Origin of the sequence: Agrobacterium tumefaciens, assembly GCF_005221325.1 — a bacterium.
Taxonomy (GTDB): Bacteria; Pseudomonadota; Alphaproteobacteria; order Rhizobiales; family Rhizobiaceae; genus Agrobacterium.
On the sequence record NZ_CP039888.1, the window covers coordinates 2,077,641 to 2,134,470 of the forward strand.

Consider the following 56,830-nt stretch of genomic DNA (forward strand, 5'->3'; position numbering starts at 1 on the left):
GGCTTCATCCACGACCTGCGCAAGATTTCCCGGATGGTCCCGGCCAAGCGCCAGACACTTCTGTTCTCGGCCACCATGCCGAAGGCAATCGCCGATCTGTCGCACAGCTACCTGACCGATCCGGTCAAGGTCGAAGTCACCCCTCCGGGCAAGGCTGCCGACAAGGTCGAGCAGTACGTGCATTTCGTTGCCGGCAAGAATGACAAGACCGACCTCCTGAAGAAGTCGCTGAACGAGAACCCGGATGGCCGCGCCATCGTTTTCCTGCGCACCAAGCACGGCGCGGAAAAGCTTTACAAGCATCTCGAACATATCGGCTTCAAGGTCGCTTCCATTCATGGCAACAAGAGCCAGGGCCAGCGCGAGCGGGCACTGAAGGGCTTCAAGGACGGTGACATCAAGGTTCTGGTCGCAACCGACGTTGCCGCCCGCGGCATCGATATCCCGGCCGTAACGCACGTCTTCAACTATGACCTGCCGGAAGTGCCGGATGCCTATGTTCACCGCATCGGCCGTACCGCCCGCGCCGGCCGCGACGGCATCGCCATCGCTTTCTGCGCACCGGACGAAACCCGCCTGCTGCATGACATTGAAAAGCTGATGAAGATCGATATTCCGGTTGCCTCTGGCGAACGTCCGGCCGGTCTTGCCAGCCCGACACGCCCCAACAACAACCGTGGCGGCCGCAACAACAATGGCGGCCAGCAGCGTGGCCCGCGTGAAGGTGGACGGCACAACGGCGAATCCCGCCCGTCCCGCAACCATGCTCCGCGCGACGCCGACAACGATCTGGAAGTCACGTCCGACTTCAAGCGCGTGAAGCAGGCTGAAGGCGATGCAGGCCGTCCGGCCGGCCCCCGCAAGCACCGCCGCCCGGCCCGTAAGCCCGGCGGCAGCGGCGCCAACCGCCACGCACCTGCTGGCGGCAACGGCCAGGAAAAGCGCGCTTCCGGCAACGGCAATCGCGGCCGTAACCGCTAAGGCGCTCGGCTTTGCCGTGCATTTCTTCTCCCCGCTGGGGAGAAGAAAACAAGCAGCACACGCTCGCCAATCAAACCCCGCAGGTCACTGGCCCGCGGGGTTTTTCTTTCCCCTCACCCGCCCTGCGCGACCGGCCGACGCCGGGACGGCAAGGTCATGGCCAGCACGCCTGTTATCACGCAGACGAGCCCCACCCACATGGTAGGCGTCGGCACTTCGCCCAGAAACACCATGCCGATGGCAACCCCGACCGGCACCCGGAGATAGGCCTGCGAGGTGGTGCCCACCGAGCCCAGCGTCTGCATCAGCCGGAAATAGATCATGAAGGCGAGCGCGGTGGAAAAGACGCTGAGGCACAGAAGTGCCGTCAATGACGCCGCCGAAGGCGACAATGTCCAGGGCCGGTCTACGATCAGGCTGACCGGCAACAGCAGGACGGCGCCGCAAATCAGCGAGCCGGCGGCCGGCATGATCGGATCAAGTCCCTTGAAGTTCTTGCCGAATATCGCCGCGCAGGCATAGGAAAATGCTGCCGCCAGCACCGCAAGCTGGCTCCATATCGCCTCCCCTGCCCCACCAAACGCTTCAATGCCGATGATGAGGCAAACGCCCGTCATGCCGGCGATGGTGCCGAACAGCTTACGCCCGCTCACCGCCTCATGCCGGATGACGAGCGCGGTGAGAAGGAAGGTGAAGATCGGCGTCGTGGCATTGAGAATGACGGCAAGACCGGCATCGATGCTCTGTTCCGCCCAGGCGATCAGCGTGAACGGCAGGACGCTGTTGATGCAGGCCTGAATGAAGAACAGCCGCCAGGTTGCTAAGTCCGTGGGCAGCCGCAACCCGCGCAGCCGCATCACCGCAACGAGCAGCAGGCCGGCAATCAGGGTTCTCGAGGCGATGAAGGTAATGGGCGGTATCGTCTCCACGCCAATCTTGATGAAGGTGTAGGATGCCGCCCACAGCGTGGACAGCAAGGCGAGAAACAGCAATTCACGGGCGATGGTGTTCTGAGGGGTCACGGATCGATTTCCAACTGAGTTGAGGGTGGCCCGTTCCTAACCCGAAAACAAGCACCTATGCTTCGGCGGCGGCCGAAGTTTCAATCCTTCTCTAAAAAAGAAGCTCCGCACGGTGTGACCGTGCGGAGCTTCGGCAAAAAAATCGATGATGGGTCGGGCAGATCAGGCGCGGCGTTCATCCACCGAGAAAGCGCCCGGACCGGCAACGAACAGATAGAGGAAGATAAAGCAGAACAGGATGGCGGCATCACCCCCGTTGAGTGCCGGGAAGAAGCTCTTCGGCCCGTGCGCGATGAAATAGGCAACAGCCATCTGACCGGACAGGATGAAGGCGACCGGACGCGTGAAGAGGCCGATCAGCACGAGAATGCCGCCGACGAATTCCAGAATCGCCGCCAGCAGCAGCATCGTCGGCAGGGAGCCTTCCATCTGCGATGCCGGAAAACCGAACAGCTTCTGCGTTCCGTGCGAAATGAAAAGCAGCGCCGTCATGATGCGTAGCGCCCCCAGTGCCTGCGGGCGATAGCGGGAAAGAGAGTCGAAAGTTGCCATGTTGAATGTGTCCCCGTTGAAGTGGTGAAACGCCGGTGAGAGCGCGATGGCACGTTTATGGATACACCTCCCAAATAGCGGAAATCACGTTTCCGATATTGCAGGACTACCTAAAATAAGCAAAACTCACTTTTCTACAAATAGTTGATTTTACCATAGAAAATTTACTTTCTCCCGGAAAAATCAACTCAAGGCTTCAGACATTTTTTCTGGCCGCGAAGGCGGAAAAACCGCCCCCGCCTCACGCCTGCAGCACAACCACCTTCGAACCGACAGGCACGCGGCTATAAAGATCGATGATGTCGTGGTTCAGCATGCGGATGCAGCCGCTCGACATGGCGTGGCCGATGGATTGCGGCTGGTTGGTGCCGTGCAGGCGGAACATGGTGTCGTTTCCGCCACGATAGAGATAAAGCGCACGCGCGCCGAGCGGGTTGTTCGGGCCGCCCGGCATGCCGGCGGCGAATTTCAGATTGCGCGGATCGCGGCGCATCATGTTTGCGGTCGGCGTCCACGAAGGCCATTCGGACTTGCGGCCGATATAGGCGTCGCCCTTGAGCGCTAGCCCCTGCCGTCCGACACCGACGCCGTAACGCATCGCCCGCCCATCGCCCATAACATAATAGAGACGCCGCGACGGCGTATCCACCACCACCGTTCCAGCCGGATGGCTGGTGTCATAGGTGACTTCCTGCCGGCGCAGTTCCGGCTTGACCTTGTCGAGATGCATGGCGGGAAGCGGGAATTTCTCCTCCGGCTTTGCCGCATAATTCAGCCTCTGCTGGCCGATACCGGTATTGGCGCAGCCGGCCAGCAGCAGCGGCAATCCGATGAGAACACCACGACGTGAAATAGACATGTAACCCCCGCCAAATCTTTGGATTAACGAGAGGTATAATTTTATGGTTAATAAAACCCTAATATGAGGTTGTATTAATTAACGTGCGACAACCGGAACGGTGGGGCGGCGATTGGCGAGATAAACCCCCGTCACCGCCAGAACGGTGCCGGCAATCATGGCAGGCGTCAGCGTTTCCCCAAAAAGCACGGCGGCTTCCACCGCGGCCAGCGGCGGCACCAGATAGATCAGCGAAGCGGCGCGTGAGACCTGCCCGCGCCGGATCAGATAAAGAAGCAGCGCCACCGCGCCGATGGAGATGGCGCCCACGGACCAGCCAAGCGTGGCGGCAAGCCCGAGGCTCCAGTCCACATGCCCATCCTCCAGCAAAAGTGCGAAGGGAACGGTGACAAGCAACGCGCCGACATATTGCAGCGTCGCCACGGCCATGATGTTTCCGCCATGGACATATTTCTTCTGGTAGAGCGTGCCATAAGTCACCGACACCATGCCCAGCACATTCACCGCCACGGCATAAAGCGGCACGGACATGCCAAGCGCGCCTGTGGCCATGACCTTCGGCAGCACGGCAATGGCGATGCCCGCAAAACCGAGCAGTAGACCCACGCGCTGCAGGGGCGAAATTCTCTCCCCAATCATGAAGCGGGCAGCCACCGCCGTCATCAGCGGCTGCAGGCCGGCGATGATGCCGCCGATCGCGGCCGGCACGCCCTGCCCGATCGCCCACCAGATCATGCCGAGATAAATGCCATGCAAAAACACGCCTGACAGGATCGCCCGCAGGACATCGGCACGCTGCTTCGGCCACGAAATGCCGGAAAACCGGCAGATAGCCCACAAGAGCAGGCCAGCCAGCAGATAACGCAGACAGAGGAAGGTCAGCGGCCCCGTATAATAGACGGCATATTTGGCGGTGACCCAGCCGGTCGACCAGAGAAAGACGAAGATGGCCGGAGCCAGACGGTCGAGCGACATTGAACATCCCCTGTGCCGCGCGACAATGCCAGGGGAGATTGCTCCCGACGGGTGCGATGCGGCGAATTGATCTTTCTGCGGCCAGGCGCGAACCGGCGAATGATCAGGGCCGGTCGTTTAGCAAGGCGCTATCTCCCTCGCCATGAAAGGTCAAAGGCGTTTTTGTGATCACATCTTTCAGATTTTCTGATGCGGAATCCGCGATCCATCAACCGAAAGCGAACGAATAAAATTTGTGCATTCGCCCACGCTGCACACAGGCCTATCGCTCCCTTCGATCCTGCTACAGTGCGCAACCAATCTACCGGTGCTGCATTTATAAGCAAATACCGAAAAAACGCTTCTTTTTTAAAACTCTAGACGGGCGAAAAATCTTCAACGAGAGCTCCGCATAGTTCTTGCATTGCATTTCTCGTTGTATTCATATGGCAAAAAAGGGGACATCGAAGTTGGCATTTGACGAAATGATAAATGCGGACGACACGCCGCGAAGCCCATATGAAAACTATAACGAGTGGTACAGCCGGCAGGACAGGGCGCACCTGATCCAGAAATCAAAAGACGCGGAAAACATCTTTCGAAAAACCGGTATTACTTTCGCAGTCTACGGCCACGCCGACAGTTCAGAAAAACTGATCCCTTTCGATATCATCCCGCGCATCATCTCCGGCCGTGAGTGGCGCAAACTGGCCCAGGGTATCGAACAGCGCGTTCTCGCCCTCAACGCTTTCCTCGACGATATCTACCACAAGCAGGAAATCATCCGCGCCGGACGCATCCCCCGCGAAATCATCGAGAGAAACGAAGCCTTCCTGCCGGAAATGATCGGTTTCACCCCACCCGGCGGCGTTTACACTCATATTGTCGGCACGGATATCGTCCGCACCGGCGAAGACCAGTTCTATGTTCTGGAAGACAATGCCCGCACGCCCTCCGGTGTCAGCTACATGCTGGAAAACCGTGAGACGATGATGCAGATGTTCCCGGAACTCTTCCACGAAAACAAGGTGCGGCGGGTCGAGGACTACCCCTATCAGCTGCGGCAATCGCTCGCCTCGCTGGCGCCGCCCGGCTGCACCGACAAGCCGCGCGTCGCGATCCTCACACCCGGCATCTACAATTCCGCCTATTACGAACATTCCTTCCTCGCCGACATGATGGGTGTCGAGCTGGTGGAAGGCTCCGACCTGCGCGTCATGGACGGCAAGGTCAAGATGCGCACAACCCGTGGCTACGAGGCGATCGACGTGCTCTACCGCCGCGTCGATGACGACTTCCTTGATCCCTTGACCTTCCGGCCGGATTCGGCGCTCGGTGTGCCCGGCATCATGGATGTCTACCGCGCCGGCAACATCACCATCGCCAATGCCCCCGGCACCGGCATTTCCGACGACAAGGCGATCTATTCCTACATGCCGGAGATCGTGGAATTCTACACCGGTCGCAAGCCGCTTCTGGAAAACGTGCCGACCTGGCGCTGTTCCGAGCCGGATAGCCTGAAATACGTGCTCGACAATCTTGCCGAACTGGTCGTCAAGGAAGTCCATGGTTCTGGCGGTTACGGCATGCTGGTCGGCCCCACGGCGTCGAAAAAGGAACGGGCGCTTTTTGCCGAAAAGCTGAAAGCCCGCCCCTCCAATTACATCGCGCAGCCGACGCTGTCGCTTTCCACCGTGCCGATCATGGTCAAGAACGGCATAGCGCCGCGCCATGTCGATCTGCGTCCTTACGTGCTGGTGTCGGACAAGGTGAAGATCATCCCCGGCGGCCTGACCCGTGTTGCCCTCAAGCAGGGTTCGCTGGTGGTCAATTCCAGCCAGGGCGGCGGCACCAAGGATACATGGGTACTGGAGGACTAAGCCATGCTGGGCAGAACGGCAAACGGGCTCTACTGGATGTTCCGGTATATCGAGCGCGCTGAAAACATCGCCCGGCTGATCGATGCGGGCCTGCGCGTTTCACTGACGCGCAGCGGCAGCGGCGATGAGGACTGGGACGGCGTGTTGCAGAGCGCCGGCGTGCACGAGGAATTCCTCGAAACGCGCGAAAAAGTGACGGCGGCCAATGCGATCGACTATCTCCTGCGGGACAAGGCCAATCCTTCCAGCGTTATGTCCTGCATCGAGGCCGGCCGCAACAATGCCCGCATGGTGCGCACGGCGCTGACGCGCGAAACATGGGAAGCCACCAACGAATTCTGGATCGAGCTGAAGAACATTCTCGGCCGCAAGCTCAGCCATGCGGAACTGCCGCAGACCATTGACGTCATCAAGCATCGCGCCGGTCTGGTGCGCGGCGCTTTCCACGGTTCGATGCTGCGCAACGATCTCTATAATTTCTCCCGCATCGGCACTTTCATCGAACGCGCCGACAACACCGCCCGCATTCTGGACGTCAAATATTACGTGCTGCTGCCGGCCGTGGCGCATGTGGGCTCTTCGCTCGACAATGCACAGTGGGAATCCATTCTGCGCTCGGTCTCGGCGCACCGTTCCTATGGCTGGGTCTATGATGCGGAATACAAGCCGGCCAATATTGCCGACTTCCTTATTCTGAACGGCCGCATGCCACGTTCGCTCGCCTATTGTTATGAAAAGATCGCCAGCAACCTCAATTACATCGCCGAGGATTACGGCGAGAGGCACAAGGCGCATGACACGGCGGAAAGCATTCGCGACAGTCTGCGCAAGACGACGATCGGCCGCGTCATGGATGAAGGTCTGCACGAGTTTCTGGAGAGATTCGTCAACCGGAACGGACAGCTGGGGCAGGAAATCATGGAAGGCTACCGCTTTTACCAATAAGCGCGTGGACGGGGACAGCTTATGCGTCTGAAAATCACCCATACGACGGAATATGTCTATGACGAGCCGATGCCCTATGCGTTGCAGCGGCTGCGCCTGACGCCGCAGACCGGCCCGTGCCAGACGGTTGAGGACTGGGATGTCTCGGTCGATGGCGCCACCGTCGAAGTGACCTATGACGACCATTTCGGCAACCGCGTCGCGCTGGTGGAAACGGAAGGCCCGCAACGCAAGGTCAAGGTCGTGGCGAGCGGCCTCGTCACCACCGAGGACAAGGCCGGCGTGGTCGGCCCTCACGTTGGCAATGCGCCACTGTGGCTTTTCCTGCGCGAGACGCCGCTGACCAAGCCGGGCAAACTGGTGCGTGAACTGGTGAAGGTCAGCACGGGCGATACCGAACTATCCCGCCTGCATGACCTCATGGAGAATATTCACCGCAAGGTGGAGTATGTGCCGGGTTCGACCGACATTGAAACCACGGCGGAAACGGCGCTGGAGGCAGGCAAGGGTGTGTGCCAGGATCACGCCCATATCCTGATTTCCGCCGCCCGGCTGATGGGCCTGCCGGCCCGTTATGTTTCCGGTTATCTGATGATGGAAGAGGTGGCGGAACAGACGGCCACCCATGCCTGGGCCGAGGTGCATCTTCAGGGGCTGGGCTGGGTCGGCTTCGACGCCGCCAATAATATCTGCCCCGACGACCGTTACGTCCGCATCGCATCGGGCCTCTGCTACCGCGATTGCGCGCCGATATCAGGCATGCGCATCGGCCCGGCCGGCGAAACCTTGAATGTCTCGGTCACTGTGCAGCAATCGCAGAGCCAGAGCCAGTCGCAGAGTTGACATGACGGCTAAGGACGACGAGACGATCGGCTTTTATACCGACCATGCCACGGCCTATACGTCACGGGGGCAGGACCCGGACCGTCCGCATCTGGAGACATTCCTGGCGCGACTGCGAGCCGGCGCGAGCATCCTCGAGTTGGGGTGCGGCGGCGGACAGGACAGCGAATACATGCTATCCGCCGGTTTCGATGTTCACCCCACCGATGGAACGCCTGACATCGCAAAGGCAGCGCAAGCCCGGCTCGGCATTCCCGTCAGGACATTGCTGTTCGAGAATATTGAAGACACGGCGCTTTATGAAGGCGTCTGGGCGAACGCCTGCCTGCTGCATGTACCCCGCCCTGCCCTGCCGAGCATCATCGGCCGCATACACACGGCGCTCAAACCGGGCGGCGTTTTTTATGCGAGCTTCAAGGCGGGGGAAGCGGAAGGACGCGACATGTTCGGCCGTTATTACAACTATCCTTCCAAAGCCTGGCTTGAGGAAACCTACGGGCAATTCGGCTGGACGGAGGTAGAGATCGTGGCCCGGCAGGGCAGCGGATACGACAAGCTTCCGACCGACTGGCTGCATGTGACGGCCACGAAAGCCTGACCCGGCGCGACAAGTTGGCGGTTGCGAAAACCCCTTCCGACCGCTTAAATCGCGGCATCGATTTGATGCATGCTCCGGCCTCACCCCCTGGCGGCATGCTGAACGGGAGAGGGTTTTGTACAATATTTCCGACTATCGCGACTGCCAGTCCCATGGCCCCACCATCGCGGACCGCGTCTGGACGGCCTGGTGGCAAGATAGCGGCCTCAAGGTCGGGGACGTCGCAGAGCACCTGCAGGACATGACCAATCCCCATAGGCTGCCCACCGGCTTTGTTGCCCATGACGGCGATGACTATGTCGGCTCCGCCTTCCTCATCCATTGCGATCTGGAGGAGCGCCCGCAATATCTGCCATGGGTCGCAGCTCTATGGGTGGAGGAAGACCGCCGCCGCTCGGGCGTTGCGCGCGCCCTGATGCAGGCCGCAACGCAAAGGGCCGCCGAACTCGGTCATGAAACCAGCTATCTCTGCTGCCAGCGCGATCTCGAAACCTATTATGTCAATTGCGGCTGGACCGTTCTGGAACGCGGCGTTGGCAAACACGATCTGACGGTGCTGACCTACAGCACGAAAACATAGGCCATCCGCCGGGAGAAACCATGCGACCACCAGCCGCCCTTATGGAGACCGCGATCTACGCCGACGACCTCGATGCCGCCGAGGCCTTTTACCGCGATGTCTTCGGGCTGGAAGTGGTGCTGAAACTGCCCGGCCAGCTGGTTTTCTTCAAATGCGGCCGCCAGATGCTGCTGGTCTTCAATCCGGAGGCGTCACGTAAAGCCGATGCTCACAATCCGATCCCGCGTCATGGCGCGGTCGGGCAAGGCCATTTCTGCTTTTACGCGGAGAACAAATCGGACGTGGACGAATGGAAGGCCCGCTTCGAGGAGCTTGGAATTCCCGTCGAACACTATCACCGTTGGCCGAATGACAGTTATTCCGTCTACGTCCGTGACCCGGCGGGCAATTCCGTTGAGGTGGGCGAAGGTAAGCTTTGGGGGTTCGACTAGCATAGCAGAGCCACCTCTGCGGCAACTGTGGAGGAAGGACTGCAAGCCCTCCTTCGTCATCCTCGGGCTTGTCCCGAGGATCTAACCACGTCGAATAAAATCAATCGGTTGCAGATAACAGGGACAAGCCCGAGGATGACGCCGAGAGGGGGCGACCCCCACCCTCAACCGTTTCAAGCCAAACCGCAGATCAGATCTGCCGAACGGCGATCTCTTCTTCCGCTTCCACCGCAAGCGGGTTCCTCAGCGGCAATCCAAAGCCGGCCGCCTCGATCTCGAACACGTCGCCAGCCTCCGGCGTGATACCTTCGGCAAATGAGAGCGTTGCCGTGCCGAACATATGCACATGCACATCGCCCGGCGCACGGAACAGGCCGTATTTGAAGTGGTGATATTCGAGGTTCGCGAAGGTGTGGGACATGTTGTCTTCACCCGAAACGAACGGCTTTTCAAAAATCACCTTGTCGCCGCGACGGATGCGCGAGGTGCCGCGAATATCCGACGGTGGGGCGCCGACGCGGATTTCCGGGCCGAAGCTGGCCGGGCGCAGCTTGGAGTGTGCGAGGTAGAGATAGTTGATCCGCTCGGTAACGTGATCGGAAAATTCGTTCGAGACGGCAAAGCCGATACGCACAGCTTCACCCTTGTCGGAGATCACATAGATGCCCGCCATCTCAGGCTCTTCGCCGCCATCCAGCGCAAACGACGGAGAGGTGAGTGCTGCACCCGGCGCTGCCGTCACATGACCGTTGCCCTTGTAGAACCACTCGGGCTGAACGCCCTTTTCGCCGGCCTTCGGCTTGCCATTTTCCAGTCCCATGCGGAACATCTTCATGGAATCCGTCAGGCTTTCTTCCGCCGCTTCCGTCGTCTTCTTGTGCATGCTGTCGCGGGTTGCAGCCGAACCGAGATGGGTCAGGCCAGTGCCGGTCAGATGCAGATGCGCCGGATCGGGATGGGTGATCGGCGGCAGGAAACGGCCCTCGGCATAGGCCTTTTCGAGATCGACGGCATCGCCCAGACCATGCGCGGAAACGACGTCCGCAAGGGTCTTGCCGCCATTGGCGGCTTCCATGGCGAGCGCATAGACCGACGCCGCACCCTTGACGGCGCGCGCCTGCCCGCCTTCTTCGCGAACCGCGACGGTGATGTTGCCACTGGCATCTTTGATCTGTGAAATGAGCACGGGATTTCCTTCCTCCGGCGCAACGCGCCTTGTCTCTTCTACGAGGCGCATAACGCCTGCATCTTATGAAAGTGGCCGGAAACCGGCCACTTTTTTGACTGCGATAGGAGTTTGGCCGTTCAGCCCTTGTTCTTGTTGTAGACGTCGAAGAACACGGCGGCGAGCAGCACGAGGCCCTTGACCATCTGCTGGAAGTCGATGCCGAGACCGACGATCGACATGCCGTTGTTCATGACACCCATGATGAACGCGCCGATGACCGCACCGGTGATCTTGCCAACGCCGCCGGAGGCCGAAGCACCGCCGATGAAGCAGGCCGCAATCACGTCCAACTCGAAGCCCACGCCGGCCTTCGGCGTTGCCGAGTTGAGGCGGGTCGCGATGATCATGCCGGCAAGACCGGCCAGCACGCCCATGTTGACGAAGGTCAGGAAGCTCAGGCGTTCGGTATTGATACCCGAAAGCTTGGTCGCCTTCTCATTGCCGCCCATGGCGTAGACACGGCGACCGATGGTCGTGCGGCGCGTCACGAAGCTGTAAAGTGCGATCAGAACCAGCATCACGATCAGCACGTTCGGCAGGCCGCGATAGGTAGACAGCTGGTAGCCGAGGAACAGGATGGCAGCCGAAATCAGCAGGTTCTGGACGATGAAGAAGCCGAAGGGCTCAACATCGATGCCGTGCTTGACGTTCACAACACGGCGGCGCCATGCCAGATAAAACAGCGCGACCGTAATCAGCACCGTCAGGATCATCGACGTGGTGTTCAGACCTTCGATGCCGCCAATATCAGGCAGGAAGCCGGTGCTGATAACCTGGAAATCGGTGGGGAACGGGCCGATGTTCTTGCCGCCGAGCACGAAGAGCGTCAGGCCGCGGAACACCAGCATGCCCGCCAGCGTCACGATGAAGGACGGGATGCGGTGATAGGCGATCCAGTAACCCTGGGCAGCACCGATGATGCCGCCGATGACGAGACAAATCAGCGCCGCCAGAAACGGGTTCATGCCCCATTGCACGGTCAATATGGCCGCGATCGCGCCGACGAAGGCGACGATGGAACCGACCGAGAGGTCGATATGCCCGGCCACGATGACCAGCAGCATGCCAAGCGCCATGATGACGATGAACGAGTTCTGCAGGATGAGGTTGGTCAGGTTCACAGGACGGAACAGGATGCCGCCGGTGTAGAACTGGAAGAAAACCATGATAGCGACGAGCGCGATCAGCATGCCATATTCGCGGATATTGGAGCGAATATACGACCCGACCGAGATGACGTTGCTTTCTTCGTTTGTGGTGTTTGCCGAACTCATGAGTTCTTCTCCCCTGAGCGCATGATAGCGCGCATGATGCTTTCCTGGCTCGCCTCTCCCTTCGGCAATTCAGCGACGATGCGGCCTTCGTTCATGACGTAGATGCGGTCGCAATTGCCAAGCAGTTCAGGCATTTCCGATGAGATCATCAGAACGCCTTTGCCATCGGCAGCGAGCTGGTTGATGATGGTGTAGATTTCGTATTTTGCGCCAACGTCGATGCCGCGTGTCGGTTCATCGAGAATCAGCACGTCGGGGTCGGAGAACAGCCACTTGGAGAGCACAACCTTCTGCTGGTTGCCGCCCGAAAGATTGACCGTTTCCTGAAAGATGCCCGAGGAGCGGATGCGAAGACGCGTGCGGAAATCGCTCGCCACCTTCATTTCCTTGATGTCGTCGATGACGCTGGCCTTCGACACGCCGGCCAGATTGGCGAGCGTGGTATTGTGCAGAATATTGTCGTTGAGCACGAGACCGAGATGTTTGCGGTCTTCGGTCACATAAGCGAGGCCGGCGTCGATCGCCTTGCGCACGGTGCTGACATCAACAGGCTTGCCGTCGATCAGCACGTCGCCGGTGATCTTGTGGCCATAGGACTTGCCGAACACGCTCATCGCGAACTCGGTGCGCCCTGCCCCCATCAGACCCGCGATGCCGACGACTTCGCCCTTGCGCACGGTGACGTTGATGTCGTGCAGAACCTTACGGTCACGATGCTGCTGGTGATAGGCGTTCCAGTTCTTCACTTCGAGAATGGTCTCGCCGATCGGCACGTCGCGCGGCGGATAACGATCCTCGAGATCGCGTCCCACCATGTTGCGGATGATGACATCCTCGCTGATTTCTTCCTGATGACAGTCGAGCGTCTTCACCGTCATGCCGTCGCGCAGCACGGTGATCTGGTCGGCCACCTTGCGCACTTCGTTCAGCTTGTGGGTGATGATGATCGACGTCATGCCCTGATTGCGGAATTCCATCAACAGGTTGAGCAGCGCCTCGGAATCGCTTTCGTTGAGCGAAGCCGTCGGCTCGTCGAGGATGAGCAGCTTCACGCTCTTCGACAGTGCCTTGGCGATTTCGACCAGCTGCTGCTTGCCCACACCGATATCGGTGATCAGCGTCTCCGGCGATTCCTTCAGACCCACCTTCTTCAGGAGTTCGCGGGTACGGTTGAAGGTCTGCTGCCAGCTGATGACGCCGTTCGAAGCGACTTCGTTGCCGAGGAAGATGTTTTCCGCAATCGACAGGAGCGGCACGAGTGCAAGCTCCTGGTGAATGATGATGATACCAATATCTTCACTGTCGTTGATGGCGCGAAAATTCCGCACGGCGCCTTCGTAGTGGATTTCGCCCTCATAGGTGCCGGCGGGGTAAACACCGGAAAGGACCTTCATCAAGGTCGACTTCCCCGCGCCGTTCTCACCGACGAGTGCGTGGATCTCACCCTCTTTAACCTTGAGGTTGACGTTCTCAAGCGCTTTCACGCCCGGAAACGTCTTGGTGATATTCCGCATTTCGAGAATGGTATTGGCCATATCGCAATCCAGCGCCCGATTAATTCAGGCGTTTTTATTTTTATGGAAAAACGGGGATGACGCCAAGCCATCCCCGCATGTGTCTTCAGCTTATTTCAGCTGGTCTTCCTTGTAGTAACCGCCGTCAACGAGAACCTGCTTGTAGTTCTCCTTGGTCACGGCAACCGGCTTCAGCAGGTAGGACGGAACAACCTTGACGCCATTTTCATAGGTCTTGGTGTCGTTTACCTCAGGCTCCTTGCCCTGCAGAACGGCATTGACCATGCCAACAGTAACCTTCGCGAGTTCGCGAGTGTCCTTGAAGATGGTCGAATACTGTTCGCCGGCAATGATCGACTTGACGGACGGAACTTCAGCGTCCTGACCGGAAACGACCGGCAGCGGCTGGTCCTTCGTGCCATAACCAACGCCCTTCAGCGAGGAGATGATGCCGATGGAAAGACCGTCGTAAGGCGACAGAACGGCATCAACCTTGGCGTCGGTGTAATAAGCAGACAGAAGGTTGTCCATACGGGCCTGGGCCGTTGCCGGATCCCAACGCAGCGTACCGACCTTGTCCATGCCGGTCTGGCCGGACTTCACGACCAGCTTGCCGCTGTCGATGTAAGGCTGGAGAACCGACATTGCGCCGTCGTAGAAGAAGAAGGCGTTGTTGTCGTCCGGGGAGCCGCCGAAGAGTTCGATGTTGAAGGGGCCCTTGCCATCCTTCAGGCCGAGCTTGTCGACGATCGAAGTTGCCTGCAGAACGCCAACCTGGAAGTTGTCGAAGGTTGCGTAGTAGCTGACGTCGCCGCTGTTACGGATCAGACGGTCATAAGCGATGACCTTGATGCCCTGCTCGCCGGCCTGCTTCAGAACGTCCGACAGCGTCGTGCCGTCGATCGACGCGATCACGAGGACCTTGACGCCCTTGGTGACCATGTTTTCGATCTGGGACAGCTGGTTCGGAATATCGTCGTCAGCATATTGCAGGTCGGTCGTGTAACCGGCTTCCTGCAGCTGCTTGACGATGTTGTTGCCGTCGTCGATCCAGCGTGCGGACGACTTGGTCGGCATCGCGATACCGACAGAACCCTTGTCCTGTGCGAAAGCCGGCGCTGCGAAAGACGCAGCACCGATGGCACAAGCTGCCATCAGCGAAATAATGGACTTCATAAACTCTCTCCCTTGAGCCCTTCTCTGGAGCCCGCATGCTGCGGTGCACCATGAAATTCATGCCGTCAGAGGAAGAAGCCGCGCTGCGCTCGTTCCCTTTCGCAGTTGCGAAACGGAACAGCTGCCGCTCCTCCCCGGCATTCCGCAAATTGTTCTGAATCCATATAACTGTCAAATAGAATATATCGGTTTCCATATATCAATTATGATATATTAAATCGATACAAAAACCGATGAGGGGTATAAAGCAGCACATGAACAACCAAAAAGTGTATGAGCAGGCGCAAACAACAGAGGCTCTTTTCGTCTTTGAAGACAACCCTCTGCTGCGGGCGGGATTGAAGATGAGCCACCTGCGCATGCTGGTCATGATCGAGGAGCACGGGCAGGTCAGCGCGGCAGCGGCCGCCATGAACATGACACAGCCCGCAGCCTCGCGCATGCTCTCGGAAATGGAAGCAATCGTCAAATCACCGCTTTGTCAGCGAGCCTCGCGCGGCGTGGTGCTGACAAAGTTCGGCGAGGCCCTGGCGCGCCGGGCCCGCACCATATTGCTGGAACTGCGCGAGGCGAGCCGCGAACTCAACCAGATGAAGTCGGGCAGCGGCGGCTCGGTCTATATTGGCGCCGTCACCGCCCCGGCGATCAGCCTCGTCGTTCCCGCCATCCGGCGCGCCATGGACACCTATCCCGGCATCGAAATCAACGTGCAGGTGGAAAGCAGCAACGTGCTGGCCCGCGAACTGCTGGCGGCGCGTCACGATTTCATCATCGGCCGCATTCCCGATGATTTCGATCCCGGCCTTTTTTCTATCCATGAAATAGGCATAGAGCGCGCCTGTCTGGTCGTGCGCGAAGGCCACCCGCTGCTGCGCGGCGAGCCCGTGACCCTGCAGGATCTCTCCGGTTACGACTGGGTCTTCCAGCCACCCGGCGCGCTGTTGCGCAGAACGATGGAGGATGTCTTCCTCACCCATGGCGTCGCCATGCCGCGCAACGTCATCAACACGCCCTCCGTGGTGCTCACCCTTGCCCTCGTCTGCAATACCGATGCCATCGCCCCCATCGCGCAGGACATGGCCGAATTCGTTGCCGGACAGCAGGCGGATATCGGCCGAACCCGCATTTTGCCGACGGATTTCGAACTCGTGGTCAAGCCCTACAGCATCATCACCACCAAGGGCCGGGTTCTACCGCCCAGCGCCCGCCTGCTTTACGATCTGGTGCTGGATGAAAGCCGCAAGCTGACAAACCCGTGACGACGGCAAGCCCGACACCACCTTCATCCTCTATAGAAGCCGGATCATTGAGGCCGGCGCAGGGAACAGCCGCATGCTCTTCGGACAATCCGTCTTCCAGTCGGTCGTCGAAAGACTGAAACAGGAGAAAGAAGAAGAAGACGCGGAGCTTTCACCGCCCGCCGGCCACCGCATTGCCGGTTTCAGCTCGGGTTTCGTTGTCGATACACATATCGAAGCGCCGCAGCCGGCAAACGGCAATCTCGATGCCTATCTCGCCTTCCTGGCCGACCCCGCACCACCGCTGGAACCTCAACCGGAGCCTGAACCGGAACTGATGCCGGCCCATCTCGAAAAAACCGCGCTTGCCGACGTGTCCGCGGAACTGGCAATCCGGGAAACCGACACGGCCGCAACGCTTGCGGAAAAACGCCGGGCTTTCGCTCGGCTCAATCATCCCGATCGGGTGAAACCACAATTCCGGCACAATGCCACCCTGCGCATGACGGCGGCCAATCTGCTGATCGACCAGGCACTTCGCATGCTGCGGACCCGGGCGCATTTCCGCTAAAACCAGGCGGTGAGATTAATACGGGAAATGCTTCAAACCGAAGATGAGGACCGCTTCAGCCCGCATCGTTCTTGTCGGCAGGCGCGCTTTCGGAAGCAGGCTCCCCCGCCTCGTCCCTGGGCGCAGCGTCGTTGCTCGCGTGTTTGAACTTCAGCAGCAATTCATAGGCCGCATAAGCGCCGATGCCGCCGACGATGGTTCCCCAGAAAAACTCGCGATTGACGAATTCGATGACGGCCCATGCGGCGCAAAAGCCGACGATGAGCAACCGGACCCACAGCGGGCGATAAAGCGGGTGACTCGTATCGATATTCAGCATGGCGTTCCCGTTCCGGGCCTTTCCAGTCAATCGCATGGTTGCGGCTCTCATGCCGCAGGGCGCGAGGATATCCATGCGTCTTGGCGGTTTCGAAGGCAAATTGCAACGCAATTCAGCCCGCTGCCGATCAGGCTGCCGTGAAAAACGGAAACGGGGAGATCGTCACCGCGGCCGCTGGCGATGGGAGACAGCCCCATTGACGTCACACGCCCCATCTTGCGGCCACTAGGATTTTCGATTGCCGTCGGCCTCTTCGAACTTCAGTCGCGCAGGCGTCCCAGCAGAGCCAGAAGCTGATCGCGGGCCTTTTTGCCGCCGATTCTGTCGATCAGCTTTTCCTCGCGGTCCCGCCATGTATTGGAAAGCCGTTCGAGCAGGCTGCTGCCCTCCGGCGTCATGTCGAGGAAATGAACGCGTCTGTCCTCTTCCGACTTGCGGCGGACGAGCAGCCCCTTCTCTTCCATGCTATCGACGATCGCGACGAAATTGGCGCGCTGGATGCCCAGCGCTTCCGCCACATCGCTCTGTTTCAAGCCCGAATTGCCGCCCACGATGACGAGAACGGAAAAATCGGCCGGCCGCAATCCCTGCTCCGTCAGCACATCGGCAAAACCGTTTGCCACGGCAAGTTGCGAGTGCCGCAAATGATAGCTGATGGCAGTCGTCAGCAATCCATAGTCGATTGCCGTATCATGCGCGGCTTCCGCGCTGCCGCTTTCGCTCTTTTCCGTCCGCGGCCCGTTGCTATGTGCCAGTCGCAAAGCCATCCGATCCCCCGCCTGATTCGTTCCCTTACCTTGTCGAAGTTATAACCGACAACGCTGCGAAACTGTATCCCAAATAAATGTAGATGATACTAATATTGTATAATAATTTGACAGTTAAACGCCAGAGAAGCAAACCGGAACCCAAATTCGGCATCCGGCGAACGAAAAAAGTATGACTATTTACCCGCCAATTTTAAGGGGATAAAATCGCCTCCCGCACCGGGCTTGAAGGGCATTGCCGCAATCCGGCCGCCCCTTCACGAAAGGGACAAAACAGCGGACGGGCCGGGCAATAAGATACTACTTATAAGAGAAAATAGATTCCGCTAAAAAAGCAATACGCCAAACGACGCACTACCCGCATCGCCGCAGAAAAAGCCCGCGACCACCCCACAAAAGGCCACCACGCCCGCCCCCGCCCGAAAACAGGCAAGGTTTCGCAAATCTTTGATTTTTAGACATTGATGCAAAAACAAAGCTGGGGTATGAACCAACCGCTGCACGCGATTCAAGCGTGACCGCTGCACCCGTAGCTCAGCTGGATAGAGTGTTGGATTCCGATTCCAAAGGTCACAGGTTCGAATCCTGTCGGGTGCGCCATATTTCCCAGGCTTTTAGGCCATCGCCTCCAGTTTTAGAAATTCCTACAGGAAACATATAGGACGCGCTTGGGAAGCGCTGTGAAACCTTACTACCCCGAAGCGTGGTGACAACCCTCCATTTTTACGTACGTACAAAAATCTGGCTTTCGTTGACTATTTGTTGTACATACACAATATGAAAATCGCTTACGACGAAACAAAGCGGCTGACGAACATCGAGAAACACGTTCTCGACTTCGCCGATCTGACGATTGAGTTCTTCGCAGGCTCTGTCGTCCTTCCAGCCAAGGAAAACCGCTTTTTGGCCGTAGGTGAGTTTCAGGGCCGCATCATCATCATCGCAGTGGTGTTCTGCAAGTTGGGTTCGCAGGCCCTATCTGTCATCTCGATGCGGCCAGCCAGCTCCAAGGAAAGGAGTCTATAATGCCAGTAGAATTTTCTTCGAAACGCCCGCTCACGGATAAGGAAGAAGCGGAAATCCAAAAAATGATCGCGTCCGACCCAGAGGCCCCCGAAGCCACTGATGAAGATATAGCGCAAGCAAAACCGTTCCCAGAAGTTTTCCCCGATCTTTCGAAAAGCATTGACCGGGAGATTGCGCGCCGAGGAAGGCCGAAAGTGGAGACGCCGAAAACACCCGTCACAATCCGCCTCGACCCTGATGTGGTCGAACACTACAAGGCCATGGGCAAGGGTTGGCAGTCGCGCATCAACAGCGATTTGAGAAAGCTAACCGGTCTCCGCTGACGGCCCAAAGAGGCCGCCCGGCACAAACCCGGCGGCCGTTGTATGGTGCGCCGCCAAAGCAATGCGCGACCGGCCGCAACGACACTGTTCCGCGTAACACCTCTTGCACGGTCCGGTCCTGATTGACCTCTGTCCGTCCCAAGCAAACAAACAGACCATAACTGCCCGAACTCATTCAACACGTCTTCAGTCAGTCTCCGCGTTTGGCGTCGGCTGAGTAATCGCGAGCTTTTTTCGAACAACCGGCAATCCCGGATGCGGTATCTTCACCCTGTCCGCATCTTTGGCGGTTCGGGCAGGCTCCGGTTCGGTCTCATCCTCCACAAGGCTGGCATTCGCCTGCAGATGCAGGCCCATCACTGCCACCAGGAGGAAAAACCAGACGAAACCGGCGCTGAGCAGGAACAGGGTTTCCAGAAAGCCGTAAAGCAGCACATAAAGCCAGACACCGACATAAAACCGCGTGAGCGGGCTGTTCCGTGTGGCCCCGTCCATTTTGCCGAGATAGTGGAGCGGCAGCAGGCAGATCCACATCAGCACCAGCACCAGACCCGGTATGCCACCCTCAAGCAATAGATCGAAATAGCCACTGTGGGAAGACGGCGCGGTGGTCGCCCAGCTGTTGTTTTCGGTGAAGCTCGACATCAGGGTGTCGCTGCGCCAGAAGGCCTGGTACCCGTATCCGACAATCGGGCTTTGGCGGATATAATCGATGGCGACGGTCCAGATATCGGTTCTGCCCGTAAAACTGGCGTCTATACCCATCCGCGTCAGCATCTGCGCAAATACCGGGTCGATTGTGGTGCCCACGGTCACAATGGTGCAGACCGATAAAAGCAGGGTGACCACCGCATATCGCCAGCGGGGCCAGCGCACGATGAACCAGCCGGCCGAGACGACGATAGGCATCAAGCCGAGTACCGTCTTGCCGCCTGACTTGACCAGAAAGATCACCGATAGCAGTAGCAGGAGCAAGCCGCCGATGAGGGACCAGCGCTTGCAGAGATAGATCGCCACGATGATCAGCACCGCCATGACCGAGGCGGCCTCGTTCTTGTGCTGGAAAACCCCGCGCCAGTTACCCGCCAGAAGCGGCTCCAGCGCGTCGCCCGCCTGATGGATGGACCGCGACGGCAGCACGACGACGCCGAAGTAACACAGGAACAGGATGATCATGACGCAGCCGGCAAGCAGCGTGGTGAATTGCCGTTCCGTTCGCGGCAATTGCAGAAAGCAGCCGGCGAGCACACAGATGATGGCGCACATGACAAGCCGCCTGATCGAAAACATCGGCGCTTCCCCCATGAGCGAGGTGAAGACAAACCAGCCGAAAATCGCTGCCATCAGCAGGCGCGGCGTGAAGAGAAGAGCAAACGAATGCTCCTTCGCCATGAAGGCCAGGAAGCTGGCAAGCAGGATGATCGCGGTCAACTGGTTGAGCAGGTTGGACCCGGCCGCCATGGCGGATCCCTGATAGGTCGAAGAAAGCGAAATATAGGGCGAAAAGCCGACCGTGAAATAAAGGAACGTCACATAAAACAGCGCATTCCGCCAATATCCACGCGCCTGTCCTTCCTGCGCTGCATCCATAGGGGGATCTTCTCTGCTTTTTCCATCCGGCCCACATCGCGCCGATGCTTCGTCCGGTAACAGGACTATCCCGCCAAAATCCTATTTTTTAGTTATTTATAATTCACGGATAAATAGCAGCCATTCGGACACAAAGCATGGTCGCTTTGTAGTCGGCGCTTAGAAAACGGTTTTCGAAAACGAAAAATATTTATCGGCGGGGATCGCTCCCCGCCGAAGCTCACATTGCAGCCAATCGGCGATCAGAACTCCTGCCAGTCGTCCTTCGATGTATCCAGCGCAGCATTGCCCGAGAATGCCGAAGCAAGCTTGCGGCCAAGCGCCCGCACGGGAGATGCCACCGATCTGTCGCTGCCGGCGGCACTGCGCACCGGAGCCGGCTGGCCCTGATGCTGATAAGCGCCCTCGGCCAGCTTGAACTGCGAAAGCAGCTGGTTCAGCGACTGCACTTCCTTGGCAAGGCTGTGGCTTGCGGCATTGGTCTCCTCAACCATGGCCGCGTTCTTCTGCGTGTCCTGATCCATCTGGTTCACAGCCGTATTGATCTGCTGCAATCCCGACGACTGCTCCTGCGCGGCCTCAACGATGGACACGACGTGCCGGTTGATTTCCTGCACTTCCGATACGATCGTCACCAGCGCCTTGCCGGTGTCGCCCACCAGCTGCACGCCCTGCTTTACCTGATCATTCGAGGTGGTGATCAGCGCCTTGATCTCCTTGGCCGCATTGGCGGACCGTTGCGCAAGCTCGCGTACCTCCTGTGCGACGACGGCAAAACCCTTGCCGGCTTCGCCCGCACGCGCCGCTTCCACACCGGCATTCAGCGCCAGAAGATTGGTCTGGAAGGCGATCTCATCGATCACGCCGATGATGTTGCTGATCTCGTTGGCGGATTTGGAAATCTGTTCCATGGCGACCACGGCGCGGCGCACCACTTCGCCGGATTGTTCGGCACCCGCCTTGGCGCGGCTGACGATCTGGCCCGCCTCCTGTGCGCGTTTGGTGGAATCCCGCACGGTCGTGGTGATTTCCTCCAGGGCTGCTGCGGTCTCTTCGACGGCGGCGGCCTGCTGTTCGGTGCGCTTGGCCAGATCGTCGGCAGCCGACTTGATCTCGTTTGCGCCTGCACCGATACCGCCGGCATTCTGCGCAACCCGGGTCAGTGCCGATTGCAGCTTCTCGGCCGACATGTTGAAGTCGTTGCGGACACCATCGAGCGTCGCCGTGAACGGCTGGTTGATGCGATAGGAAACATCGCCGTCGGAAAGCTTCGAAAGGCCGGCCGCGAGATTATCGACGGCGAATTTGACGTCGGCGGCTTCCCTTGCCTTCTGCTGCTCGCGCTCGATGCGGTCCTTCTCCGACATCGACCGGTTGGCTTCGGTTTCCTGCTCGAGACGAATGCGCGCGATCGCATTCTCGCGGAACACCTGAACCGCGACCGCCATCTGGCCAACTTCGTCCTTCCGCTCCATGCCGTCAATCTCGGCCGCCGTCTCGCCGCCGGCAAGCGACGCCATACGCTCACGCAGCCGCGCAATCGGCGTGGTGATACCACGAGAGGCCACGAAAAGTGCGAGGATGATGCCGGCGAGGAAGACGATCCCCACAACCACCAGCGAGGTCAGGATCGTCGAATTGGTCTGGTCGGTCAGATCGTCGCTGCCCTTGATGATGCCCTTGGAAAGCTTGTCCACCAGCGCCGTTATGGCTGTCGAAGTCGCCGCGATGGATGTATCCGCCTTGAGGAGCTGGGCGGCTGATTCCGCATTCTTGTTAGCCATTCCAAGCTCGACGGCCTTGTCGGTCATGTCGGTAATTGTCTGTGACTGCGCGATGAAGGCATCCATGGCGGCAGCCTCCTCGGGAAAAACACCCTTCACCTTGTTGAGGCGCTGCAGGAGGAGTGTTTTGCTTTCATTGTAAGTCTGTTTGGCAACCTTTATCTCCGGCCCATCCGCATCATAAGCCATGATCTGATAGGCACCGTAAGCGACCGCCGACAGGTTGCGGTTGGCACGCGCCAGCTCCACCAGAGCCGCATTGTCATTGGCTATGAAATCCGAATAGGCGGTGTCCGCTTCCTTGTAACGGCTGGCCATGAATGTGGTGGCACCGAGGCCAACGACGCAGAGCGGAAGAATGAGCGACAGAATTTTGGTGCGGATACTGGCATTTTGAAGAAAGGACACGGGAAACCCTTTAAAAGATGGGAGACCGCTCCTTCCCCGTGCCGGAGGTGTTCGGCGAAAATGACATTGCACGTCAAACGCCTTCAACATCAAGGCTTTACTGACCGCTTGCAGGCTCGCCGCGATGTGACGGCCAGAACAACGCCTTCGCCAACACGGTGAAACCTGACGATGCTGCTCCGCCGGCGAGCGACGGCCACAGACTCAATTTTTGGGAAAAAGCACGCAAAACCGCCGGACGCGACGTCAATCTATTTTCCGACAATAATATTATAATCAAAAACTTTATAATCTGTTCACAATGAAATGCAGAGGGATGATGCCGGTGACGGGTTGAGGGCTTCGATCGTCCTGGCTGTCGGGCATTGTCGTCCCACAACAACAGACACTGGCGATGCGGGTCACCATCAAATTTGTGCCACGCAGACGGTTTTCGCCTGCGTGGCATTTGCCTTTGGTCATGCGGAACAGTCCAGTCGAAGCCCGGACCGAGGAACGGGTCGCTACCCCTCAGAATTCCTGCCAGTCGCCCTTTGACGTATCCAGCGCAGCATTGCCCGAGAATGCCGAAGCAAGCTTGCGGCCAAGCGCCCGCACGGGAGATGCCACCGATCTGTCGCTGCCGGCGGCACTGCGCACCGGAGCCGGCTGGCCCTGATGCTGATAAGCGCCCTCGGCCAGCTTGAACTGCGAAAGCAGCTGGTTCAGCGACTGCACTTCCTTGGCAAGGCTGTGGCTTGCGGCATTGGTCTCCTCAACCATGGCCGCGTTCTTCTGCGTGTCCTGATCCATCTGGTTCACAGCCGTATTGATCTGCTGCAATCCCGACGACTGCTCCTGCGCGGCCTCGACGATGGACACAACGTGCCGGTTGATTTCCTGCACTTCCGATACGATCGTCACCAGCGCCTTGCCGGTGTCGCCCACCAGCTGCACGCCCTGCTTTACCTGATCGTTCGAGGTGGTGATCAGCGCCTTGATCTCCTTTGCCGCATTGGCGGAACGCTGCGCAAGCTCGCGCACCTCCTGTGCGACGACGGCAAAACCCTTGCCGGCTTCGCCCGCACGCGCCGCTTCCACACCGGCATTCAGCGCCAGAAGATTGGTCTGGAAGGCGATCTCATCGATCACGCCGATGATGTTGCTGATCTCGTTGGCGGATTTGGAAATTTGTTCCATGGCGACCACGGCGCGGCGCACCACTTCGCCGGATTGTTCCGCGCCCGCCTTGGCACGGCTGACGATCTGGCCCGCCTCCTGTGCGCGTTTGGTGGAATCCCGCACGGTCGTGGTGATTTCCTCCAGAGCTGCTGCGGTCTCTTCGACGGCGGCAGCCTGCTGTTCGGTGCGCTTGGCCAGATCGTCGGCAGCCGACTTGATCTCGTTTGCGCCCGCACCAATACCGCCGGCATTCTGCGCAACCCGGGTCAGTGCCGATTGCAGCTTCTCGGCCGACATGTTGAAGTCGTTGCGGACACCATCGAGCGTCGCCGTGAACGGCTGGTTGATGCGATAGGAAACATCGCCATCGGAAAGCTTCGAAAGGCCGGCCGCGAGATTATCGACGGCGAATTTGACGTCGGCGGCTTCCCTTGCCTTCTGCTGCTCGCGCTCGATGCGGTCCTTCTCCGACATCGACCGGTTGGCTTCGGTTTCCTGCTCGAGACGAATGCGCGCGATGGCATTCTCGCGGAACACCTGAACCGCGACCGCCATCTGGCCAACTTCGTCCTTCCGCTCCATGCCGTCAATCTCGGCCGCCGTCTCGCCGCCGGCAAGCGACGCCATACGCTCACGCAGCCGGGCAATCGGCGTGGTGATGCCGCGAGAGGCCACGAAAAGTGCGAGGATGATGCCGGCGAGGAAGACGATCCCCACAACCACCAGCGAGGTCAGGATCGTCGAATTGGTCTGGTCGGTCAGATCGTCGCTGCCTCTGACCACGCCTTTGGCAAGCTTGTCCAGCAACGCCGTCAGGGTAACGGACAAGCTCTGAAGCGAAACGTCTGCCTTCAGGAGTAATGCTGCAGACTCAGCGTTCTTGTTGGCCATGCCAAGCTCGACGGCCTTGTCGGTGATTTGCGCGATGGACTGGGATTGCGTGATCAAGACGTCGACAGCGGCGCGCTCCTCTGGAAACACGGCCTTGACGTTGCCGAGCCGCTCCAGAAGCTGGCGCTTGCTGTCATTATAGGCCTGCTTGGCGACATTGATTTCCGGCCCATTCGCGTCATAGGCCATCACCTGATAGGCGCCATAAGCCAGAGCGATGAGATTGCGGTTTGCCCGCGCAAGTTCCACCAGCGCAGCATTGTCGCTGGCTACGAATTCGGAATAGGCGGTGTCGGCTTCCTTATAGCGCGTGGCCATGAACGCGGCGGCGCCAAGACCGACGATGCAGAGCGGTAAAATAAGTGACATAATTTTGGTGCGGATACTGGCATTGTGAAGAAAGGACACGGGAAACCCTTTAAAAGATGGGAGACCGCTCCTTTCCCGTGCCGGAGGTGTTCGGCAAAAATGACATTGCACGTCGAAAGCCTTCATCATCAAGGCTTGATCAGCCGGATCATCGGCTCTGGCCGCAACCTGCGTTATGCACTGGCCCGCAACCGGTGATCCTGCCCCTGAAATTTCGGAAGGTCCCTGTTCCGGTGGTCTGGCGGTTCCTCAACAGGTGGAAACGCCAGATCGCGACTTGAAGAAGAATGTTAAACAGTACTTTATAATACTCTTGTATTTGTTTCGTTGTAAAATAATTATACTTAAAAACTTTATAATTTCTTTATGTCGCATGGCCTGCGACATGAAGACTGCGGCAGCAGGACGGGGCTCTTCAACACCGGCCCTCACTGCTTGCGGCGGCATCAGCGGCATGCCTCCGCCGCCACGCTGTGCCTCATCCGCCTCAGGTTAAAGGCTGCTCTTTCCGCATCCCCGTGCGGCGCTGAAAGATCGTGGCAATGGCGGCAAGTCCGGCCATGGCGGCAAAGACCACGGCGATATCACGATAGGTCGTCGCAAAACCAAACCGGGCAATCCATGGCTGGCTTGCCAGCGGCGAGATGAAATGCCCGAGAAACATAGAAGCCGTGACGATGCCGGCGATACGCCCGCGCAACCGCAGCGGCGCAAGCATGATCGTCGTGGACATGATGGACGGCATCACGGCGCCGAGACCAGCCCCCACCACGGCCAGCGCCGACAGCATGGAGACCAGACCGCCTGCCGTGGCAAGCAGCGCAAAACCCGTGGCCATCAACACCAGCCCGGCCGCCAGAATGACGGTCACGCCAATCCGCGCCCGCAACCGCCCGAAGCTGAGCGCCATCAGCGCGCCGGCCAGATTGAAGATGCCGATGGCATATCCGGCAACGCTTCCGGAAAACACCCCTAGCTCCCGCAGGAAGAACGGCAATTGCGAGGGGATGGTATAAAACAGGGCATTGACGAGAAACACCGCCATGGCCAGCACGGCCACCAGCAACCAGTTGACCGCAAGGGCCTTTTCATCATTGCGCGTGGCGCGGCTGCTGTTCCTTGCCGGTTCCCTCAGGAAAAACAGGGCCGCCGGCAGGATGAGCAGCGCCACGGCATAGACAGCAAAGGGCGCGCGCCAGTGGATATCCGCGAGCCATCCACCCGCCACCACGAAAACAACGCCACCCAGCTGGGTGAAGGCCTGTTGCAGGCCCAGATAACGCTCCCGCGCCGGCCCCTCGAAATTATCGCCCACCAGCGCCGTGCCGATGGTCATGATGCCGCCGATCGCAAGCCCCAGAAAGGCGCGGCCGACGAGCAGGCCGGTAAGACTGTCGGCAAAAAGGCCTGATATGCCGGACAGGCTGTAAAGCAGGATCGCGCCGAGCAGCAGCCGCTTGCGGCCGAAACGATCCGCCAGCACGCCGGCAACGGGCGCGCAGAGCGCCACGAAAACCGACGGCAATGTCAGCACCATGCGGCTCATGATCTCGACATCAGGTGTCGACAGGAAGTTTTGCTCTATGGCAGGCAACGAGGGCGCAACCGTGGTTCCGGCCATGATGGTGAGCGTAGCGACGAACAGCAGCGTCAGTTTCAGCGCCGTGGAATTCTCGGTCATGGAACGTCCTTCAATAGTGTTCCATGCTCTGATAATTCCTCAACTATAGTTGAGGTCAATAGCCGCGGACAAAAAAAGCGGCGAGCCTTTCAGCCCGCCGCGCTTATTCCCGATAGTGGCGATGAATGCGCCGCCGGCCGCCTCAGGCGGCCGCGCGCCGCAAAGCAGTCGCAACCGTGTGGATATGGGCAGCACCGATACCGCAGCAGCCGCCGATCATGGTTGCGCCGGCATCCGCCCAGGAGCAGGCGAAACGCGAATAGACATCGTCGGTCAGGTCGGCGCGGGTGCCATGCAGGCCTTCATTGGCGGCAGAATCGCCCTGTTCGCCTTCGAAGGCATTGGCATAAACGCCGATCTCAAGCGATACGCCCTTGTCCGCGAAGACGACGGAGGCGGTTTCGACGGCGGCCTTCATGATTTCCGGCTTGCTGCAATTGAACAGCAGGGCGGCAGCGCCCGATTGTGCCGCCCATTCGGCGGCCGCCTTTACGGTTTCGCCGGAGCGCAAGGCAGGTTCGCCGCCGCTGGTCGCAGTCGCATCATCGTTGAGCGTGAAGGAAACCCAGAACGGCTTGCCTGTTGCGGCAACGGCCACACGCACGGCCTCACCCTCGGCGATCAGGCTCAGCGTCTCGCCGAGCCAGACATCGGCGGAAGGAGCGAGATTATCGACCAGCACCTTGAGATAGTCCTGTACCCGCGAGGCATCGAAATTCTGCGGCTCGTAGGAACCGAAGATCGGCGGCAACGAGCCGGCAACCAGCACATCACGACGGCTCGCATCCGCTGCCTCGCGCGCGAGCTGCCCGGAAAGGGCGATCAGCGATGCGCCATCCTTCTGAAAGCGCTCCTCGCCGATGTGGAACGGCACCAGTGCATAGGAATTGGTGGTGACGACATCGGCACCGGCCTCGATGAATTCCGCATGCACCTGCCGCACGATGTCAGGCGAATTGATGAGCGCCAGCGCCGACCATTCCGGCTGTTTCAGCTCGGCGCCGAGCCGCTGCAATTCGCGGCTCATGCCGCCGTCGAGGATACGGATAGTGCCCATGTTCATACTCCTTGAACGATTTACCGCCGGACCGGCACCTGCCGTTCGACAATGCCGAAACAGCGGGCGATGATGGCGGTGAGAATGAGATAAAAGACGGTGACGACGATCAGCGGCTCATAGACCAGAAGCGTATCCTGCCGCACCTTGTAGGCCACGGCGTAGAGGTCCATCACAGTGACCGTAAAGGCAAGCGGCGTCGCCTTCAGCTGCATCACCACCTCGCCGGCGATGGTCGGCAGCGCAATGCGGATCGCGCGCGGCAACCAGATGCGGCGAATGAGGGTGAAGCGGCCCATACCGAAAGCCCGGCCCGCCTCCAGCTCGCCCTTCGGCACGGCCAAAAGCGCGCCGCGCAGCACCTCGGCCTCATAGGCCGCGTAATTCAGCGTGAAGCTGACGGCGGCGAAGAAAAACCCCTCGCGCAGCACCGGCCACATGAAGCTCTGGCGCAGGCCGGGGATCATCGGCAGAAACGAGCCGACGCCGTAATACAGTAGCCAGAGCTGAATCAAAAGCGGCGTGCCGCGAAAGAAGGTGCAATAGGCGCGCGCCAGATTTTTCGTCACCCGCCCGCCGCTGACCTGCGCGAAGGCAAGCCCGATGGCGAGAAGAAAACCGATGCTGACGGAGATGACGAGCAGCGCCAGCGTCTGCCATGCGCCGGATAAAAGCAGCGGCCAATATTTGGCGACCCATGAAAAATCCATGCCGTTCCCCCCTCAGGCCAAGGCCGGCTGGCCGCGCCGCACCCGGCGTTCCAGCAGTGAAAAGACGAGGTTGGAGACGAGCGTGATGGCGAGATAAAGAAACGCCGCGGCAAGGAAGAACAGGAAATATTGCTTGGTGCTGGCCCCCGCTAAGCGCGTCGCGAGCGCCAGTTCCTGATAGCCGACCACCGCCACCAGCGCGCTGTCCTTGGTCACCGCAAGCCAGAGATTGGCAAGGCCCGGCAGCGCATTCGGCAGCAGTGCCGGCAGGACCACACGGCGGAAACGCAAGGCCGGCGACATGCCGAAGGCGCGCGCCGCCTCGATCTGGCCGTTCGGCACGGCAAGGATCGCGCCGCGCAGCACCTCGGTCATATAGGCGCCCTGCACGAAACCCAGAACCGCGACGGCGGCAACAAAGCCGTTCACCTCAAGCGGCGGCAGTCCCATCAGCTGCAGCAACCGGTTCAAACCATCGGTGCCAGCATAATAAAGCCCGACGATGAGGATCAGTTCGGGAACGGCGCGGATCGCCGTGGTGTAGAAATTGAGCAGCAGGCCAAGCGGCCTGTTGCCGGAAAGCTTGCCGAGCGCGCCGGCAAGCCCGATGACGATGCCGATCAGGTAAGCACCGGCGGAAATGGCAAGCGTCGAAGCCGCACCCTTCAAAAGGGTGCCGCCCCATCCCGGAGGATAGGGTGACAAAAGCTGCAACGTGGTTTCAAGGCTTGCCATTGATGTGACCGGTCAGAGCTTATTTACCGTAAATATCGAAGCTGAAGTACTTCTTGGTGATCTCGTCATATTTCCCGCTGGCGCGGACGGCGACGAGAGCAGCGTTCAGCTTGTTCTTCAGTTCCGTATCGTCCTTGCGCAGGCCGCCGGAAACGCCAAGCCCGAGGATTTCCTTGTCGTCAGCCACATTGCCCATGTCGGCGCAGCAATCCTTGCCGGCATCGCTCTTCACGAAGGCATCGAGAACCAGCGAGTCGCCGAACACATAGTCGATACGGCCAGCGGCAAGATCCTGAAACGCCTCGTCCAGCGTCTGATAGGTCTTTTCGTCAGCAACATCAGCGAAATATTTCTTGTAATATTCGGACTGGATGGTCGCGACCTGAATGCCGATGGTCTTGCCCTTGACGTCTTCCGGCGCAGCACCCGGCTTGCCATCCTTGGCGCCGATCAGCTTGCTCGGCGTGTTGTAATATTTGTTGGTGAAATCGATGATCTTCTCGCGCTCTTCCGTGTTCGACATGGACGACCAGATGACATCGAACTTCTTCGTCTGCAGCGCCGGGATGAGGCCATCCCAGGACAACTCGACGATCGAGCATTTTTCCTTCATTTCCGCGCAGACGGCGTCCATGAGATCGATTTCCCAGCCCTGCCACTTGCCGCTGGCATCCTTGGCGAAGAAGGGCGGGTAGGATTCGTTCATGATGCCGAAGCGGACATCGGCGCTGGCGGTGAAGGCGGAAACCGCAAATGCCGTTCCGGCAAGCAGCGTGGCGAAGAATTTCATTCAAGTCTCTCCTGTTAAAACGGACTGTCAGGTAAAAAGGTCAATTGGCCAGCGCGCCGGTAAATTCCCGGCAGCGGGCGCTCGTGGGGTTGCCGAACACCTGTGCCGGCGGCCCCGCTTCCTCCACCCGGCCCTGATGCAGAAACACGACTTCCGAAGAAACATCCCGGGCAAAGCGCATTTCGTGGGTGACGAGCAGCATGGTGCGGCCTTCCTCAGCCAGATCGCGGATGACCTTCAGCACTTCGCCCACCAGTTCCGGGTCAAGCGCCGAAGTGGGTTCGTCGAACAGCATCACCGCCGGCTCCATGCAGAGCGCGCGCGCAATGGCGGCGCGCTGCTGCTGCCCGCCGGACAGAAAGGCCGGATAGGCATTTTTCTTGTCATAGAGGCCGACCTTGTTCAGCAGGGCTTCGGCCTTTTCAACCGCTTCATGCCGCCTGACGCCCAGAACGTGAACGGGCGCCTCGATGACATTTTCAAGAACGGTGCGATGGGCCCAGAGATTGAAATTCTGGAACACCATGCCAAGCCCGGTCCGCAGTTTTTCCACCTGCCGCCAGCTTTTCGGCACGGCCTTGCCGTCCCTGCCGGCCTTCGTGGCGATCTCTTCGCCATTGACGACGACCCGGCCGCGATCCGGCGTTTCGAGAAAGTTGATGCAGCGCAGAAAGGTGCTCTTGCCGGAACCGGATGAGCCGATGATCGATATGACATCGCCCTTGTGGGCTTTCAGCGAAACGCCCTTCAAAACTTCATGCGTGCCGAAGCTCTTGTGGATGTCATCCGCCTCGAGCGCACAGGCGCCTTTATCTGTCATCTCTTGACCTAGCCGATCCATTCTTTAGTGCCAGCCACGCCAATATCATGGGTTTTCGCGGGGAGACATGCACAATAACAAAGACTTGTGCCGCGCATGTTTAGCGAAAATCGCTGCAAACGCGCGCAACAATCGGCTCTTTTACATATTCGCCACGAAAAATCATTTCAAAATTCATCGAGAGCGGATTACCGGCGAAGCCTGTTGCGTGAGGAGCGCCGGCGCCATGGCCGGTTCCGGACGCGACAAATTGCAGGAAGCGGCCGGCATTAAAACGCGTGCTTCGAATAGCCGGCAATACGGGGTCTCCTGCACAATCCGATTTTTTAGTTATCCATGATGCACGGCGAAATAGCACAGCGATTAGTCGCCGCCGCCGTAAGCAATCAAAACCGGCAACGAAAGGTCAGGATCGTCATTTCCGAAAAGTAGACTTCAAAAGCCGGAAACGTTGAACAAATCTGTACCATATTTCACCCTTTGGTTGCTCGTTTAAATATAGTTTGTTAACCAACCGCACGGCAGGCAATATCCAGTAACAGACTGATATAGCGGAATTTTGTTTTTCCGCAGCGCTTCACAAGCTGTGCGTCCAACTGGTTTTATATCTATATTAATAAGTTCAAATATACGCTGCCTATGGTTGATTTCGTAAATGCGCAAAAAGCTGGAGGCCGACGGTGGACGTTCAGATACACACCAATATTGGCGATGGCGACAGCAGTGAGGCGACACAACGCCCGGTTCAGCTGAGCGCAACCGGCGTTCGCCCCATGCGCAGGGATGACCTCCCCGCCGTTGAGACCGTGCTCAACAGCGCTTTCAAGAAGACAGGGCAGGAGCGTAACTTCGACTTCCGCTCCTATATCGAAAGACTGTTCTTCGGCAGTCCCGCCTTCAGCCCGGAGAACGGCAGCGTCGTCTACGATACCGGCGACAGGGTCACGAGCGTCATCCTCGCCATACCCATGCGTTTCGTCGTCCATGGAAAAACCATTACCGCAAGGCTGCTGTGCGCTTTCGCATCGGACGGCAAACTCGGTGCGCTCGGAGCAGCGCGCCTCTCGCGCGGCATGCGGGCATCAAAACACGACATGTTGTTTTCGGATACGGCATCCCCCGTCAGCGCCGATCACTGGGTGGCTATCGGCGGCAATATGCTGCCGATCGAAAGCCTGCAATGGCACAAGGCGCTCAAGCCCTTCTGCACGATCGCGCTGCGCATGCCACGCCGTTCGAAACTGGCCAAGACCACGCTTGCCCTGACGACGCTTGGCTTCGTGGATGGAATCCTGCGACGGTGGAAGAAGGGTTTAAGGCCGCCTGAGGTCGCCGGCGCCAGGGTGAGAGCCGTGGATTACGAAACCTTCCGCCGCGAAGCGCTCGCAAAGATCGAGCGTTTTTCCATTCGTCCGGAATGGTCCTACGAGGAGTTCCATTGGCTGGTGGAGATGAGCAGGGCCAATGAAAGCCTCGGCGAACTGAAAAGCCTGGTGATCGAGAATGCCGAAGGCTATGTCATGGGCGCCGCCCTGTTTTTCGGCCAGCGGGGACGGACGGCCTATGTGCTCAATCTCGTCTGCGACGCCGGTCGCGAAAACGATGTTCTCAACACGCTGTTCTGCCATTTCGATGACGAGAATTATGCCCACATCACCGGCATGTCGCAGCCCTTTCTCATCAACGCGCTTTATCGCCAGAACCATATGAGCTTCCGCCATGACGGCTATTTCTGCATGGCCACCCGCGATGACGCCCTGAGGGAAAAGGCGCTGGCCGGCGACATCTATATAGGCGGGCTGTGCTCGGAAAGCTGGAGCAAGCTCATCACCGACTATTGAGGCCCCTGCCCGGCCCCGGAACGGAACACGGGCGCGACGCGCTCAAGCCTTGGTGAAACGCCCGACATTGGCCGAGATCAGATGGCGAAGCGCTTTCGCGTAACGTTTGGAGCGCGTCTTGGCGGCCAGCGCGCTTCCCCAGTCCACCATCGATCCGTTGATATCGAAATCGCCAAGCTGGCCTTCGGGAATATCGCCTTTTTCGATGCGCTCGACGATCGAGGGAAGCGCCGCGTAAAATTCCGGCGAACGATAGGGCGGATGCAGCGAATACATGCCCTTGCCCGTGCCGAGAAAATCGAGCCGGTGAACGCCGCTGCGCATCATGTTGGTGCTCAGCACTTCCTCCGCGGGCATGGAGACCGGCTGCTGGTTATAGGCATAGGAGCGGATGCGCCGTTTGACATCCGGCCGCAACAGTTCCAGCGAGCCGATCCGCTTGGCGAAACGCTCCATGTCGATCATGAAAAGCCGCGTGGAAACGGTGGCGAAACGCCAGGTGGGAATGCGCGACGGCAACTTGCGTGGCGCAGGAATATTCTTCACCCCGGGCATGCCGACATGGCGGGAAATATCGAGATCGCCGCGCACCGTCGGCGGCCCGGAAAATGGCGTGATGCACAGCGCATCCGGATTGGCCTTCTGCAGCGCAATCGCCTCGCTGAACCAGCTCTGGCTGCCGCCGCCGAACATCATGTCGCTGTCCATATGCAACACGTAACGGGCATTGGCGCGTTTCAGCCCGTAAAAATAGGCATGGAACGGCCCACCGTCGAAAGCCTTGGCGGGATAGGGGATCGGCGAGCGCGAAAAGAAGGTCTGCGTCACCGCGCCGCGCGCCGCATCGCTGTAATCGACGATATCCACATGCAGATGCGGATAGTTGATCTGCATCTCGTCCAGCATGTCGAACAGACGCTGGCGCGCCGCATCAAAACCATTGCCCTTGTAACGGCCGGCCCCCACCTGGCCCGTATCAACGGTCAGGAGAATACGGTCCACCTGCCCGCCCCAGACCCTGAGCTGATGCGGCAGGGTAAGGGCCGCATGCGGGGCATCGAAGGGATGGAGGTTGATTTGCAGCGCCTTTTGTACAGGAGGAAGCGGCATTTCAGCATTCATAGTCATGCACCACGGTTCCGGAATTCGTTGATGACGGCCATCATGGGTTTTTCGTTGAAACTCCAGTCGAGCGGCAGCGGCCGGTTGGCGGTTCCGTCCCGGCGCGGATAGGCCCAGCGGATCCAGCTATATTGATCCGAAATGCCCCATGTCGTGATGGAGGAAAGCGGCCCGCCCGCAGAAGCAGCGTCAAGAAACTCGCGGACCTGGCCGGTGATCAGCATGTCGCGCTCGGCCTCCGGTGTGGGCAGCGTCTGATCCATCACGTCAAGCTCCGTCACCAGGACGGCAAGACCGTAACTGCGCATTTCCGTCGTGAAGGCGGCAAGCTCGTCCTTGGCGATCGGCCATCCGCCGCGCAAATGCCCCTGCAGGCCGACGGCGTTGATCGGCGCACCCTTTTCGAGCAGTTCGAGAATGAGATTGCGGAAGGCCGCACGTTTGGCCGGCGATTTCTCGACGGCAAATTCGACGTCATATTCGTTGAGAACGAGCTGCGCCTTCGGATCGACCGCATGGGCGATGTCAAAAGCCTTCTTGATGGCATCCGGCCCGGCGCCGTAATACCAGGCATCGCGCCGCGCACGCACATTGGCAGGCACGTCGGGGATCGGTTCGTTGACCACATCCCAGCTGTGGATCACGTCCTTATACCGTTCCATCACGGTGACGATATGGGTCTCCATCAGCTTCTCGACCTTCGCGCCGCCAACGCTGGCAAGCCACGGCGCGTTGGAGGCATACCAGATCAGCGGATGGCCATGCATGGAAAGCTTGTGCTGGCGCGCGAAGTTGGCGAGTGCATCCGCAGCGGCGAAATCGAAAACCTCTGCAGAAGGCCGCATCACCTCCCATTTCATTTCGGTGACGGGGGTAATGCGCGAGCAATATTTCACCACCGCCTCACCGATGCGGCTGTCGGCGGTAAGATCTGGCAGGTAGACGGCCGCGCCATAAGGAGCGGTCTTGAACGTGGCTTTTTTCTGCGCGGCAAAGGCCGGGCCGGCCACGGCATGCAACAGGCCAGCGCTTGCCGCACCACCCAGAAAATTCCGCCGCCCGATCCGCATCAACCCGCCTCCGCAACCCAGCGCATCGGCATCCAAAGGGACGCACGACGCTCTTATTCTCAAAACATAACATTCCAATCATGCCAAAAGGATATTAAAGATTTGCAAGGTTAACCGACGCTATACCACGTCATAATTGGTGAGGCTCGCTTAATGCGGTAGTAACTTCACTGTGAGAATGCTTGGCCCGCCCCTCATGGAGTTGAAAAGCTTGGTCTCCGTCTCGATTGTCATTCCCGTTCGCAATGGCGAACGTTACATCGTGGAAGCGATCGAAAGCGTGTTGCTGCAGGGCGAGACCATCCGCGAAGTGCTTGTCGTCGATGACGGCTCCACCGACGCCACCGCCCAAAGGGTGGAAGGGTTTTCCGATCCCCGCGTCAAATTGCTGGCCCGACCGCAGGGAAGGCAGGGCGTTTCCGCCGTGCGCAATTTCGGCCTGTCGCAGGCGCGCGGCGAATGGACGATGTTTCTCGATGCCGATGATCGTCTGAAACCGGGCGCCATCGCAGCGCTGTGCGCCGGCATCTCCGGCCCTGACGTCGTCGCCGTCTACGGCGATTATGAGCGTATCGACGAAAACGGCACAAAGATCGGCCGGCGCAACCTCATCCGCCGCCGGGAAAAGCCTGACGGTTTCATTCTTCAGCCGCTGCTCGGCGGAAACTTCATCGTCAATGGCGGCATCATGCTGGTCAGAACCCGCATCTTCCAGGATTTCGGCGGTTTCGACGAGACGTTGCGTTATGCGGAAGACTGGTATGGCTGGTGCCGGCTGGCCGCGGCCGGCCGTTTCGTTTATCTCCCCGGCTGCCATGTGCTCGATTACCGGGTGCACAGGACGAGCGTGATGATGAACAAGCTTCTGACCTTCCGCGATTGCGAACCGGCCATCGAAGCCGTGTTTTCCGATCCCGCCATCGTCGCCGCCATTTCCCCGCAGGAACTGAGGCGGCTCCGCCACCGGTCCGAAAACCACATGAATGCCTATACCGTGGCGCAGGCCTTCCGCGCCCGCCGTTACCGCGAGGCGTTTTCGGCGCTTGCCGATACCATCCTCAACCGCCCGCGCCAGAGCCTCAGGGCCGTGGTCTTTTCCGCCGCCGCACTTGCCGGAATTTAGGAGTTTCCATGCCCGAGATCATGCCGGAAGCGGTGGTGTGCATTCCCAGTTTCCGCCGGCCGGAAGGCCTGCAAAAGACGCTTGCCTCGCTCGCAGCCCAGAAGGTCGATTTTCCCTTCGCCGTCGTCGTGGTCGATAATGATGGCGCAGGCCAGCAGGGCCTTGCCGTCGCGCGCGCATTTTTTGCGCAAAGCCACATGTCCGGTCAGGCACTGGTGGAGCCGACGCAGGGCAATTGTTACGCCATCAACACGGCATTCCGCACCGCCCGGCAGACTTATCCATCAGCGCAATGGTTCCTGATGATCGATGACGACGAGGCCGCCTCCCCCGTCTGGCTTGCCGAAATGGTGTCGGCGGCAAGATCCTTCGGCGTCGATATCGTCGGCGGACCGGTCAACCGCGAATTCGACGCACCGGCTTCGAAGGCGGTCCTGTCGCATCCGCTGTTCGGCTCCATCGAAGCGCCGACCGGCCTTGTCGAGCAAATCCACGGATCGGGCAATTGCCTGATCTCGCGGCGGGTGTTCGAAAGCCTGCCGAAGCCGGAATTCGACGTGCAGTTCAACTTCCTCGGCGGCGGCGACATGGATTTCTTCACCCGCTGCCGCAAGGCCGGCTTTAAGTTCGCCTGGAATGCACGCGCCGTCATCATCGAATATGTGCCGGAAAGCCGGATGGCGCCGCGCTGGATCATGGAGCGCTCGCTCCGCACCGGCATCATCAATTACAGCATCGACCGCGCCCGCCGCCCCGGCCTGAAGGGTGGGCTGCTGCTCGCCGCCAAAAACGCCGTCAGCCTGTGTCTGTCTCTGGTGCGCGCCGTTTCCGCCGGGCTGAAAACCGGCGCACTGCTGCCCGCCACACATCCACCGCTCATGTCCATCGGCCGGGTGATGGCAAGTCTCGGCATCACGCTCACGCCCTACAAGGCGCCGACGAAGAAGAGCTGAACCGCAATCGCTCCCGCCACGGGTTAGCTGAGGGTCTTTTCCCTGCCAAACGAAAGCACGTTCAGGCACCGTTTCTGCAAACCGAACGACGAAAAAGCTGTCGCGAGAACGAGGAGTGGCACGAGCACCGGCCAGAAGAAACACAGGACAATACCGGTCACCCGATAGAAATCCCAATTCTTGTCGCGGCGAGCACCTTCAATATAGGTCATGGCGAGAGAGGTGGCGGTGCCAATTCCATATATGAAAAGAGAAATGGACGTAATCACCATGGGTGTCCCCAAAAATATCTCTGATTCGAATAAATTTCTAATATTTGGCTAGTGTAGCGCGGTCCTTCGCAGTTGCAACGAATTTCAGCGGCAAAGCCCGTTCGCTCAATACGTTAGAGAAACCTGATGTACGTTGTGCAACGCGATATGATTGCTGCGGAAGAGGGTGACCGCTGCTTTACCGGCCCTGACCCGACGCCCCGAAGCGATACTTCAGCAGCGAATATATCGCGATCGGATTGGTCAGAAGATAGCGTTTTCCCAGACGCTTCGGCTCAAGCATCGCCCGGTAGAGCCATTCCAGCCCCATATCCTGCATCCATTGCGGTGCCCGGCTGTTCTTCCCGGCAAGGAAGTCGAAAAGGCCGCCGCAGGTCTTGATCACGGCAACACCGGAAAGCCTTTCGAGATTGCGCGAAACGAAACGCTGCTCCAGCGGAATGCCGAAGCCGACCCAGAGAATATCCGTTTTCGAAGCGGCGATCTCGGCAAGGACTGCGTCTTCCTCGGCCCGGTTGAAATAACCGTTGCGCCGTCCCGAAAATACCAGACGCGGATAAAGCCTCTGCATTTCTTCGACCGCTGCGCGATTCACCTCTTCCGAACCGCCGAGGAAGTAAAACCGGCTGCCCGTTTCCTCCGCGCGCTTGGCCACCGCATGCACGAGATCGGTCGTCGCGACCCGTTCCCTCAGCGCCTGCCGGCAAAATTTGCGGGAGAAGATCACCAGCGACATGCCATCGGCGTGAATCTGGTCTGCCTGCCGCAGCATGGCGTCGAATTCCTGGTCGTGATGGCAGAGAGCAATGACCTGGCCGTTCGCCGAGGTCGAATAAAACGGTCTTGCACCGGCCACGCGCTCGCTTGCCGCACGCAGGATGAAATCCCGCGCCGTTTCATCGATGGTCGCGTCAGTGATGGGCAACGCCGCAAGGGGAATAACCGGCCAGACCTGGCCCGGCCCTCCCGCATCCGGCATCTCTCTCCCTGTCATGATCTGTCCGGTGTCCAAGATAGGCATCGTTTCATTGTTATATTCACGCTTATGCTTAGGGTATAAGGCTTCAGACACTACGAAGAACTATCATTAATATTTTTATAAATCCCCGCATGTCGCAGGCATTTTACACGCCTGAAGGTTGTACGCCACTCCTGTCGCCTATTCCGGTTTTGCCGCCGATGGAGTAAGGGACCACGACATCAAACCACGGAAAGGTCTTCGCCATGGAAACAATCTCGATCGACAATCGCGGCGATTTCGGCCTCTGGGCGATAGAACGGGCCAAGGAAATCGTCGCCAACGAAGCCTCCGATCTGGCCATTTCGGTGCGCGACGGCGACGAGGCCGGCATTCGCGATGCGGGCAATGCGCTGGGCGCCGCCATCGCCGCCGCCCTGCTTGAGGTTTATGACGGGCTGATCTCGGAAGAATAAGCCCGGCAGGCAGGCACTCCCGGATCAGGCATAACGCGCCGCGGCTTCCGCGTGATCGTCCCTTCGCAGATACCCCCAGAGACCGAGCGCCACGGCGATCGCCAGACCGAGGAACAGGCCGCCCATGCCGCCGGCAATCAGGAAGGTCAGCTTGCCCGGTGGCCAGCTTCGGGAATTGGGTGCGACCGGCTGCGAAATCACCCGCACATTGGTGGAATCGATCGATTGCTGTTCGGCAAGCTGGCGTGAGCGGGTAAGGTAAGTCTCATAGATCGCTGCCGCCGAGCGGGCGTCGCGATCCAGATCGCGCAGCCGCACCTGCGCCTCATTGTCGGTAAAGACATTGGCGCGCTCCGCGACGGCCTTCAATCTTAGCGCATCAAGCGATGAACGCGCTTCGGCGACATTGATCTTGGCCGCCTGCAGGATACGCCGCGCCTCGTCCGCCATTCCCTGCTCCAGCATCGCCCGCTCCGCTCCTGCGGTCGCAAGACGCGGATGGCGTGCGCCATAGGTCAGTGTCATCGCACCGATTTGCTGCTGCAGCGTGCTGTATTGGGCGCGGATGGTGTTCATCGTCTGGCTGTCGAAGATGGCGTCGCTTTGCGTGCGGTTCTGGGCAATCGCCGCCTCCATCTGCTTCAGGCGGGATTCCTCCTGAATGAGGCGCTGCTGGGTCGCAAGCACCTGCGCATTCAATTCGCCGGAGGCAAGATTGCTGACGAGCTGGCCATTATTTTCCTGCAGACCATTCTCGCGGCGGAAATCGGCCACACGCTTTTCGGCGATGGTGACATTCTCGCGCATTTCCTCGAGCCGCTTCTTGAGATCGTCGACGACGCGCTGACTGCTGTCGGAGTTTGTCTGGAACAGCTCGCTTTCGAAGGCCTTGACGATGGCCTTGGAGACCGTCACCGATTTTTCGGCATCATTGGTCCAGACCGAGAGCGTGACCACGAAGGAGCGCGGATCACGTTCCGCCGCCACCCGGTCGCCAAGCGAGCGAAGCGCGCCGACCCGGTTGTCATCATCTTCCGGTTTCGATGAAAACATCGCCTTCAGCCGGGCAAGCGGCGGCGGGCTGATGAATTCAGGATCCTGATCGAGCTTCAGCTCGTCCACCACCCGCGCCAGCACGTTGCGCGACGTGATGGTGCGCAGCTTGCTTTCTACCTCGAGAATCTGCGTATCCCGTTGCTGGTTGGGCGAAAACACCCCGTCATTGACAACGTTCAGGTTGGAGGGATTAACGACGATATCCGTATAGGCCTTATAGCGCGGCGGCGTCATGGAGGCGTAAGTGAGAGCGCCGGCAACGCAGAGAACGATCGCCAGCACGATCCAGACGATGCCCCTGCGAAGCCAGAGGATGACGTCATCCACGCCGATCCTGTCGATATATTTGAGGCCCGGCAGCATGGCGGCAAGGCCTCCATCAGGTGAAGCCGCCCTCACCGGCGTCTTGGCCGGGGCCGGCTCGGCAGCGGTCGGCGCCGGTTTCGGCTCGAGATACTCCTTCAGCACCGTGCGCTCGAACACCTCGTCCTCATCCACCAGATCGTCCAGCAGGGAACCATGGGTTCTGGCGGCGGGCGCCGTTTTTTCATCGAGCGGACGTGCCTGCTTATGTCCCGCCTTTTGAAGCCTGTACATCAGCCAATCCAACTCGAACGAACCACAAAAAGGCCGGCAACACAGTATTCCCATCGTCGCCAGAGCCGCTATTGACGGACAAGTTTAAATATGACGGGTGAATTTTAGGTTACCCGCGCCATTCCCGCCATCATCGCCTATTCGCGGCCACGTTGAAAGGGATGATTGACTTGAATGGATCGATACGGTTCTTTCAACCGTTATATTTTTGAATTATCCATTTGACCCTCAAAGATTTTATCGAAACGGAGTTTGGCATGAGCCTGAAATTTGGAACGAGCGGCCTTCGCGGTCTCTCCGTCGATCTGAAAGGAAAAGCCTCGGCCGTCTATGCCACGGCATTTGCACGGCACCTCCTCAAATCGGGCCAGGCGAAGGCGGGTGATCCCATTCTCGTCGGCCGCGATTTTCGCGATTCGAGCCCGGATGTCTCCGCCACCTGCATCGCCGCACTGAAAAAAGCCGGCCTCAAGCCGCTCGACTGCGGCACGGTGCCGACGCCTGCGCTGGCGCTTTACGGCCTGTCGCTGAAGGCGGGCGCGCTGATGATCACCGGCTCGCATATCCCGGCAGACCGCAACGGCATCAAGTTCTACCGCCCGGACGGCGAAATCGACAAGCAGGACGAAACCGCGATCGCGGCCCTTGCAGCCGAAATCGAGGCGGAAGGCATAAGCGATGAGGCGGCAACGGCCGAGGACCACTCCGCCGTCACAGCCGAACTTTTCTATGAACGCAACATTGCCCTCCTGCCGGAAAAGGCGCTTTCCGGCCTCAGGATCGGCGTTTACCAGCACAGCACGGTGGCGCGCGATCTCTTCGTCGATGTCCTCGCCCATTATGGCGCCGATGTCGTGCCGCTCGGCCGCTCTGAAAGCTTCATCCCTGTCGATACCGAGGCGGTCTCGCCGGAAACACTGGCACTTCTCAGAGAATGGTCGCCCGAGCACGGCCTCGACGCCATCGTTTCCGCCGATGGCGACGGCGACCGCCCTTTGCTGACCGATGAAAACGGCGTGCCGCTGCGCGGCGACCTGATCGGCCTCATCACCGCCAATTTCCTCGATGCGGGCGTCGTCGTCACCCCGGTCACTTCCAATTCGGGTATCGAGGCGAGCGGCTCCTTTGAAGTCATCCGCACCAAAGTCGGCTCACCCTTCGTGATCGCGGGCATGGCCGAAGCGCTCGCCGCCGGCAAGAACGCCGTCATGGGTTTCGAGGCCAATGGCGGCCTGCTGACGGCCTCCACCTTCACGCTGAACGGCAGGCCGCTTTCGCCGCTGCCGACGCGTGACAGCTTCCTGCCCATCCTCGCCGTGCTGCTTCTCTCGGCTGAGCAGAAAAAACCGCTGTCGGAGATCGCCGCCGCCTACAGGCTGCCGGTCGCCGCCGCCGACCGCCTGGAAAACTTTGCCCAGGAAAAAAGCGCCGCCCTCATGACACATCTGCGCGCCTCCCGCGACAATCTCGATGCCTTCCTCGCCCCCGTTGGCAAGGTCAAGGGGTTGAGCGACATCGACGGCCTGCGTGTGGCATTGACCGACGGCAGCACCATCCATTTCCGCCCTTCCGGCAACGCGCCCGAAATGCGCTGCTACGTCGAGGCCGCCAACCAGGATGAGGCCGAGACGCTGCTGAACAAGGGGCTGGAACTCATCCGGAATTTTGGCTGAAAGTAAGCTGCCTGCGCCCTCATTCCGGTCTGAAACCGGAATGAGGGGTTTCAGCAGTCGGAGCCGCTGTCCCAAATGTCGCATCCCGCCTTTCCCTGTTGCACTCGCTGTCCCGGAAAGCGATAAGGACCGCAGGGTCCAAGGAGGCGACGATGAGCGGCGAGACCGTTACCCTTTATGAAGCGATTGGTGGCGATGCGACCGTCAGGGCGCTCACCCGGCGCTTTTATGAGTTGATGGACACCCTGCCCGAGGCGGCGCGCTGCCGGGCCATTCATCCGGCCGATCTTTCCGGCAGCGAAAGAAAATTCTACGATTATCTGACGGGATACCTTGGCGGACCGCCCGTCTATGTCGAGAAACACGGCCATCCGATGTTGCGGCGACGCCATTTCGTCGCCCCCATCGGCCCCACTGAGCGGGATGAATGGCTGCTGTGTTTCCGCCGCGCCATGGATGAGACGATCGAGAATGCGAAGCTGCGCGAGATCATCTGGGCGCCGGTTGAGCGGCTGGCCTTTCACATGCAGAACCAGGAAGCGGATAATCCATGACCCACGAGAGACTGCGCGCCTTCATTCTGCTGCTGGGTGGCCTCTTGGGCGCTTCAGGCGTCATGCTTGCCGCCGCCGCCACCCATACCGGCGAAACCTATATGCTGGGCAATGCCTCGGCCATGGCGCTGGCCCATGCGCCGGTGCTTGTGGCGCTCAATATCGGCGCGGATCGGATCAGAACCGCCATTCCGGCGGGCCTGATCCTCGGCCTCGGCACGGCGGTTTTTGTCGGTGATCTCGTCGTCAGACATTTTTCCGGCCACAGCCTGTTCCCCTTTGCCGCACCGATGGGCGGCCTCGGCATGATTGGTGGATGGCTGGTGCTCTGCGCCGGCGCGTTCCTGAAGCCGAAAGGCTGATCGGCCTTAACGTCGCCGCGTCCAGCGAAACGGCAGGATGTTGCGGCCCTTTTCCGCCGCCTCTCCGAGAGCGAAGGGCGGCGTTTCGCCGGGCTGGCGGGTGCGCAGATGGGGAAAGATCGCCACATTGCCGCCTGCGGTCGTGGCGCGGTTGCGCCTTTGACGTTCGCCGACGATTTCATACATCTCCGTCAGGGCCGGATCGGCAGCCTGTTCGGCCATCTTGTGCAGTTCCACGCGGCAGGCCTCGTCTGCCGCCGGTTCTTCACCCTTGAAATTATTGCGCTCGTCGCTCATCGCTGGGGGTCCGTTCATTCATCGTCTGCAGCGCCCGCTCCAGACTGGATTTGCTGCCATTGCGCAGCGGAATGAACGTCTTGCCGAATTTCTTGCAACCCGACTTCACCCGCAGACACGCATCGTGGCTGATACAGTCGATCGGGCAGAACACGCAGTCGACGGAGGGAAGCACGGTATCGATGCGCGAAACCGCCTCACGCAGGCCGCCGTCGTGGTGGATCAGCTCGGCGCCGAAATTGCTGGCGATCTGGCGAAGATGGGCAACCTGACAGTCACGGCCGCCGACATAAAGAAAGCTTTTCGGACCGGAAAGCTGCTGTTCGGCCACGTCCTTTTCAGTTTGTGGCGCGCCCTTGCCCTGCTTGCCGCCGCGTTCGGCCTTCTTCTTTTCCTTGCGTGCCATTCCCTCACCTGCCGGTTGATTTTTAATACCCCGATATTGGGCCCCGACCTTCGGGATGCCGGCACCATAATAAAGATGAGTTTTGGAGTAAAGTATAAAGGTGATAATTTTCCTCATGTTTATGCAGAAAGAATCGATCACCTGTTCGTGAGAGCCCTGGCATTCAGCCGCTGATGCGCAATCCGCCCATGAAAAGCTGCTCCAGATGTCGGGCCGCATCCTCGAAACGACCGTCGCCACCGTGTCTGTCACCCAGCACGGCGCGCACCTGCACGTCGAAATCCGCATAATGCTGGGTGGTCGACCAGATCGAGAAGATCAGATGGTAGGGGTCGCATTTGGCCATCCGCCCGGCCTTCACCCAAGCGCGGATCACCTCGGCCTTTTCATCCACCAGTTGTTTGAGCGGGCCTTTCAGTTCGTCCTCGATATGCGGCGCGCCCTGCAGGATTTCATTGGCGAAAAGCCGGCTCTCACGCGGAAAATCACGCGACATCTCCAGCTTGCGGCGAATATAGGAGCGGATCTCGGTCTCGGGATTGCCCTTGGCGTCAAAGGCGCGCAGCGGATCGAGCCACGTATCCAGCACACGTTCGATGAGCGCCCGATGCATCGCTTCCTTGGTGCGGAAATAATAAAGCACGTTCGGTTTCGACATTCCGGCGGCCTCGGCAATCTGGTCGATGGTGGATCCACGAAACCCATTGGTGGAAAACACATTGAGCGCGGCCTCGAGAATCGTTTCCTGCTTCTCTTCCTGAATGCGGGTCCGCTTCTGGGTTTTCGCTGCTCGCGGTATGGCCATTCTCTGCTCTCTGTTTCTTTTCGGTGCAATTGCCGCTACAGTATGCTTAAAAAATCATCGCCGCGTACAGTTTAGGCAAAATTAGTGCGATTCGTCACGAAAATCTCTTGCTGACGCCATCGCGAATTTGCAATGTTTACCAGCCGGTCAATTTATCCACCATCGCCATCTTTAGGCAATGGCTGTTATCTTAGCCGGCAAAAACGGGAACGGCACAAGCTTTGCTTTGATAAAAACAAAACAGGTGAGGACGACATTTCATGGCGGCGGGTAAGAACTTGACGGTCAATGGCGACCGTCTATGGGACAGTCTGATGGACATGGCGAAAATCGGCCCCGGCGTCGCCGGCGGCAATAATCGCCGCACGCTGACGGACGAGGATGCCGAGGGCCGCCGGCTCTTCCAGCGCTGGTGCGAGGCGGCCGGCCTGACGATGGGCGTCGACCGCATGGGCACCATGTTCGCCATCCGCGCGGGCGAGGACCCGGACGCGCTTCCCGTCTATATCGGCAGCCATCTCGATACCCAGCCTACGGGTGGCAAATATGATGGCGTGCTTGGCGTGCTTGCCGGTCTGGAGGTCGTGCGCAGCCTTAATGATCTCAACATCAAAACCAAACACCCTGTTGTCGTCACCAACTGGGCGAATGAAGAAGGCGCGCGCTTTGCCCCTGCCATGCTGGCATCAGGCGTCTTCGCCGGCATTCACGATCTCGATTACGCCTATAGCCGCACCGACACCGACGGCAAGACCTATGGCGAGGAGCTGAAGCGCATCGGCTGGCTGGGCGAAGAAGAGGTCGGCGCGCGCAAGATGCACGCCTACTTCGAATATCACATCGAGCAGGGCCCGATTCTGGAGGCGGAAGGCAAACAGATCGGCGTCGTCACCCATTGCCAGGGCCTGTGGTGGCTGGAGGTGACGCTGACCGGCAAGGAAGCCCACACCGGCTCCACGCCCATGGCCATGCGCGTCAATGCCGGCCTTGCTGCCGCCCGTATCCTTGAAAAAGTGCAGGAAGTGGCGATGGCCCACCAACCGGGTGCGGTCGCCGGCGTCGGCCAGATGATCTTCACGCCCAATTCCCGCAACGTGCTGCCCGGCAAGGTGGTCTTCACCATCGACCTTCGCACGCCGTCTCAGGCGAAACTGGACAGCATGCGCGCCATTTTCGAACGCGAGGTGCCTAAAATCGCCGAAGAACTCGGCGTCGGCTGCTCAATCGAAGCCATCGGCCATTTCGATCCCGTCACCTTCGATCCGGTTCTGGTCGGGCGCGTGCGCTCTGCCGCCGAAAGACTGGGTTACAGCCACATGGACATCATCTCCGGCGCCGGCCACGATGCCTGCTGGACCGCAAGGGTCGCTCCGTCAACCATGATCTTCTGCCCCTGCGTAGACGGGCTTTCCCACAACGAAGCGGAAGAGATTTCGCCGGATTGGGCCGCCGCCGGCTGCGATGTGCTGCTGCATGCGGTGCTGGAGACTGCGGAGATCGTCGAATGACCGCCACCATCATCAAAAATGGCACCATCGTCACCGCCGACCTCACCTACAAGGCTGATGTGAAAATCGAAGGCGGCAAAATCACCGAGATCGGACCTGATCTCACCGGCGGCACTGTGCTGGATGCGAGCGGATGTTACGTCATGCCAGGCGGCATCGATCCGCATGTGCATCTGGAAATGCCCTTCATGGGCACCTATTCCGCCGATGATTTCGAGAGCGGCACGCGCGCAGCACTTGCCGGCGGCACCACCATGGTGGTGGATTTCTGCCTGCCGGAGCCCGGCCAGTCGCTTCTCGAGGCCCTCACCCGGTGGGACAACAAGGCGACGCGGGCCAATTGCGATTATTCCTTCCACATGGCGGTCACCTGGTGGGGCGAGCAGGTCTTCGATGAGATGAAGACGGTGGTCCAGCAGAAAGGCATCAACTCCTTCAAGCACTTCATGGCCTATAAGGGCGCGCTGATGGTGAATGATGACGAGATGTTCGCCTCCTTCTCGCGCTGCGCCGAACTGGGCGCCATTCCCTTCGTGCATGCGGAAAACGGCGATATCGTCGCGCAGATGCAGGAAAAACTGATGGCGGAAGGCAATATCGGGCCAGAGGCGCATGCCTATTCCCGGCCGCCCTCTGTGGAGGGCGAGGCCACCAACCGCGCCATCATCATCGCCGATATGGCCGGCGCCCCGCTTTATGTCGTCCACACCTCCTGCGAGCAGGCGCATGAAGCGATCCGCCGCGCGCGTCAGAATGGCATGCGCGTCTATGGCGAACCGCTGATCCAGCACCTGATCCTCGATGAAAGCGAATATGCCAATCCCGACTGGGATCACGCCGCCCGCCGGGTCATGTCGCCGCCCTTCCGCAACCGGCAGCATCAGGACAGCCTGTGGGCGGGTCTCGCTTCCGGCTCGCTGCAATGCGTGGCGACCGACCATTGCGCCTTCACCACCGAACAGAAACGCTTCGGTGTCAGTGATTTCCGAAAGATTCCGAACGGCACCGGGGGGCTGGAAGATCGCATGCCGCTGCTCTGGACCCATGGCGTGGCGACCGGCCGGCTGACGATGAATGAATTCGTCGCCGTCACCTCCACCAACATCGCCAAGATTCTCAACATCTACCCCAGAAAGGGCGCGATCCTCGTCGGCAGCGATGCGGATATCGTCGTCTGGGACCCGGCGCTGACGAAGACCATCAGTGCTGCAAGCCAGCAATCGGCCATCGATTACAACGTGTTCGAAGGACAGAAAGTGAAGGGCCTGCCGCGCTACACCCTGTCGCGTGGCCTCGTCAGTGTCGAGGAGACTACCATCGAGACACAGGAAGGCCATGGTCGGTTCGTGGCCCGTGATCCCTATCCCGCCGTCAGCCAGGCGCTTTCCACCTGGAAGGAACTCGTTTCGCCGCGCAAGGTGGAGCGCAGCGGCATCCCGGCATCTGGCGTATGAGCATGAACAGCGAGCCAAAACGCGAAATCCTCATCGCCGCCGCCGTCCTGTTGAATGAGAAGCGACAGATGCTTGTGGTGCGCAAGCGCGGCACCACGCAATTCATGCAGCCGGGCGGCAAGATCGATCCGGGCGAAACGCCGGAACAGGCACTGCACCGCGAACTGGCCGAGGAAATCGGCCTGACGCTGCCTGAAAATGCCGTTCGTTATGAGGGCGTCTTTCGCGAGGAAGCCGCCAATGAACCGGGAGCCGATGTCGTCGCCCATGCCTTCACCGCCAGACTTCATACCGACGTCGTCCCGCAGGCGGAGATAGAGGAAGTGCGCTGGCTCGATCTTGATCGCCGTCCCGGCGTGATGATCGCCAAACTTACGGAAACCCAGATGCTGCCGCTTGCGCGCGCGGCGCTTACGGAAAGCGACAATCAGCCAAGATGAACCAGGCCTCTCCCTATTCCGTCGTTTCCGCCAGAAAACTGGGCCTCACCTTCGAAACGGGGGATGGCCCCGTCCACGCATTGTCGAATGTCGATCTCGATGTGAAAAAAGGCGATTTCGTCTCCTTCATCGGCCCTTCCGGCTGCGGCAAAACTACGTTCCTGCGTGTCATCGCCGATCTGGAAAAGCACACGTCAGGCGAAATAACCGTCAACGGCACGACGCCGGAAAACGCCCGCAGGGACCGCTCTTACGGTTACGTCTTTCAGGCCGCCGCTCTTTATCCCTGGCGCAGCATCGAAAAGAACATCGCACTGCCGCTCGAAATCATGGGCTATAGCAAGGCAGAACAGCGTGAGCGCATCGACCGCACGCTCGATCTCGTCAACCTCAACGGGTTCGGCAAGAAATATCCATGGCAACTTTCCGGCGGCATGCAGCAGCGCGCCTCCATCGCCCGCGCACTCGCCTTCGATGCCGACCTGCTTTTGATGGACGAGCCCTTCGGCGCGCTGGATGAGATCGTCCGCGATCATCTGAACGAACAGCTGCTGAAACTCTGGGATACGACCGGCAAGACCATTTGTTTCGTCACCCATTCCATTCCGGAGGCAGTCTATCTTTCGACGAAAATCGTCGTCATGTCGCCACGGCCGGGAAGAGTGACCGATGTGATCGAGTCCACCCTGCCGCGGGAAAGGCCGCTGGAGATTCGCGAGACGCCGGAGTTCTTGGCGATTGCGCATCGGGTGCGTGAGGGGTTGAAGGCGGGGCATGGCTATGAGGGGTAAGGTCAGCGCCAGCATTACCCCCCTCTGCCCTGCCGGGCATCTCCCCCTCAAGGGGGGAGATCGGCAAGTGGCGCTACCACCACTTCATTCACAACGGTCGAGATGGACGAAACCCAACCACGAGTCGATCTCCCCCCTTGAGGGGGAGATGTCCGGCAGGACAGAGGGGGGTAAGCGTCACCCTCGGAGTGAGCGTAAACCCCACCCACAGAGCAAGCAGCGGAGCGAAAACCCATGACCCTCCTCCGCCACCGCATCCTTCCCATCCTCACCGTCCTCCTCGCCATTCTCATCCTCTGGCACCTCGCCGTCGTCTATCTCAACATGCCCTTCGCCCGCGATCAGGCCACCCGCGCCGGTCAAACACCAGGCTTCTTCGAACTCCTGCCGCAAACCTTCGCCCAGGAACGCCCGGTCCTCCCCGCCCCGCACCAGATCGCCGCCGAACTCTGGGATACGACCGTCAACAAGGCGATCACCTCCAAGCGCAGCCTGATCTACCACGCCGGCATCACGCTTTCGGCCACCCTGCTCGGCTTCGCCATCGGCGCTGTGCTCGGCATCCTCTTGGCCGTCGCCATCATCCATAACCGCGCCATGGATCGCTCCGTCATGCCGTGGATCATCGCCAGCCAGACGATCCCCATCCTCGCCATCGCACCGATGATCATCGTCGTCCTGAACTCCATCGGCATTTCCGGGCTTTTGCCCAAGGCACTGATCTCCACCTACCTTTCCTTCTTCCCCATCGTCGTCGGCATGGTGAAGGGCCTCAGAAGCCCGGAAACCCTCCAGCTCGATCTGATGCACACCTATAATGCCTCACCGGCGCAGACCTTCTGGAAGCTGCGCTGGCCCTCGGCGCTGCCCTATCTCTTTACCTCGCTGAAGATCGCCATCGCGATTGCGCTCGTCGGCGCCATCGTCGGCGAATTGCCGACAGGCGCCGTCGCCGGGCTCGGCGCGCGGCTTCTCTCCGGCTCCTATTACGGCCAGACGGTGCAGATATGGGCGGCGCTGTTCATGGCCGCCGGTGTTGCGGCACTGCTGGTGGCGATCATCGGCATTGCGCACGCCGCCGTCCTCAAGCGAATGGGAGCACGGCCATGACGAACCCCTTCTGGTTTATCGGCGCGATCCTGTTCTGGCTCGTCGCCTGGGTCTTCAACGAATGGCTGGTGCGGCGCGATTTCACCTCCCACTCGGGAAAGCGCATCGGCCGCATCGCCGTGCCCCTGCTCTTCGGCCTTGCCCTTCTGGTTCTCTGGGAAGGTGTCGCGCGTGGTTTTTCCGTGCCGCCCATCCTCTTACCGGCCCCCAGCGCCATCCTCGCGCGCCTTCTCGGCTCGCTGCCGATCCTCTGGGCGGATTTCCGCCAGACTTTCCTCAAATCGGTGCTGACGGGTTATGTGCTCGGTTGCGGCCTCGGTTTCCTCGTCGCCATCCTCATCGACCGGTCACCCTTCCTCCAGCGGGGACTTTTGCCCATCGGCAATTTCGTCTCCGCCCTGCCTGTCGTCGGCATCGCGCCGATCATGGTCATGTGGTTCGGCTTTGACTGGCAGTCGAAAGTGGCCGTTGTCGTCATCATGACCTTCTTCCCCATGCTGGTGAACACGGTGCAGGGGCTTGCCGCCTCCAGCCACATGGAACGCGACCTGATGCGCACCTATGCCGCCGGCTGGTGGCAGACATTGGTGAAGCTGCGCCTGCCCGCCGCCTGGCCCTTCATCTTCAACGCGCTGAAGATCAATTCCACGCTGGCGCTGATCGGCGCCATCGTCGCGGAATTTTTCGGCACGCCCATCGTCGGCATGGGCTTCCGCATCTCGGCCGAAATGGGCCGCAGCAATGTCGATATGGTCTGGGCCGAAATCGCCGTGGCGGCGCTGGCAGGCTCCGGCTTTTATGGTCTTGTGGCGCTCGCCGAGCGGGCCGTCACCTTCTGGCATCCGTCCGTCCGTGGGGGACGAACGTAAATAACGAAAAAGGGAACAGCGATGAAAATGAAACTTGCATCCATGCTTCTTGCCGGCGCGTCAGTCCTGACCGCATTCGGGGCTCAGGCCGCCGACAAGATCACCCTGCAGCTGAAATGGGTGACCCAGGCGCAATTCGCCGGTTATTACGTCGCGAAAGACAAGGGTTTCTACGAAGCCGAAGGCCTCGATGTCGACATCAAGCCCGGCGGCCCGGACATCGCCCCCGCGCAGGTTCTGGCCGGCGGCGGCGCGGATGTCATCGTCGACTGGATGCCGTCTGCACTGGCGACGCGCGAAAAGGGCGTGCCGCTCGTCAACATCGCCCAGCCGTTCAAATCGTCGGGCATGATGCTGACCTGCCTCAAGGAAACCGGCATCACCAAGCCGGAAGATTTCAAGGGCAAGACGCTCGGCGTCTGGTTCTTCGGCAACGAATATCCATTCCTGTCGTGGATGGCCCACCTGAAAATCCCGACCACCGGCGGCGCGGATGGCGTCACCGTTCTCAAGCAGGGTTTCAACGTCGATCCGCTGCTGCAGAAACAGGCCGCCTGCATTTCCACCATGACCTATAATGAATATTGGCAGGTCATCGATGCCGGCATCAAGCCGGAAGAACTCGTCACCTTCAAATACGAGGCCGAAGGCGTGGCGACGCTGGAAGACGGGCTTTACGTTCTGGAAGACAAGCTCAAGGACGCCAAATTCAAGGAAGACATGGTCAAATTCGTCCGCGCTTCCATGAAGGGCTGGAAATGGGCGGAAGAAAACCCTGACGATGCCGCCGGTATCGTTCTCGAAAACGACGCCTCCGGGGCCCAGACAGAAAAACACCAGAAGCGCATGATGGGCGAGGTGGCCAAGCTCACCGCCGGCTCGAAGGGCGCGCTCGACAAGGCGGACTACGAACGCACCGTCAAGACCCTGCTAGGCGGCGGCTCTGATCCTGTCATCACCAAGGAACCGGCAGGAGCCTACACCACGGAAATCACCGACGCGGCGTTGAAATAGTCCGGGATGAAAATATCAAATCGCGCGGTCTTTGCCGCGCGATTTGGCAAGTCACTACCTCTCTTCCGTCATCCTCGGGCTTGTCTCGAGGACTAACCACGTCAATAAAATCAAGCCGTTGCAGATAACAGGGACAAGCCCGAGGATGACGGTGTGGTAGGCGTCCTGGGAATTATTGACGAGTACCGCGTGTTGGTAACCCGCAAAGCAGATTACAACACCCGCTCCTATACAAAAATGTATACCTAGCCCGACGGCTATGCGGATTGATTTGTACGACAACAACAATTACAGTCCCGCCCACAAGACTGCCAGATTTGATCTTGTAAAAAAAGCACAGGGCAAAGGTGCTTGAGATTCGCGTTGAGGGGCGTTTGAATCGGGAGGATCGAAAAGGAAGTATTGTGATCCCTTGTTTCACATTCGCCATCGCATGACCTTTTGAGACACGGCCCCGAGCCTGCAGGACATGTGAGCGGATATTGCGCGAGCCAAGACACATGCAGCATAAAGTCACGTTTAACCGCTTTGTATTCCTTCTTCTTTCCGCAACGGCGCTCCCCCTTTCCGCAGCCGCCGAGGGAGAGGCGCAGGCACCGGTCAAACAGCAGAACCTGCCTTCCATCATCGTTGCGCACGCCGCAAAACGCGATCTCGTGGACCGCATTATCGCGACGGGCACCATCCGCCCGGTCGATGAAATCTATGTCCAGCCGCTGGTCGACGGCCTGTCGATCGATACGCTGAACGTCGATATCGGCGACCGGGTTGAGGCCAATGCGGTTCTCGCCGTGCTTTCTTCCGACAGCCTGATTCTGCAGAAAAGCCAGCTGGAAGCCAACAAGGCGAAGGCGGAAGCTGCCGTCGCCCAGGCCAAGGCGCAGGTTCTGGAAGCCGAGGCGAGCGCGAGCGACGCGAACCGCCAGCGTGACCGCGCCGCAAAGCTCGGCCAGAGCGGCTCCGGCTCCGTCTCGCAGGTGGAGCAGACCCAGGCACAGGCCGAAGTGGCCGCCGCCAAGCTCAACGCCGCCCGTCAGGCCGTTTCCGCCGGCGAGGCCGACATCAAGGTGGTTGATGCACAGATCGCTGATATCGATCTGAAGCTGACGCGCACCGGCGTGAAAACCCCGGTCGCGGGCATCGTTTCGGCCAAGAATGCCAAGGTCGGCGCGATTGCCAGCGGCGCCGGCGACCCGCTTTTCACCGTCATCAAGGACGGCGCGATCGAACTCGTCGCCGATCTGTCCGAGACCGATATCCAGAAGGTGAAGATCGGCCAGAAAGCCTATTTGACGGTTGCCGGCGGAGCTGAGAAAATAGAGGGCAAGGTGCGCCTCGTTTCGCCCACCGTCGATCCGACGACGCGCCTCGGCTCCGTGCATGTGGTGCTGCCGGAAAACAGCCCGGCTCGTTCAGGCATGTATGCCAGCGCGGCGATCATCGTCGAGGAGACAAATGCGCTCGCTTTGCCGCTGTCGGCCGTCACCTCCGGGCGTGAAGGCTCGACCACCCGCAAGGTGGAAGGCGACGTCGTCAAGCAGGTGAAGATCGAGACCGGCATAGAAGACAGTGGTTTCATCGAGATTGTCAGCGGTCTTGCCGCTGGAGACAAAGTTGTCGAGAAGGCTGGAGCATTCGTGCGTGATGGTGACCGGATAAGACCGGTGGAAGCCCAGACGGCTGCGTCCAACTGACTGAGGGAATGAAATGAACTTTTCCGCATGGTCAATCCGTAACCCGATTGCGCCGCTGCTCGGCTTCGCGCTTTTGATGATCCTCGGCATGCAGGCGTTCAACACCCTGCCGATCACCCGTTTTCCGAACATCGACGTTCCCGTCGTTGCTGTCACCGTGACCCAGAGCGGCGCTTCGCCCTCCGAGCTGGAAATGCAGGTGACGAAGGAGATCGAGGACGCCGTCGCCGCCATCAGCGGCGTCGATGAAATCCAGTCCACCGTGGTCGACGGCCAGTCGACGACGACGGTCGTCTTCCGCATCGAAAAGCCGACGGAAGAGGCGGTTCAGGACACCAAGGACGCCATCGACAAGATCCGCAGCGATCTGCCCGCCGATATCGAAGTGCCCGTCGTCAGCAAGATCGACGTCGAGGGACAGGCGATCCAGACCTTTGCCGTCTCCTCGCCGAACATGACGCTGGAAGAACTGTCCTGGTTCGTGGATGACACGATCAAGCGTTCGCTGCAGGGCCAGTCCGGCATCGGCAAGGTCGATCGTTACGGCGGCGCCGACCGCGAGGTGCGCGTGTCGCTGAGCCCCGAAAAGCTCGACGCCTATGGCATCACCGCCACCGAAGTGAACAGCCAGCTGCGCGGCACCAACGTCGATCTCGGCTCCGGCCGCGGCCAGGTGGGCGGCAACGAACAGACCATCCGCACGCTGGGTGACACACGCGATGTGAGCCAGCTTGCCAACACCACGATTGCGCTTTCCAACGGCCGTTTCGTCAAGCTTTCCGAGCTCGGCACGGTCACCGACACCTATCAGGAACAGAAGTCCTTCTCGCGCTTCAACGGCAACCCTGCCGTCACCTTCGCGGTCTTCCGCTCCAAGGGTGCGAGCGAGGTCTCGGTCGCCGAAACCGTGGCGGCAAGCCTCGATCAGGTGCGCAAAAACAACCCAGATGTCTCGATAGAGATGGTCGATGACGCCGTCTATTTCACCTATGGCAACTACAAGGCGGCGCTCGACACGCTGATCGAAGGCGCGATCCTCGCCGTCATCGTCGTCCTGCTGTTCCTGCGCAACTGGCGCGCCACCCTGATTGCCGCCGTCGCCCTGCCACTCTCCGCGATCCCGACCTTCTGGATCATGGATCTGATGGGCTTCTCGCTCAATCTCGTCAGCTTCCTCGCGCTCACGCTCGCCACGGGTATTCTCGTGGACGACGCCATCGTGGAAATCGAGAACATTGCCCGCCATATCAAGATGGGTAAGACGCCCTATCGGGCGGCACTCGAAGCGGCGGATGAAATCGGCCTCGCCGTCATCGCCACCAGCTTCACCATCATCGCCGTCTTCGTGCCCGTCTCGTTCATGCCCGGCATTCCCGGCCAGTACTTCATCCAGTTCGGCCTCACCGTCGCCTTCTCGGTGTTCTTCTCGCTCGCGGTGGCCCGTCTCATCACGCCGTTGATGGCGGCCTATCTGATGCGCGCCGAAGACGCGATGGACGATCACCACGACAATGACAGCCGGTTGATGAAGTCCTATACGCGCATGGTGACCGCCACCACCCGCAAATGGTGGGCGCGGTATCTTACGCTGCTCGGCGCAATTGCCTTCCTCGTCGCCTCCGTCATGCTTCTGGCCCAGGTGCCGGGCAGCTTCCTGCCGCCGGATGACGCCTCTCGCGTCACGCTTTCGGTGGAGCTGCCGCCCAATGCGACGCTTGACGAAACCGACCGGACGACGACGCAGATCTATCATGCGCTGCGTGACATCAACGGCGTCGAAAGCGTCTTCATCCTCGGCGGCGCCTCGCCCAAGGGCGACCTGGAGCTGCGCCGCGCCACCGTCAACGTCATCCTCCAGCACATCGACCATTCGCTGCTCAAGCTGGTGGTCAACAAGGGTCTCGGCTCCATTCCGCTCATCGGCCAGTATCTGCCGAAGGTGGAGGAAAAGGGTCGCACGCGTCCGCAATGGGATGTGGAACGGGATATTTTCGCGCAGGTGCGCGGCATTCCGGATGTCCGCATCATCAAGCTGAATGACCGCGCCGAACGCGAGCTCTCTTTCAACTTCCTTTCAAAGAACGAGAAGGACCTGAGCGACGCCGTCGGCATTCTCGAAAGCCGCCTGCGCGCCTCGCCCATCCTCGCCAGTGTCAGCTCGGAAGGTGCTCTGCCCCGTCCCGAACTGCAGATTCGCCCGCGCAAGGATGAAATCGCCCGCCTCGGCATCACGCCGCAGCAGATTTCGCAGACCGTGCGTGTCGCCACCATCGGCGATATCGACGCGCAGCTGACGAAGATTTCGCTGGATGACCGGCAGATTCCGATCCGTGTACAGGCTTCGCTCGACACCCGTCGCGATCTCGCCACCATCCGCGCGCTGAAGATCAAGACCGCCTCCGGGTCACTCGTGCCGCTCTATAGCGTCGCCGATATCGACTATTCCGAAGGTCCAAGCTCGATCAAGCGCAACGACCGCAACCGCGTCGTCTCCATCGGCTCGGATGTGCCCTTCGGCACGGCGCTCGACACCTCGACGGCCGAATTCAAGCGCATCGTGTCGGAAACCGAACTGCCGGCAAGCGTCCGCCTTGCCGAAAGCGGTGACGCCAAGGTGCAGGGCGAAATGCAGCAGGGCTTCGTCAACGCCATGCTGCTCGGCCTGATGCTGGTGCTGGTCGTGCTCATCCTGCTGTTCAAGGATGTCATCCAGCCCTTCACCATCCTGTTCTCGCTGCCGCTTGCGATCGGCGGCGTGGCGGTCGCGCTCATCATCACGCAAAACGCGCTCTCCATGCCGGTTCTCATCGGCATCCTGATGCTGATGGGCATCGTGACCAAGAACGCCATCCTCTTGGTGGATTTCGCCATCGAAATGCGCCGGCACGGCATGGAACGGGTTCATGCCATGGTGGAGGCCGGCCGCAAGCGCGCCCGCCCGATCATCATGACCTCCATCGCCATGTCGGCGGGCATGCTGCCCTCGGCGCTCGGCGTCGGCGAAGGCGGTTCCTTCCGCGCGCCGATGGCGATTGCGGTGATCGGCGGCATCATCGTCTCGACGGTGCTGTCGCTCATCGTGGTGCCGGCCTTCTTCCTGATCATGGATGACGTATCACGCCTGCTCGCCCACCTCTTCGGCCGCTTCGTCGGCAAGAAGGAAGTGGAGGAGGAGGCCCTCTCCAACGAGAAACTCTCGGAGATCGCCCACGAAAACAGCCTGGCGCTCTCCTCGCTGGAGGCGCGGGTCGCCAGCATGGAAAAGGGCACCGGCGACAAAGCCAGCGATAAGGGCAGCAATATATTGC

The 56,830-nt window shown here is 59.7% G+C and carries 53 protein-coding genes, 1 tRNA gene and 1 pseudogene (2 of these 55 only partly in view); 28 read left to right on the forward strand and 27 right to left on the reverse strand.

The features are described 5' to 3' along the window. Positions 1-981, forward strand: partial view of a DEAD/DEAH box helicase gene (locus CFBP5499_RS10795; protein ID WP_080824504.1) — the 3' portion only. 492 nt of this gene lie to the left of the window's left edge; 981 of the gene's 1,473 nt are visible here — the last part of the coding sequence; the start codon falls outside the window, past its left edge; the stop codon is at positions 979-981. Between the two features lie 113 nt (positions 982-1,094). On the opposite strand, the gene CFBP5499_RS10800 is transcribed toward CFBP5499_RS10795, so the two are convergent. The 4 genes from CFBP5499_RS10800 to CFBP5499_RS10815 all read right to left on the reverse strand — a co-directional run bounded on the left by CFBP5499_RS10800 (position 1,095) and on the right by CFBP5499_RS10815 (position 4,389). Continuing rightward, on the reverse strand, positions 1,095-2,003 hold the full coding sequence (locus CFBP5499_RS10800; RefSeq protein ID WP_080824503.1) for a DMT family transporter: 909 nt from the start codon (positions 2,001-2,003) through the stop codon (positions 1,095-1,097). Positions 2,004-2,165: 162 nt separating this feature from the next. Next, positions 2,166-2,555: a DoxX family protein gene (locus tag CFBP5499_RS10805; RefSeq protein ID WP_080824502.1), complete on the reverse strand. Its 390-nt coding sequence runs from the start codon at positions 2,553-2,555 to the stop codon at positions 2,166-2,168. A gap of 241 nt (positions 2,556-2,796) precedes the next feature. After that, positions 2,797-3,414 carry a L,D-transpeptidase gene (locus tag CFBP5499_RS10810; RefSeq protein ID WP_080824501.1) on the reverse strand — a complete coding sequence of 206 codons (618 nt, stop codon included), beginning with the start codon at positions 3,412-3,414 and terminating at the stop codon, positions 2,797-2,799. 78 nt (positions 3,415-3,492) lie between these two features. Further along, positions 3,493-4,389, reverse strand: a complete 897-nt coding sequence (locus CFBP5499_RS10815; RefSeq protein ID WP_080824500.1) for a DMT family transporter — start codon at positions 4,387-4,389, stop codon at positions 3,493-3,495. 449 nt (positions 4,390-4,838) lie between these two features. Here CFBP5499_RS10815 and CFBP5499_RS10820 point away from each other — a divergent pair, with 449 nt between their 5' ends. From CFBP5499_RS10820 to CFBP5499_RS10845, 6 genes are all read left to right on the forward strand, one after another. Then, entirely contained in the window at positions 4,839-6,248 is a 1,410-nt protein-coding gene (locus CFBP5499_RS10820) for a circularly permuted type 2 ATP-grasp protein (protein WP_173987434.1), read from the forward strand. 3 nt (positions 6,249-6,251) lie between these two features. Next, positions 6,252-7,193, forward strand: coding sequence for an alpha-E domain-containing protein (locus tag CFBP5499_RS10825; protein ID WP_080824498.1), 942 nt, complete (start codon positions 6,252-6,254; stop codon positions 7,191-7,193). 21 nt (positions 7,194-7,214) lie between these two features. Next, positions 7,215-8,036: a transglutaminase family protein gene (locus CFBP5499_RS10830; protein WP_080824497.1), complete on the forward strand. Its 822-nt coding sequence runs from the start codon at positions 7,215-7,217 to the stop codon at positions 8,034-8,036. 1 nt (position 8,037) lies between these two features. Further along, positions 8,038-8,634, forward strand: coding sequence for a class I SAM-dependent methyltransferase (locus tag CFBP5499_RS10835; protein ID WP_080824496.1), 597 nt, complete (start codon positions 8,038-8,040; stop codon positions 8,632-8,634). A gap of 115 nt (positions 8,635-8,749) precedes the next feature. Continuing rightward, on the forward strand, positions 8,750-9,214 hold the full coding sequence (locus tag CFBP5499_RS10840; RefSeq protein WP_080824495.1) for a GNAT family N-acetyltransferase: 465 nt from the start codon (positions 8,750-8,752) through the stop codon (positions 9,212-9,214). 20 nt (positions 9,215-9,234) lie between these two features. Then, positions 9,235-9,645 (forward strand): VOC family protein, encoded by a 411-nt coding sequence (locus CFBP5499_RS10845; RefSeq protein WP_080824494.1) that lies wholly within the window; start codon positions 9,235-9,237, stop codon positions 9,643-9,645. A 190-nt stretch (positions 9,646-9,835) separates the two neighbouring features. On the opposite strand, the gene araD1 is transcribed toward CFBP5499_RS10845, so the two are convergent. From araD1 to chvE, 4 genes are all read right to left on the reverse strand, one after another. Beyond that, positions 9,836-10,831: a 2-keto-3-deoxy-L-arabinonate dehydratase AraD1 gene (araD1, locus tag CFBP5499_RS10850; RefSeq protein WP_175416685.1), complete on the reverse strand. Its 996-nt coding sequence runs from the start codon at positions 10,829-10,831 to the stop codon at positions 9,836-9,838. A 119-nt stretch (positions 10,832-10,950) separates the two neighbouring features. Beyond that, a complete protein-coding gene (gguB, locus tag CFBP5499_RS10855; RefSeq protein WP_080824492.1) occupies positions 10,951-12,147 on the reverse strand; it encodes a sugar ABC transporter permease GguB in 1,197 nt (398 codons plus the stop codon). Beyond that, positions 12,144-13,682, reverse strand: a complete 1,539-nt coding sequence (gene gguA / locus CFBP5499_RS10860) for a sugar ABC transporter ATP-binding protein GguA (RefSeq protein WP_080824491.1) — start codon at positions 13,680-13,682, stop codon at positions 12,144-12,146. Before gguA ends, gguB begins: the two co-directional genes overlap by 4 nt. Positions 13,683-13,772: 90 nt before the next feature. Beyond that, on the reverse strand, positions 13,773-14,837 hold the full coding sequence (chvE, locus tag CFBP5499_RS10865) for a sugar ABC transporter substrate-binding protein ChvE (RefSeq protein ID WP_080824490.1): 1,065 nt from the start codon (positions 14,835-14,837) through the stop codon (positions 13,773-13,775). Between the two features lie 254 nt (positions 14,838-15,091). On the opposite strand from chvE, the gene CFBP5499_RS10875 reads away from it, so the two are divergent. Both CFBP5499_RS10875 and CFBP5499_RS10880 read left to right on the forward strand, forming a co-directional pair. Next, positions 15,092-16,096: a LysR family transcriptional regulator gene (locus CFBP5499_RS10875; protein WP_130932420.1), complete on the forward strand. Its 1,005-nt coding sequence runs from the start codon at positions 15,092-15,094 to the stop codon at positions 16,094-16,096. A 73-nt stretch (positions 16,097-16,169) separates the two neighbouring features. After that, positions 16,170-16,646: a hypothetical protein gene (locus CFBP5499_RS10880; RefSeq protein ID WP_080824489.1), complete on the forward strand. Its 477-nt coding sequence runs from the start codon at positions 16,170-16,172 to the stop codon at positions 16,644-16,646. A gap of 55 nt (positions 16,647-16,701) precedes the next feature. Here CFBP5499_RS10880 and CFBP5499_RS10885 read toward each other — a convergent pair whose 3' ends face one another. Both CFBP5499_RS10885 and CFBP5499_RS10890 read right to left on the reverse strand, forming a co-directional pair. Beyond that, a complete protein-coding gene (locus CFBP5499_RS10885; RefSeq protein ID WP_080824488.1) occupies positions 16,702-16,965 on the reverse strand; it encodes a hypothetical protein in 264 nt (87 codons plus the stop codon). Positions 16,966-17,225: 260 nt separating this feature from the next. Next, positions 17,226-17,732, reverse strand: coding sequence for a MarR family winged helix-turn-helix transcriptional regulator (locus CFBP5499_RS10890; protein WP_080824487.1), 507 nt, complete (start codon positions 17,730-17,732; stop codon positions 17,226-17,228). A gap of 523 nt (positions 17,733-18,255) precedes the next feature. On the opposite strand from CFBP5499_RS10890, the gene CFBP5499_RS10895 reads away from it, so the two are divergent. The 3 genes from CFBP5499_RS10895 (at position 18,256) to CFBP5499_RS10905 (ending at position 19,081) form a co-directional block, all read left to right on the forward strand. Continuing rightward, positions 18,256-18,332, forward strand: a tRNA-Arg gene (locus CFBP5499_RS10895). 177 nt (positions 18,333-18,509) lie between these two features. Then, the gene (locus CFBP5499_RS10900; protein ID WP_080824486.1) at positions 18,510-18,758 is read left to right on the forward strand and encodes a BrnT family toxin; all 249 of its coding nucleotides are present in this window, start codon (positions 18,510-18,512) and stop codon (positions 18,756-18,758) included. Then, positions 18,758-19,081, forward strand: coding sequence for a BrnA antitoxin family protein (locus CFBP5499_RS10905; RefSeq protein WP_175416686.1), 324 nt, complete (start codon positions 18,758-18,760; stop codon positions 19,079-19,081). The genes CFBP5499_RS10900 and CFBP5499_RS10905 overlap by 1 nt, the downstream gene beginning before the upstream one ends. A 186-nt stretch (positions 19,082-19,267) precedes the next feature. Here the strand turns inward: CFBP5499_RS10905 and uppW are convergent, their stop codons facing one another. The 9 genes from uppW to CFBP5499_RS10950 form a co-directional block, all read right to left on the reverse strand. Next, on the reverse strand, positions 19,268-20,671 hold the full coding sequence (gene uppW, locus CFBP5499_RS10910; protein ID WP_080824485.1) for a Wzy-type polysaccharide biosynthesis protein UppW: 1,404 nt from the start codon (positions 20,669-20,671) through the stop codon (positions 19,268-19,270). A 242-nt stretch (positions 20,672-20,913) separates the two neighbouring features. Next, a complete protein-coding gene (locus CFBP5499_RS10915; RefSeq protein ID WP_137066279.1) occupies positions 20,914-22,863 on the reverse strand; it encodes a methyl-accepting chemotaxis protein in 1,950 nt (649 codons plus the stop codon). A gap of 510 nt (positions 22,864-23,373) precedes the next feature. After that, positions 23,374-25,323, reverse strand: coding sequence for a methyl-accepting chemotaxis protein (locus CFBP5499_RS10920; protein ID WP_080824484.1), 1,950 nt, complete (start codon positions 25,321-25,323; stop codon positions 23,374-23,376). 448 nt (positions 25,324-25,771) lie between these two features. After that, entirely contained in the window at positions 25,772-26,965 is a 1,194-nt protein-coding gene (locus tag CFBP5499_RS10925; protein ID WP_080824483.1) for an MFS transporter, read from the reverse strand. A 142-nt stretch (positions 26,966-27,107) separates the two neighbouring features. Continuing rightward, on the reverse strand, positions 27,108-28,022 hold the full coding sequence (locus CFBP5499_RS10930; RefSeq protein WP_080824482.1) for a homocysteine S-methyltransferase family protein: 915 nt from the start codon (positions 28,020-28,022) through the stop codon (positions 27,108-27,110). 20 nt (positions 28,023-28,042) lie between these two features. Next, on the reverse strand, positions 28,043-28,732 hold the full coding sequence (locus CFBP5499_RS10935) for an ABC transporter permease (RefSeq protein ID WP_080824481.1): 690 nt from the start codon (positions 28,730-28,732) through the stop codon (positions 28,043-28,045). A gap of 12 nt (positions 28,733-28,744) precedes the next feature. Further along, a complete protein-coding gene (locus CFBP5499_RS10940; RefSeq protein WP_080824480.1) occupies positions 28,745-29,467 on the reverse strand; it encodes an ABC transporter permease in 723 nt (240 codons plus the stop codon). Between the two features lie 19 nt (positions 29,468-29,486). Further along, positions 29,487-30,257, reverse strand: coding sequence for a transporter substrate-binding domain-containing protein (locus tag CFBP5499_RS10945; protein WP_080824479.1), 771 nt, complete (start codon positions 30,255-30,257; stop codon positions 29,487-29,489). A gap of 40 nt (positions 30,258-30,297) precedes the next feature. Then, on the reverse strand, positions 30,298-31,077 hold the full coding sequence (locus CFBP5499_RS10950) for an ABC transporter ATP-binding protein (protein WP_080824478.1): 780 nt from the start codon (positions 31,075-31,077) through the stop codon (positions 30,298-30,300). A gap of 773 nt (positions 31,078-31,850) precedes the next feature. Between CFBP5499_RS10950 and CFBP5499_RS10965 the strand changes: the two genes are divergently transcribed. Then, positions 31,851-32,918 carry a GNAT family N-acetyltransferase gene (locus CFBP5499_RS10965; RefSeq protein ID WP_175416779.1) on the forward strand — a complete coding sequence of 356 codons (1,068 nt, stop codon included), beginning with the start codon at positions 31,851-31,853 and terminating at the stop codon, positions 32,916-32,918. Positions 32,919-32,960: 42 nt separating this feature from the next. Here CFBP5499_RS10965 and uppG read toward each other — a convergent pair whose 3' ends face one another. Both uppG and uppI read right to left on the reverse strand, forming a co-directional pair. Then, complete coding sequence (uppG, locus tag CFBP5499_RS10970) at positions 32,961-34,040, reverse strand: polysaccharide biosynthesis glycosyltransferase UppG (RefSeq protein WP_175416780.1); 1,080 nt, start codon at positions 34,038-34,040, stop codon at positions 32,961-32,963. A 2-nt stretch (positions 34,041-34,042) separates the two neighbouring features. Further along, positions 34,043-35,110, reverse strand: a complete 1,068-nt coding sequence (gene uppI / locus CFBP5499_RS10975; protein ID WP_080827238.1) for a polysaccharide biosynthesis UDP-hexose transferase UppI — start codon at positions 35,108-35,110, stop codon at positions 34,043-34,045. A 211-nt stretch (positions 35,111-35,321) separates the two neighbouring features. Here uppI and uppH point away from each other — a divergent pair, with 211 nt between their 5' ends. Next, positions 35,322-36,233: a polysaccharide biosynthesis endo-1,4-beta-xylanase UppH gene (gene uppH, locus CFBP5499_RS10980; RefSeq protein WP_272869004.1), complete on the forward strand. Its 912-nt coding sequence runs from the start codon at positions 35,322-35,324 to the stop codon at positions 36,231-36,233. 8 nt (positions 36,234-36,241) lie between these two features. Then, positions 36,242-37,186 carry a polysaccharide biosynthesis UDP-hexose transferase UppJ gene (uppJ, locus tag CFBP5499_RS10985; RefSeq protein ID WP_080824475.1) on the forward strand — a complete coding sequence of 315 codons (945 nt, stop codon included), beginning with the start codon at positions 36,242-36,244 and terminating at the stop codon, positions 37,184-37,186. A 23-nt stretch (positions 37,187-37,209) separates the two neighbouring features. Here the strand turns inward: uppJ and CFBP5499_RS10990 are convergent, their stop codons facing one another. Continuing rightward, positions 37,210-37,458, reverse strand: coding sequence for a hypothetical protein (locus tag CFBP5499_RS10990; protein WP_080824474.1), 249 nt, complete (start codon positions 37,456-37,458; stop codon positions 37,210-37,212). Positions 37,459-37,636: 178 nt separating this feature from the next. Beyond that, positions 37,637-38,437, reverse strand: coding sequence for a polysaccharide biosynthesis UDP-hexose transferase UppL (gene uppL / locus CFBP5499_RS10995; RefSeq protein ID WP_080824473.1), 801 nt, complete (start codon positions 38,435-38,437; stop codon positions 37,637-37,639). Between the two features lie 245 nt (positions 38,438-38,682). Here uppL and CFBP5499_RS30020 point away from each other — a divergent pair, with 245 nt between their 5' ends. After that, positions 38,683-38,892, forward strand: a complete 210-nt coding sequence (locus CFBP5499_RS30020; protein ID WP_003509414.1) for a hypothetical protein — start codon at positions 38,683-38,685, stop codon at positions 38,890-38,892. 24 nt (positions 38,893-38,916) lie between these two features. Here CFBP5499_RS30020 and uppM read toward each other — a convergent pair whose 3' ends face one another. Then, positions 38,917-40,545 carry a polysaccharide biosynthesis protein UppM gene (gene uppM / locus CFBP5499_RS11005; protein WP_175416688.1) on the reverse strand — a complete coding sequence of 543 codons (1,629 nt, stop codon included), beginning with the start codon at positions 40,543-40,545 and terminating at the stop codon, positions 38,917-38,919. 257 nt (positions 40,546-40,802) lie between these two features. Here uppM and uppO point away from each other — a divergent pair, with 257 nt between their 5' ends. The 3 genes from uppO to CFBP5499_RS11025 all read left to right on the forward strand — a co-directional run bounded on the left by uppO (position 40,803) and on the right by CFBP5499_RS11025 (position 43,134). Further along, positions 40,803-42,218, forward strand: a complete 1,416-nt coding sequence (gene uppO / locus CFBP5499_RS11015; protein ID WP_080827236.1) for a polysaccharide biosynthesis phosphomannomutase UppO — start codon at positions 40,803-40,805, stop codon at positions 42,216-42,218. A gap of 152 nt (positions 42,219-42,370) precedes the next feature. Beyond that, a complete protein-coding gene (locus tag CFBP5499_RS11020; protein WP_080824472.1) occupies positions 42,371-42,772 on the forward strand; it encodes a group II truncated hemoglobin in 402 nt (133 codons plus the stop codon). Beyond that, positions 42,769-43,134, forward strand: a complete 366-nt coding sequence (locus tag CFBP5499_RS11025; protein ID WP_080824471.1) for a DUF423 domain-containing protein — start codon at positions 42,769-42,771, stop codon at positions 43,132-43,134. The genes CFBP5499_RS11020 and CFBP5499_RS11025 overlap by 4 nt, the downstream gene beginning before the upstream one ends. Positions 43,135-43,140: 6 nt before the next feature. Here the strand turns inward: CFBP5499_RS11025 and CFBP5499_RS11030 are convergent, their stop codons facing one another. From CFBP5499_RS11030 to CFBP5499_RS11040, 3 genes and pseudogenes are all read right to left on the reverse strand, one after another. Continuing rightward, complete coding sequence (locus CFBP5499_RS11030; protein ID WP_080824470.1) at positions 43,141-43,431, reverse strand: hypothetical protein; 291 nt, start codon at positions 43,429-43,431, stop codon at positions 43,141-43,143. Beyond that, a pseudogene (locus tag CFBP5499_RS11035) lies at positions 43,412-43,735 on the reverse strand (DUF2325 domain-containing protein); the annotation flags it as partial. The gene CFBP5499_RS11030 and the pseudogene CFBP5499_RS11035, both read right to left, overlap by 20 nt. A gap of 265 nt (positions 43,736-44,000) precedes the next feature. Further along, positions 44,001-44,642, reverse strand: a complete 642-nt coding sequence (locus CFBP5499_RS11040) for a TetR family transcriptional regulator C-terminal domain-containing protein (RefSeq protein WP_080824468.1) — start codon at positions 44,640-44,642, stop codon at positions 44,001-44,003. 260 nt (positions 44,643-44,902) lie between these two features. On the opposite strand from CFBP5499_RS11040, the gene CFBP5499_RS11045 reads away from it, so the two are divergent. The 9 genes from CFBP5499_RS11045 to CFBP5499_RS11090 form a co-directional block, all read left to right on the forward strand. After that, positions 44,903-46,150 (forward strand): Zn-dependent hydrolase, encoded by a 1,248-nt coding sequence (locus CFBP5499_RS11045; RefSeq protein ID WP_175416689.1) that lies wholly within the window; start codon positions 44,903-44,905, stop codon positions 46,148-46,150. Continuing rightward, positions 46,147-47,604, forward strand: a complete 1,458-nt coding sequence (gene hydA, locus CFBP5499_RS11050) for a dihydropyrimidinase (protein WP_080824467.1) — start codon at positions 46,147-46,149, stop codon at positions 47,602-47,604. The genes CFBP5499_RS11045 and hydA overlap by 4 nt, the downstream gene beginning before the upstream one ends. 2 nt (positions 47,605-47,606) lie before the next feature. After that, positions 47,607-48,044: an NUDIX hydrolase gene (locus CFBP5499_RS11055; RefSeq protein WP_080824466.1), complete on the forward strand. Its 438-nt coding sequence runs from the start codon at positions 47,607-47,609 to the stop codon at positions 48,042-48,044. Next, positions 48,041-48,835, forward strand: a complete 795-nt coding sequence (locus tag CFBP5499_RS11060; RefSeq protein WP_080824465.1) for an ABC transporter ATP-binding protein — start codon at positions 48,041-48,043, stop codon at positions 48,833-48,835. Before CFBP5499_RS11055 ends, CFBP5499_RS11060 begins: the two co-directional genes overlap by 4 nt. A 234-nt stretch (positions 48,836-49,069) precedes the next feature. After that, positions 49,070-49,945 carry an ABC transporter permease gene (locus tag CFBP5499_RS11070; RefSeq protein ID WP_080824464.1) on the forward strand — a complete coding sequence of 292 codons (876 nt, stop codon included), beginning with the start codon at positions 49,070-49,072 and terminating at the stop codon, positions 49,943-49,945. Continuing rightward, positions 49,942-50,814: an ABC transporter permease gene (locus CFBP5499_RS11075; protein WP_080824463.1), complete on the forward strand. Its 873-nt coding sequence runs from the start codon at positions 49,942-49,944 to the stop codon at positions 50,812-50,814. The genes CFBP5499_RS11070 and CFBP5499_RS11075 overlap by 4 nt, the downstream gene beginning before the upstream one ends. 21 nt (positions 50,815-50,835) lie before the next feature. Continuing rightward, entirely contained in the window at positions 50,836-51,828 is a 993-nt protein-coding gene (locus CFBP5499_RS11080; RefSeq protein ID WP_080824462.1) for an ABC transporter substrate-binding protein, read from the forward strand. Positions 51,829-52,328: 500 nt separating this feature from the next. Then, positions 52,329-53,522, forward strand: a complete 1,194-nt coding sequence (locus CFBP5499_RS11085; RefSeq protein ID WP_080824461.1) for an efflux RND transporter periplasmic adaptor subunit — start codon at positions 52,329-52,331, stop codon at positions 53,520-53,522. Positions 53,523-53,535: 13 nt separating this feature from the next. Next, positions 53,536-56,830 carry the 5' portion of an efflux RND transporter permease subunit gene (locus CFBP5499_RS11090; protein WP_080824460.1) on the forward strand. It continues 26 nt past the right edge of the window, so the window shows 3,295 of its 3,321 coding nt (coding positions 1-3,295); its start codon is at positions 53,536-53,538; its stop codon lies off the right edge, out of view.

Bases quoted from the DNA above. Each gene is read 5' to 3' on its own strand.
- CFBP5499_RS10945 (WP_080824479.1), bottom strand. From the start codon at position 30,257: ATGAAATTCTTCGCCACGCTGCTTGCCGGAACGGCATTTGCGGTTTCC.
- CFBP5499_RS11020 (WP_080824472.1), top strand. From the start codon at position 42,371: ATGAGCGGCGAGACCGTTACCCTTTATGAAGCGATTGGTGGCGATGCG.
- CFBP5499_RS11075 (WP_080824463.1), top strand. From the start codon at position 49,942: ATGACGAACCCCTTCTGGTTTATCGGCGCGATCCTGTTCTGGCTCGTC.
- CFBP5499_RS11025 (WP_080824471.1), top strand. From the start codon at position 42,769: ATGACCCACGAGAGACTGCGCGCCTTCATTCTGCTGCTGGGTGGCCTC.
- CFBP5499_RS10950 (WP_080824478.1), bottom strand. From the start codon at position 31,077: ATGACAGATAAAGGCGCCTGTGCGCTCGAGGCGGATGACATCCACAAG.
- CFBP5499_RS10815 (WP_080824500.1), bottom strand. From the start codon at position 4,389: ATGTCGCTCGACCGTCTGGCTCCGGCCATCTTCGTCTTTCTCTGGTCG.
- CFBP5499_RS10905 (WP_175416686.1), top strand. From the start codon at position 18,758: ATGCCAGTAGAATTTTCTTCGAAACGCCCGCTCACGGATAAGGAAGAA.
- CFBP5499_RS11045 (WP_175416689.1), top strand. From the start codon at position 44,903: ATGGCGGCGGGTAAGAACTTGACGGTCAATGGCGACCGTCTATGGGAC.
- CFBP5499_RS11040 (WP_080824468.1), bottom strand. From the start codon at position 44,642: ATGGCCATACCGCGAGCAGCGAAAACCCAGAAGCGGACCCGCATTCAG.
- CFBP5499_RS10825 (WP_080824498.1), top strand. From the start codon at position 6,252: ATGCTGGGCAGAACGGCAAACGGGCTCTACTGGATGTTCCGGTATATC.
- CFBP5499_RS10940 (WP_080824480.1), bottom strand. From the start codon at position 29,467: ATGGCAAGCCTTGAAACCACGTTGCAGCTTTTGTCACCCTATCCTCCG.
- CFBP5499_RS10875 (WP_130932420.1), top strand. From the start codon at position 15,092: ATGAACAACCAAAAAGTGTATGAGCAGGCGCAAACAACAGAGGCTCTT.
- CFBP5499_RS11070 (WP_080824464.1), top strand. From the start codon at position 49,070: ATGACCCTCCTCCGCCACCGCATCCTTCCCATCCTCACCGTCCTCCTC.
- CFBP5499_RS11080 (WP_080824462.1), top strand. From the start codon at position 50,836: ATGAAAATGAAACTTGCATCCATGCTTCTTGCCGGCGCGTCAGTCCTG.
- gguB (WP_080824492.1), bottom strand. From the start codon at position 12,147: ATGAGTTCGGCAAACACCACAAACGAAGAAAGCAACGTCATCTCGGTC.
- CFBP5499_RS11055 (WP_080824466.1), top strand. From the start codon at position 47,607: ATGAACAGCGAGCCAAAACGCGAAATCCTCATCGCCGCCGCCGTCCTG.
- CFBP5499_RS10900 (WP_080824486.1), top strand. From the start codon at position 18,510: ATGAAAATCGCTTACGACGAAACAAAGCGGCTGACGAACATCGAGAAA.
- CFBP5499_RS10990 (WP_080824474.1), bottom strand. From the start codon at position 37,458: ATGGTGATTACGTCCATTTCTCTTTTCATATATGGAATTGGCACCGCC.
- hydA (WP_080824467.1), top strand. From the start codon at position 46,147: ATGACCGCCACCATCATCAAAAATGGCACCATCGTCACCGCCGACCTC.
- CFBP5499_RS11030 (WP_080824470.1), bottom strand. From the start codon at position 43,431: ATGAGCGACGAGCGCAATAATTTCAAGGGTGAAGAACCGGCGGCAGAC.
- uppJ (WP_080824475.1), top strand. From the start codon at position 36,242: ATGCCCGAGATCATGCCGGAAGCGGTGGTGTGCATTCCCAGTTTCCGC.
- CFBP5499_RS11060 (WP_080824465.1), top strand. From the start codon at position 48,041: ATGAACCAGGCCTCTCCCTATTCCGTCGTTTCCGCCAGAAAACTGGGC.
- CFBP5499_RS10930 (WP_080824482.1), bottom strand. From the start codon at position 28,022: ATGGGCACTATCCGTATCCTCGACGGCGGCATGAGCCGCGAATTGCAG.
- CFBP5499_RS10935 (WP_080824481.1), bottom strand. From the start codon at position 28,732: ATGGATTTTTCATGGGTCGCCAAATATTGGCCGCTGCTTTTATCCGGC.
- uppI (WP_080827238.1), bottom strand. From the start codon at position 35,110: ATGCGGATCGGGCGGCGGAATTTTCTGGGTGGTGCGGCAAGCGCTGGC.
- uppM (WP_175416688.1), bottom strand. From the start codon at position 40,545: ATGTACAGGCTTCAAAAGGCGGGACATAAGCAGGCACGTCCGCTCGAT.
- uppO (WP_080827236.1), top strand. From the start codon at position 40,803: ATGAGCCTGAAATTTGGAACGAGCGGCCTTCGCGGTCTCTCCGTCGAT.
- CFBP5499_RS10830 (WP_080824497.1), top strand. From the start codon at position 7,215: ATGCGTCTGAAAATCACCCATACGACGGAATATGTCTATGACGAGCCG.
- uppG (WP_175416780.1), bottom strand. From the start codon at position 34,040: ATGAATGCTGAAATGCCGCTTCCTCCTGTACAAAAGGCGCTGCAAATC.
- CFBP5499_RS10965 (WP_175416779.1), top strand. From the start codon at position 31,851: ATGCGCAGGGATGACCTCCCCGCCGTTGAGACCGTGCTCAACAGCGCT.
- CFBP5499_RS10835 (WP_080824496.1), top strand. From the start codon at position 8,038: ATGACGGCTAAGGACGACGAGACGATCGGCTTTTATACCGACCATGCC.
- uppW (WP_080824485.1), bottom strand. From the start codon at position 20,671: ATGGATGCAGCGCAGGAAGGACAGGCGCGTGGATATTGGCGGAATGCG.
- gguA (WP_080824491.1), bottom strand. From the start codon at position 13,682: ATGGCCAATACCATTCTCGAAATGCGGAATATCACCAAGACGTTTCCG.
- CFBP5499_RS10885 (WP_080824488.1), bottom strand. From the start codon at position 16,965: ATGCTGAATATCGATACGAGTCACCCGCTTTATCGCCCGCTGTGGGTC.
- CFBP5499_RS11085 (WP_080824461.1), top strand. From the start codon at position 52,329: ATGCAGCATAAAGTCACGTTTAACCGCTTTGTATTCCTTCTTCTTTCC.
- CFBP5499_RS10810 (WP_080824501.1), bottom strand. From the start codon at position 3,414: ATGTCTATTTCACGTCGTGGTGTTCTCATCGGATTGCCGCTGCTGCTG.
- CFBP5499_RS10890 (WP_080824487.1), bottom strand. From the start codon at position 17,732: ATGGCTTTGCGACTGGCACATAGCAACGGGCCGCGGACGGAAAAGAGC.
- CFBP5499_RS10925 (WP_080824483.1), bottom strand. From the start codon at position 26,965: ATGACCGAGAATTCCACGGCGCTGAAACTGACGCTGCTGTTCGTCGCT.
- uppL (WP_080824473.1), bottom strand. From the start codon at position 38,437: ATGCCGGATGCGGGAGGGCCGGGCCAGGTCTGGCCGGTTATTCCCCTT.
- CFBP5499_RS10880 (WP_080824489.1), top strand. From the start codon at position 16,170: ATGCTCTTCGGACAATCCGTCTTCCAGTCGGTCGTCGAAAGACTGAAA.
- chvE (WP_080824490.1), bottom strand. From the start codon at position 14,837: ATGAAGTCCATTATTTCGCTGATGGCAGCTTGTGCCATCGGTGCTGCG.
- CFBP5499_RS10805 (WP_080824502.1), bottom strand. From the start codon at position 2,555: ATGGCAACTTTCGACTCTCTTTCCCGCTATCGCCCGCAGGCACTGGGG.
- CFBP5499_RS30020 (WP_003509414.1), top strand. From the start codon at position 38,683: ATGGAAACAATCTCGATCGACAATCGCGGCGATTTCGGCCTCTGGGCG.
- CFBP5499_RS10845 (WP_080824494.1), top strand. From the start codon at position 9,235: ATGCGACCACCAGCCGCCCTTATGGAGACCGCGATCTACGCCGACGAC.